The organism is Nonomuraea rosea, from assembly GCF_039539705.1.
GTDB lineage: Bacteria > Actinomycetota > Actinomycetes > Streptosporangiales > Streptosporangiaceae > Nonomuraea > Nonomuraea rosea.
The window spans coordinates 1-55,280 of sequence record NZ_BAABDQ010000006.1 but is presented as its reverse complement, the minus strand read 5'-3'; the positions used below and the strand labels follow the sequence as shown (position 1 = coordinate 55,280).

Sequence of the window (55,280 nt, the reverse complement as noted above, 5' to 3'; positions counted from 1 at the left end):
TGCAGCACCTCGCGGCGGCGCATCTCCAGCGTGAACATCGCTGAGAGCTTGCCGTCCCGGATCGCCGCCCTGCGCAGGAAATCCACGGCCAGCGTCGACTTGCCGACCGATTGCCGCGCCCCCACCACGATGAGCTGGCCGGGCCCGAATGTGCCCAGCAGGTGTGCGAGGTCCTGGAACGGTGGAACCACGCCGGTGGGCGCGGGCGGCGGGGTCTCCAGGTCGTCGAGCAGCGCAGCCATCTCGCCGGCGACGTCGAAGTCCACCATGTCGCCGGGCTTCACCGCAGCCTCGTCGATCAACTTGCGGACCAGGTCGGGGTCCGCCTCGTCGTCCCACGCGGCCGACTCGCTGACCTGCTGGCCCTGGCGGCAGGCCAGGTTGATACGCCGACGCCGGGCGTCCGCGGCCACCTGGCGGGCGTGGTACGACACAGCCGACGGCACCGCCGCATGCTGCATCAGCGTGTGCAGGTAGGCCCCGGCGCCCACCCGCTCCAGGTTGCCGTCGGCGGCCAGCACGCCCAGCACGGCGGCCGGATCGACCGGCTTGCCGTCGTCGGCCAACGCCAGCGCCGCGGCGTAGACGATCCCGGCCGGGCTGTAGAAGTCGTCGGCGGCCACCAGTTCGGCGGCCTCCTCCGCGACGGCGCGGGCCTGGATCGCCGCCCCGGCCACGGCCATCTCGGCGGCGACGATCCCCGGTGACGGCCGCCAGTCGCGGGCGCCGGTCTCCACGTCGATGCTCATGCGGTCCTCCGGCGGTCAGCGCCGGCCATCTGCACGATGGTGACGCGGTCGGACAGGCGGGACGCCGTGCGTTCCCCGACCAGGTCCTTCAGGTTGAGCTGGTTGCTGGTGAGGATGGTCGGCCGCTGGTCCTCCCAGCGCGGGTCAAGCAGGGTGGCCATGCGGTCGGAGTCCCAGTCGCTGATCCGCACGGACCCGACATCATCGACGGCGAGCAGCCCGGCAGCGGCAAGACGGTCGAGTGCGGCCTGGTCAACGGGTGGCGTGACGAGGCGGCGCAGTCGATGGGCCGGGGTGATCTCGATACGGTCCCGGTACCCGGCGGCCACCAGGCGCTCGGCAACCGCCCACAGCGACCAGGACTTGCCAACGCCGATGTTGCCAACGATGGCGAGGGTTCCGTACTCGCCGATTGCGACCTTGTCGGCCCACGCGGCGATGTCGGGGTGGAGTCGGCCAGGTGCGGCGTAGGCGGCCGGTCGGGCTGCTCTCAGCCTGTCGAGGCGTCGCTGCGTCTGCTCGGCAATCCACTGTTCGTAGGGGTCGGCGGTGGGGTTGTTCATAGGATGACCTTCCCGTTCGCAATTTCATCGGCGGTTGGGACGGGGGCTCGGGAGCCGGAGTTGGGCGCGAACCGGGCGTCTGGCGAGTCACGTCCGCGGTCCGTTGACGCCTGCAGGCGAAGCCGGTCGTACTGGTCGCGCAGCGTCGGCAGGCTGAGGATGTTGGCACGCCAGAACTCGCTGTCCTGGCACCAGTCGATGGCTGCGTGGACCTGCTCTTCGGCGCGGCCGTCCTTGTCGATCAGCAACCGGGCCGCGTCGCGCCACTTCTTGGTGATCACAGGTCGCTTGGAGCCGTTGGTGGCGATCCGATCAGCGAGGTGGTTGCAAAGCCGTTCGACATCGAGGCGAGGAGGATCGTCGGTAGGCGGAGCCTCCGACGTCTTTTGTTCTTTAACTACTCCTCTACCTTTAACTACAACAGCAGTGAACTCTTCAGCCGGATCGCGTGAACGGTTCCGTGAGTCATTCACTGAATCGCTCACGGAACCATTCACTGAATCCGGAATTCGATCCTTCTTGCTCGCGTTGCACCCGCCGTGAGCTGCGCGAATGTTGCTGGGGTAGTCGCTGCCCCCCTTGGATCGGGGGTGCACGTGGTCAAGCTCAAGGTCGCGCGGCCGCCCAAGCTGGCCCGGCCACTCGATGTCTCCACCGCAGATGTGGCAGGCCCAGCCGTCCCGGCGGCCGTACATTTCGGCGATCCGGGCGTTCTGGAGTGACGGCGCCGGCAGCTTGCTGGGCTGCGGCCGGTTCACCCGCTGGTGCTTGTGGAATTTGATGATGCAGGCGAGCTGCTGCTTGATCCGTCCACCCTGGTACGGGAACACCAGGTCGGCATCGACGAGTTCCTGCATGAGCAGCTCGACTTCACCGATGCCGATGTCGTCGTCGTAGATGAACGCCTGGGCCTTGAGGTAGGCGGCGGTCCAGCGCAGGAGCCCTTCGTCGTCGGCGGCGTTCCAGGTGGCGATGAAGAGCAGCCGCGCTTCTCGGGACAGCGACCCGACGACGTCGTCTTCCCAGAATTCGGGTTTGATCGTGCGCATCCGCGGCAAGGTGGCGCTCCCAGGTTCTAGTGGTCAATGCGGGCTCGGAGCGGGCCCTGTATTCGCTGCGGTGGCCGCCACGGCGACGGCAGGAGATCGGCCGGCTGGTACAGCGGGTGCACAGGCTGGCCGTCACGTCCCGCCCGCAGGCACAGCGGGTCGAGCGGTTCCAGGAGGGCCGCCACGCGCTCACAGCGGTTGTGCAGGCGCGGCCACCGGCCGGTGCCCCATGCGACGACCACTCGCCGCACGCCGTCCCAGCGCCCGCTCAGCCATTCGTCGTTACCCGGACCGACCGGTTCGGCGGCGGTTGCGAGCCCGGCCGGGTCGGTGGCGCGCAGCGCGAACAGGTTGCGCACGACGATGCCGTCGTAACCCCACGAGCGGGCGTAGGCGACGCAGCGACGGATGGTGGGATCGTCCTGGGCGGCGTCGGCGGTGGACGGGTTGAGCATCACCCACGCGCACAGTGCGGGTTCGGGGCGGAGCGTCCACGTGCGCCAGAGGGTGTAGCGGTAGGGTCCGTCGATGACGGCGCCCGACAGGGGCAGCCCGAACAGGGTGTCGCTCCGCTCTGTCACGTCTTCCTCCGACCGGGCCGGTGGCCGACGTGAAAGCCGTCGCAGTGCTCGCAGGCGTACGCCCGCAGCCAGGCCGGGTGGGCGCCTTGCAGGATCAGGCGAGCCCGCACTCGTGTGGCCTGTTCGAGGTGGCTGTAGCGGCGTTTGCCGTCGCACTTGCGGCCTTTCGTCTCGGTGCTCACGGCGCCTCGCTCAGCAGGTCGGTGTCGATGGCGAGCACCAGCCCGGGGCCGAGCTTGACGAGCAGCCGCCCCTCCTGGTGGGTGCGGGCGGCTTGCGCCGCGGCTGCGGCGGCGAGGCCCGCGCGGGTGAGGCGCCGCATCAGGTCGGCGATCTGCAGCTCGGCGGCGGGCCAGACGCGGGCGTTGCCGGTGCCGCCGGCGTGGGCGGGCCGCAGCCAGCCGCGCCGCGTCCAATGGTCCAGCTGGCGGTAGGTGAGGCCCCGCTTGAGCACCTGGTCGAGGGTGAGTGGCCTGGTGATACTCATCGACTTTTCCGCCCCCTCTTGACGGTGTAGCTACACCGGCTTATGGTGTAGCTACACCGGATGAACGGGAGAGCAAGATGAACGAGTGCGTGATCTGCAACGACCCCACCGACAACACCCAGCAGGCCCGGATCGGCGACAAGACCGGCCCGTGCTGCCCCGACTGCGCCGAGTGGTGCGACGGCAACCTCATCGAGGCCTGACGTGCCGGGAAAGCGCGCCGATGGGGTGAATATGCGCAGCATCCCCGTGCACGACGACCTGTGGAGGTCCGCCATGGCCAAAGCCCAGGCGGAGGGCACGTCGTTGTACGAACTGATCCGCCAGTTCCTCCGCGAGTACGTCGCCAAGAAGTGATTCATGGCGCGAGCTCGTCGAACTCGAACTGTCCCTGCTGGTCGAGGCTCTCCTGCGCGGCGGCCGCCAAGTTCTTCACGGCCTGCCGGTAGTAGGAGGGCTTCAGCTCGGCGCCGACGGCGTAGCGGCCGGCCCGGACGGCGCTGTACACCTCGGAGCCGACGCCCGCGAACGGCGTGAGCACCCGCTCGCCGGGGTTGGACCACAGCACCAGCGTGCGGTCGATGACGTCGAGCTGCAGAGGATGGACGTGCTTCTCGTCCTCTTCGTCGCGAGCCTCGCGGTAGGGCAGGACCCGGTCCAGGCGGACGTCGTCCCAGAAGGCGGACGCGTACTGCCGCCAGATCCAGTGGCTGTACCGGTTCTCGGTCTGCTTGCCCTCCCATCCGCGGTAGCGCAGCAGTTCGGCGGGCGGTCGCCGTTCGCCGGCGTACTCGGTCAGCCCGACGGGGTGGGCGATCGGGACGGGGTTGTCGCCGTGGCGGCGGAAGATGAGCAGGTAGTCGGCGCTGGCGACGCCGCATCGGGAGGAGTCATCCACGATGGTGCGGTGAGCCAGGGACTTCATCAGGGTCCTGTTGCGGACGGTCAGCGGCTCCTTCCACACGTGGTAGCGGGCGGCGTACGACCAGCCGCACTGCTCATGCAGGCGGATGATGTCGCCCGGGAAGTCCATGAGGGCGTCGCCGCGGCCGCTGTTCGACTTGGGGATGTCCATGCAGTGGACTGCGGTGATCCGGCCGGGCATGGTGAGCCTGGCGATCTCGCGGACCACGTACTCGTAGTGCTCAAGGAAGTCGGGGTAGCCGCGGCTGTTGGACAGGTCCCGCTCGCTGGAGGAGTACTGGTAGAGGCCGAAGAACGGCGGGCTGTAGACGGACAGGTGGATGCTGCCGTCGGGGTAGGCGGGCATCACGTCGAGGCAGTCGCCCAGGTGAAGCGCGTACCGGTCGGTGATCGTCTGGTCTACGACGCCCATGCGGGGACCTCCACGGGGTGCGGGTAGTCGGTGGTGCGGCGGATCGCCGTCGCCTGCCGCATGTGCGCGACCAGGGCGTCGAACATGGCGTCGGCCTGTGCGGCCTTGCGCTGTAGGTTGGCCAGGACGCGGGCGCCGCCGTCGGTGGTGACGATGTCGACGGTGACCGGGTGCTGCTGGCCGTACCGCCAGCACCTGCGGACGGCCTGGTACCACTGCTCGTAGGAGTGGGAGGGGAAGAACGTCATGCGGTGGCAGTGCTGCCAGTTCAGGCCCCACCCGGCGATGCTGGGCTTGGTGACCAGCACGCGGATGTCGCCGCGGGAGAACGCCGCCAGGGCCTCCTCCTTGGCTTCGACCGGGTCGGAGCCTTTCACCTGGACAGCGCCGTCGATCAGCTTGGTGAGCAGGTCGCCCTCGTGGTTGAGCTGGCACCAAGCGATGCCGTGCTCGGCGCCGGCGAGCAGCGCGGCTGCGGCCTCGCAGCGCTCGGTGATGGTGCGGCGGGACTCCTGCCGCTCCTCCTGCAGACTGACGGCGGGCACGTCAAACAGGACCCCTTCGGCCATCTGCCGGGCTTTGACGATGTGCTCGCGCTGCACCAGCTCGGGCAGCACGAACCCGGTGTCGTCGTGCCCGTAGTCGGACGGCTGGCGCATGGCCCGCGCCCAGGAGGCGACCCACCGCCAGAACGGCTGGGCGGCGTGGCCTTTGAACCGCCAGGCGTTCCGCTGGCCGAGGTATCCGCGGCCGGTGGAGGCGTTGCGCTGGTCATTGACGAAGAACCGGCCGAGCATGTCCATGTAGCCGAGCTCGCCCAGGGCCTCGCTTGAGGTGCCGAGCTCGATGTAGTCGTTGGGCGCCGCCGTGGCGGTGGCCAGCAGCCGGTACGGCGTCTTGCGTGTGAAGTCGGTGACGAGCGCCCTGCGCGCTCCGTCGAACGCTTTGATGGCGCTGGATTCGTCGCAGACGACGCCGTCGTAGTCTCCGCGGTCGAACAGGTGCAGCCGGTCGTAGTTGGTGATGGTGATCGGCCCGGCGGGGCGGCCGTTGCGGGAGATGGCGGCGTCCACGCCGAACTTGGCGGCCTCGTCGGCGGTCTGGTAGGCGACGGCGAGTGGGGTGACCACGAGCACCGGCCTCCCGGTGCGGCGGTGCACCAAATCAGCCCATGTCAGCTCCATCGGGGTTTTGCCGAGCCCGCAGTCGGCGAAGATGGCCGCCCGGCCCTTGCGGGTGGCCCACTGCACGAGGTCGCGCTGGAAGCCGTACAGGTAGCCGGGCAGCTCGCCGGGGTCGAATCCGTGGTCGCCGCCGAGTTGGGCCCGGCGGGCTAGGAAGTCTGCGTAGGTCATGCGAGCCTCCTGAGGCCTCGGAACGGCCGGACGACGACGCGGCCGTCGGGGTAGCGGACGGCGGCGTTGCGGGGCGCCCCGGACGGCGGCGTGACCCAAGTGAGCCACGCAGGCGCGGCCGGGAGCGGGTTTCGTGCGGACGGCAGGACGAACGTGCACACGAGCTCGACCTGCCCTCCGCGCAGCAGGTAGCGGCGGCCCGTCACGCTGTCCTCAGCGACATGAGCAGCTGCCTGTAGGCGCCGTCCTCCGTGCTGAACAGGGCGGGCTTGTGCTCTCCCGTCATGCCGATGCGGGCCTGCCCGCCCACGGCGGCCAGCGCGTCCAGCAGGAACCGCGACTGGAACGCGATCTCGACGTGCTCGCCGGCGAGCTCGCACGGCACGGCGTCGCCTGCGCGGCCGATGTCGCCTCCTCCTGCGCGGATGAGCACCTCCCCGTCAGAGAAGGCGAGGTGGACGGCGGTGTTCTTCTCGGCGACCAGCGCCACGCGTGTGACCGCGTCGGCGAGCGCGGCCGCGTCCACGGTCGCGACGATCGGCATGTCGATGTCGACGCGGGCCCGGTAGTCGATGAACTGCTCGTCGAGCAGCCGGACGGTGGATTCCCGGACGGCGGTGGAGGCGGCGGCCAGTTTGTCGTTGAACGCGAGTGTGACCGGGCCCGCGCCGACGTCGCGGGTCAGGTCGAGAAGTACCCGGCCCGGCACGAGCTGCCCGAGGCTGGTCGCGGCCGCGGGCTGCCAGGGCAGGTCGCGGACGGCGATCCGGTACCGGTCGGTGGCGGCTAGGGTGAGCCGCTCCCCGTCGGCGTCCACGCGCACCCCGGTCAGCGCGGGCAGCGTGTCGTCGCGGCTGCACGCGACGGCCACCTGCTCGACAGCGTGCGCGAACAGGGCGCCGTCCACGGTCCCGGACGGCGGCGGCGGCTCGGGCAGGTTGGGGTAGTCCTCGACGGGCAGCGTGATCAACGCGAACTCGGAGCGGCCGCACGTGATGACGACTTCCCGGTCGGTGGCGGCCACGTCGGCGAACATGCCGGTGGGCAGGCTTCTGACGACTTCGGCGAGCAACCGGCCGGGCAGCAGCGCCTTGCCGGGTTCGGCGACGTCGGCGGCGATGGTGCCGCGGTGGGAGGTGTCGTAGTCGAACGCGGACACGGTGAGCTGGTCGCCGTCGGCGTGCAGGAGCAGCCCGGACAGGACCGGCACGACGGGCCGCTGCGGGAGTGCGCGGGCGACGGAGGCGACGGTCTGGGCGAGCAGTTTCGGGTCGATGGTGAACTTCATCGGGTGACCTCCAGCACGGAGAACAGCGCGCCCTGGCCCTGCGGCTGAGCGGGCGGGGGCGGAGTGGGCGAGATGAGGGAGACGGCGGGCTCGCAGCGGTGCTCCCGCTTCCACGTGATGGCTTCGTCCTGCGTGATGAAGATGGAGTAGATGCCGTCGTCCGCCCTGGCGTCCTTGCACGAGTAGCCGCAGGTGTTGCAGTGGGCGTCCCACAGCGGGTAGCCGTCGCCCTTCAGACAGGGGATGCATACCTGGCCGAGCTCGGGGTTGAGCCATCCGGAGCCTTCCCGCGGCGTGCTCTCTATCTTCAGCAGGTCGGGGCAGTCGATGCGGGTGTGGCCGATGGCCCCGGCCGGATACCAGGGCCGGATCAGGACGGGGGTGGCCGCGGTCGGCGCCGCGATTCTGATGACGGTGGCCGTGCTCATGCCGCCTGCTCTCTGACGAGCGCTTTGCGCTGGTTGGGGGTGGTGCCGCCCCAGATGCCGTACGTGAGTTCGCCGTGGTCGAGCGCGTAGCGCAGGCAGGCGGCGGCGAGCGGGCAGCGGCCGCACACGGCGCGCGCCTTGACCACCTGCTCGTCGTAGGCGGGCCCGTAGGAGGGCGGGAAGAACAGCTCCCGGTCTTCGTCCTGGCAGGCGGGGCGGCGGTTGGGCAGGGTACGCGGCGCGGGCTGGCGCACGGCCACGCGCACCGGGCGACGGTTCGGCTCCTGCCGGGTCGGGGGCGAGGGTGGCAGGGTGCGCAGGGCTACGGCGGCGGTCTGGCCGCTGCCGGGGCACCGGGTGTCGTCGTCCAGCCGCTGGTGACTCTCCCTCGGGTGGGAGATGAAAGTTCCGTCGGAGCGGAGCTGAATGTACGGCCGTTCGCAGTCGGCGCACAGGGCGACGAGCCGCTTGCGTTCGCCTTTCGCGGTGTAGGCGGTGCTGAGACCGGCGTCGCCGAGCCCGACCATGTCGAGCACCTGCTGAATCTCGGCCTCGGACGCGCCGACCTGGTGGCCGGCGGCGACGAGCCGGTCGGCGATGCTCTGGCGGGCCACGGTGACGAGCCGTAGCCGGACGGCGGTCGCGGGTCGTCTCCGGGGTCTGGTCTGGGCGGCCTTGCGCTGCTGTTTGCGCACTTCGATGTCGTTGGAGACGGCCTGGTGCTGTAGCAGCCATTCGGCGTCGTGCCGGGCGGTGGCGACCGCGAAGCGCTTCATGAGGCACGCTCCAACGCCTCGCCGGTGATGCACTCGACCAGCGCCGACACGATGGTCTCGGCGACGGGCGGGGTGACGGCGTTGCCGTACTGGCGAACCTTCTCCCGCTTGTTGCCGAGCACGGTGTAGTCGGTGGCGAACGCCATCGCCCGGCCGATCTCGTGCGGCTCCAGCATGCGGAACAGCACATCGTCGAGGCTGACGTCGTCGAGGCCGTTGACGACGGCGTACTTGTCGCGGGTGGTGAGCGTCCCGATCGGCTCGTTCATCGGGCGGGCGTTGCCCTTGCCCCAGTACGGCACGAGCAGGCTCTCCCAGGTGACGAGCGACTGGTGGCCGGCTGTCGTCAGGGAGCGCAGCGGCTCGTTGAAGGGCGTACACAGGTGGGCTGCGCCGCCGCGGGGGGTGTTGTTGCGCATGACGAACCCGGGCGGGGTGACGAGGCCATGGTGGTTGCCGGACGCGGTCACGGTGGCCAGCGCCTCCATGACCGTGCGCGCGTCAGACCCGCCCCCGCGTAGTTCGGCGACGAATGGCAGCCACGCCAGCCCGGTCTCGTTGCGGGCCGTCTGGGTGCGCAGGGGCGCGTCGGCAGCCGAGGCTTCCTTGCCTTCCCGGCCTTCGACGGGCACCAGCAGCGGCGGCACGACGAGGCCGTGGTTGCCGCCGTCAGCAACGATGGTGGCGAGCGGGTCGGTGTCGGCGCGCAGGGAGCGGTTGCGGCCGGAGCGGAGCGGCACCAGGAACGGCGGGATCGCGACTGCGTCGTTCTCTCTCGTCGTCCGAGTCGGCATGGGCTCATCGACCGAGGTGGCGTCATTCCGCCACGTCCCGCCCGCGGGCACGATCATCGGCGGGACGGCGATCGCCTTGGTTGACGTGGTGGTCTGCGTGGTCAGCGGCTCGTCCACCGGCCACGTGCGTACACCTGGGCGGCGTTCGAACGTGTTGCCCGCCGCTTCCAGGCTGATCGGCCTGGCGTACTTCACCAGGCCTGCCCGGATGCGGGCGAGCGTCTTGTCGGCGAGCGGCTTGGCGCGGTCGCCGATCCGCTGGCCGGGCAGCGTCCAGTCGATCGCGTACAGGGCGGGCAGCGCGAACGGCTCTACGATCGCGTTGCGGCAGGTGGAGCGGGGGCACCGGTAGATGTACTGCTGTCGGTAGCGGCCCATGTCGGCGCCGGTCTGCTTGAACACCTGCATGGCGGTCACCCACTCGTCGCAGGTTGCGCAGTAGGCGGATGGGCGTAGCCAGCGGTCCCAGTCCGGGTTCCGGCCGAGGGAACGGTGCCAGTAGGCGACGTACAGCCTGTCCCTGCTCTGGGGGGCGGCCAGGGTGCGTACGGCGGGCGCGTGCATGCTGTTGATCGCAATGGTGCGGGTCTTGTAGCCGAGCTTGCGGATCTCGCCGATCCACCGGTCCCATTGGTCCCAGGCGCGGACGTCGACGACGTTCTCGACGACGCCGGCCAGGACGAGGCCGCCACGGTCCTGGACGCCGCGCAGGTAGAGCGGCACCTCTTCCATGAGGGCGCGGGAACGTTCCGCTTCTTCGTCCCTCTCAGGCTCGTCGAAGAGCGTCCCTTGCAGGGTGGCGTCGAAGTCGCGCCGCTTGCCGCGGGCGACGGACCATTGAGGGCATTCGGGGGAGGCCCAGAAGATGTCGGTGACGGGCCAGCGGTCGACGGGGGCGTCGCGGATGTCGCCGCGCCAGTGGTCGGTGTTGGGGAAGTTGGCGGCGTGGGATTCGATGGCGCGGGCCCAGTGGTTGGCGGCGCGGGTGACTTCAACGCCGGGGACGGAGTGAGCGCCCTGGCTACTGCCACCTGCACCACAGAACCAATCCATGATCGACAGTGTCATGACGCCACCTCCGGGAACTCGTTCCAGGTGCGGCCGTCGAGCTCGCGGCCAGCGGCTTTCTTGCCGACTCGGCGGATCGTGATGTCCTTGCCACGGCTCATCGGCGCGGCGGTCGGCTTCCCGTTGACCAAGGGTCGGGTGCTGCCGTCGGTCGACAAGAACGCGGCTGGTGCCGTGTCGCGGTGCAGCCACATCGACTCGGGGACCCATTCGCCCCACTGCTTGAAATGGAAGGCGACGCCCGCATCCTGGCACTGGTCGCGGAGCTGCCGGAACCAGTCAGGGTGAGCCGGCCGGGCGCCGGGGCCGGACTCGCCCCCGGCGATGACCCAGTCGATGACGCTCGGTGTGCTGGCGTAGACGGTGCCCCCGCCGGGTGACTTGAGATCGCCGCTGAGGCAGTCGATGACCGCGCCGAATCGTTTGGTCATGTTGCGCAGGTCGATGAGGCTGCGCAGCGGTTCGCAGGACAGGAAGCGCACGGCGGCTGGGGTGTCGAGGAGAGAGGGAATGCGGAGGTCGGCGCGCTTCTGGTCCTCGACGGAGACGCCGAGCCAGACGTTCGGCAGCGGCCACTCCAGCCGGCCAGCCGGCCACTCGGTCAGCGACCACTGATCCTCGGTCAGGCGACGGTCAGCGTCCCGGCCGATTTCCTCCAGTGCCTCGGCTACCATCCACTTCGCGCCAGCGCCGGGGAGCCAGCCCACGTCCGTTTCGTATTCGCCGTCGTCGTTCTTCGGCGGATTGGTCAGGAACGAGCGCATGCGCCCATGGCGCTTCGTCAGGAGCTGGTACGTGTGCTGCGGGGTGAGCGCCATGGTGGCGAACACGCGGGCGATGAAATCGTCCGGTACGGCGTCGTGGAACAGGTCCGACATGCTGTTGACGAAGATGCGGCGCGGCTTGCGCCACTTCAGCGGCAGGTCGAGGCGCTCCGGCCGCAGGGTGACGTCGAACCCCTGCTCGAAGTGGTGGCCCGGGATGCCGCGCCAGCGCTCGGCGAACGTCTCGGCGTAGCAGTTGTCGCAGCCGGGCGAGACTTTGGTGCAGCCGGTGACCACGTTCCAGGTGGCGTCGGTCCACTCGATCTTGCTGTTGTCGCTCATGCAGTCCCGCCTTTCTGGCCCGTCTCGGCCCGCAGCTCGGGATGGATGTCGAGGAACCGCCGCCACACCGTGTTGCTGCCGAGCGCCGCGAACTCGCCGGCGATGGTCAGGTCGAGGGTGCGGCGCTGTGCGGCGCGCATCTCTCGGGCGATGCGCTGCTCGGTGCTGGCGAGCTGGGAGCATTCGCGGGTGAGCCGCGTCTGCTGCCGTCGTCTCCGCCGGATGGTGTAGGCGACGTTGACGGCGGCGAGCGCGATCACGCACGCGGCGGCGACGGCCAGTTCGGGGGTGAGGTCACGCATCGCTGGTCACCGCCTCGGCGAGCTCGTGCCCGGGGCCGCGCTGGGCGATCGACCGGCGGAGGGCGTCACGCTCCCGCTCGACCTGGTCGACGCGCTGGCGGAGCTGCTCGACCTCGTCGGCGAGCGCGGGCAGGTCGCGGCCGATCGCCTTGTCGAGGGTGAGCAGCGTGTCGGCGTCGGTCACGGTGACGGGGCTGAGCCGGGCGGTGCCGACATGGCCGGGGGCGAGCCAGCGAAGGTCCCAGGCGCGGACGCGGACCGCGTCCAAGTCGATGGGATCGGGGCTCATCAGGCGAGCACCTCCAGCGCGGCGTTGCGCAGCTCGCGCACCACCGTGGCGTCGTCCCGCTCGTCCGACCACGCGCCCAGCGAGTCGGCGTACGCGTCGTCGTGCGACAGCCCCAGGAAGTCGATCAGCATGTCGGCGGTGTCGAGCACCAGGCGCCAGTGGCCGGTCGCGTCCCGGTCGTCCTCCCAGGCGTGCGGGTCGAACCCGCACGCGACCGCGACCGCGCCGAGCACGTCCACGGGGGCTTCGCGGGGCGGCAGCCCGAACGCGTCGAGGTAGTAGTCGTCGCGGGCGAGGCCCTGCCGTTCGATGATGTCGGTGGCGGCCAGCGCGACGGCGGCCGGGGTGAGGGTCAGGTTGATCGTGCCCGTGGTCATGAGGTCTCCGCAGGTGTGGAGGAGGTGGTGGAGGCGGCGTGCTCGCCCTGCCCGGACTCGCGCTGCAGCCGGTCGATGACCTTGCTGGCTTCGGCGCGGGTGAGCTCGGTCCGGGACGTGATCTGGTTGTCCTCGGCGCGCTGCAACACCTCGTTGACGAGCGCGAGCGCGCTGGTCCGGTCGGTGATGTCGTGCTCACGCATGAGGACGGCCATCTTCTGCTGCTGCGCGTCCGTGATCTGCGGTTCGATGGGCGGCGCGGGTGTCGTGCGGGAGCGCTGGGCGGTCGGGGCGGGGGTGCTCCGACCGGGGGCCGATGACCTCGGCCGGTGGGCCCGCTGCGCGGTCCGGCCGTCGTAGGCCTGCGCGTCGTCGTCCTCGTCCTCGGCGGCGACGCCCGTGATGGCCAGCAGCACGTACCGGCGTGCATACGTGATCGCGCTACCCATCTGCATCGGGTTCTCGGACAGCTTGAGCGGGTACTCGCCCGAGTCCTCAGTGCCGGACGCGACGTGCTTCAGGCTGTACCGGAGGACGAATTTCGGGTCCTCGGCCCGCAGCAACGGCTTTGTGGTGTAGACGCAGCCGAGGGCGTTCAGCCGCGACAGCACGACGGCGTTGACCTGGACCAGGTCGGCGTAGCGGGTCTTCTGGTTGCCGACCTGCCCGTGCTTGTCCTTCACCAGCACGGGCGGGTCGGCCTGAAGCCTGAGCAGCGCCTCGTCCAGCGACGCCGGCGGCGGAGTCTCGGCGGCCATCAGAACAGGGCCTCAGCGTCGTCGGTGACCCTGCTCAGCACGTACTGCGACGCAGTCGGCGGGACGATCGGCTCCCCGACCAGGTCGCGCAGGTCGCCGACGATCCGGGCGACCTCCTTGACGTACAGGAAGTCGCGGTAGACGTCTTTGCCGCACTCCAGCGGCACGAACGAGTAGCCGTCGGGCCGCAGGTGGATGCCGGCGCAGAAGTCCACCGGCGGCATGTCGATGACCTCTCCGTCGGGGAGGGTCAGATATTCGGAGAAGCGGTACGGCGACAGCTGTAGTGCGACCTCGCCGAAGATGCCGGACCTGCTGGTCTTCCAGTCGAACAGGCCCCGGGAGAATTCGTCGCCGTCGCGCGGGATGTGGTCGTACTCCGGCATGTCCGGCAGCAGCACGTCGGCGATCAGGTCGGTGGTGCCGACGTGCCGGTGCGTTTCGGAGTAGACGACCGCTTCGACGTGCACCGCGCGCACCTGGAAGTCGTCGAGGAACCGGACACACGACTGTACGTATCCAGCCAGCCCGTCGGGGATGGTGACCCTCTCGCCGGCGATGAGCCGTTCGGCGAGCTTGTGGACCTGGGTGCCCCGGCTGGCTGCGGCGTCCCGCTTCTCGTACCGGCCGCCTTTGATTTTCTTGAACCGCTCGGACAGTGGAAGCTTGCCGAGCTCGTCCCAGTTGTCGAGGACGTATTCGGCGGTTGCGTCTCCGGCCCAGTTGAGCAGGGCGGGCTTGGGGAGGCCGTTGCCTTTGATGGTGGTGACGCCGGGGACGCGTTCGTTGCCAGCGTCTTCGTCGACGTACCAGTGGTTGCGGCCGTTCTGCTTCTTGACGATCTTCATGCGCCACCGCCCGCTGAGCCGTCGGAGTGGTCGATCAGGTACATGCCTGCGGTGATCTCGTGCGCCCGGTCCACTCGTTCGGCCAACGCCCTGGCCAGGGAGCGGCCCTCGGTGAGCATCAGCCGAGCCTGGAGAACGGCATTCACGGGCGGGTGGTTGTCGTGGCCGATCTCCCCGGCGGCGTGCATGCTGGCCAGCCGCTGGTTGAGCTGCCGCAGGAGCTGGTCGAGCCCGGAGACGGCGGCGGCGGCGTGGCCGAGCACGTCGTAGACGGTGTTCGGCGCGGTGACGCCGGCCTCACGGGTGGCGTGGTTGAGGACACGCACGCTCTCGGACAGGGCGCTGGCGACGTGCCGGGTGTAGTCGTCGGAGTGTGGCCCGTCGGGGTTGAGCTGGTGCGTGTATGTGTGGCGGTGGTCAGCCATCGCTCTCACCGCCGAGCTTGGGCAGGTCCTTCTTAGGGAATGCCGCCCACACGTAGACGCGCACACCCTCGATCCAGGCCACCACACCGGCCGAGCCGCCGGTCCGCTTCTCGTACCTGATGGTGGTGATTTCGCTGCCGAGGTATGCGGCCCAGGCGTGAAGGACCGCCCACCGCTCTTCGACAGAGAGATTGTGGTCGAGCTGCCCGTTGACCTCTTTGCCTGCGTAGAAGTACCAGGAGGAGACGTCGGGCAGGTCTTCGCTGAGCAGGGTCACGAGCACCCGGGCGGAGGCGAGCTGTCGTTCGCGGGCGCTCACGCCGTGACCGCCTGTCGCATGGAGGCCAGCCAGTCGGCGACGCGCACGCACTGCACGGTGTCGCCCACGCCGACCTCGATGGTGCCGATGCGCGGCAGGCTGTCGTCGATCGGCCCGGCGGCCACCCACACGAACACGAGCTGGCCGGGGCCGGCGCTGTACTTGTCTCGCACGCGCACGAGCTGCTCGTCGGTCTGCACAAGGTGCTGCGGCTTGATCGCGGTGGCGTCCACGGGGACGGTCGGCAGGTGCATCACTTTGCACCCCCGTGGACGACGCGGCCATCACGGACGATCGTGAGACGGTGCGGGCCTGCCTCGAACCACATCTCCATCAGCGGGTCAGGGTCGTCCGAGGTGGCGAACACACCCGCTTCGGCAATGGAGTCGCGCTCCGAGTGGGCGAGCGTGCGCAGGTTGAACCAGCCGTCAACCTCGGGCTGCTCGACGATGTACGTCTCCCCATGGGCGGGGACGTCGGGGCCGAACCCTTCGTAGGCGATGTGCACGATGTCGCCGTGCCGCGCCGGATACCACGGCTGAGCCTCCAGCGTCTGCTGACCGGCGCGGGCGGCCTCGATGACACCGAAGAAATCGCGGCGACGGTGGGCGTCGTCGATCTGCTCGCGCGGCGCCTTGTCCTCGGTCGGCCTGCCGTACAGCGCGGTGTAGATGTTCAGCGCCAGGTTCGGGTCGGCCAGGTCGGAGGCGGCAAGGGCCCGCTTGATGATGTCGAGTCGCGGGTTTCGTCTCACGCGTTCACCGCCGCGGCGGACTCGACGTAGGTGGCGCCGTACGTGTGGGCGATGCCCCGGGCCAGCGCCTCGATCGTCACCGCGTGCCCGAACTCGGTGTAGTCGGCGACCGACACGTCGGTGGTGCCGCACACCTTGGCGAGGCGGCCCGCGTGCCGCTCGACGACCACGAGCGTGGCGTGGGCGGGCAGGCCGCTGTCGCGCCGCAGCTCGGGCGTGATCGGCTCGACGGTGATGGAGTGGGGGACGTGCGCCAGGTCGGCGCGGGTCGCGTCGTCCTTCCACGCGGGCAGGGCGGCGGCGTCGCGGGCGGCCAGCCAAGCCTCCTGCACGTTCCAGGCCGGTTCCGGCAGCAGGTCGTCGTCGGCGTGCATGTCGAGCAGGTGCATGGCCATCGCCCGCGCCATCGGCAGCGCGGCGGTGCCGTTGACGAGCTTGGCCAGCAGCATGCGGGTGATGCCGCGCAGCTCGGGGACGTACGTGAACAGGGCGAGCGCCTGCCTGTCGCGGGCGTCGAGGCTGACGGCGTTGTAGGCGACGGCGTTGCGGATGGCTTCGGCGATGTCGAGCACGTCGAAGTCGGTGAGCAGCGGTTCGGCGGTCTGCGCCGTGCTGCGGGTGGGTGAGAGGATGGTCATGTCCGTGTCCCTTGCAAGTAGGGGATGTCGGATGCTGTGTGCGGGGCTCGTCCGGTGGCTCGGATGAGCCCTGCGGCGTGTCAGGAGGCGGCGGCCCGGGACTCGGGCGACTCGGCCTCGGCGAGGAAGTCGTGAACGGCCTGGATGTCGATCCGGCGGAGGCGTCCCACCAAGTAGGACTTCAACTTGCCGCTGTGGATGAGCTTCTCAACGCTGCGGCGGCTCTTGAGCTTGAGCAGGCGCTGTACGTCGGGGACGTCGAGGACCAGGGGGGCGTCGGCGCAGTGATGACCGCAGGTGCGGCATCCGACCGGGGGCGAAGTGCCGTTTGTCATGTACGCAAACATACGCGTAGATGCGCAGATGTCAATGCCCCGTTGCGCATAGATGCGCAGCTTCTGTTTGACCGTTGGTTCTTACTGGCCAGTGATTTAAACGGCAACCGAGATTGTCGGACCGATGTACTGTCGGGTATCGTGCGCGTACATGCGCAGAGGTGCGCACCTGAACCCGCGAGAGGTCGGAAGCGCCGTGAGCATCCCACCCGAGGCTGCACTCATACGCGATCGCCGCAAGAACCGCCTCCCCAACCCGGCACTGTCGCTGCGGGCCGCCGCCGCAGCTGCGAGCGCGTTCGGCACGCCGGTGTCTGAGGCGGGTTGGCGCAGCATCGAGGGCGGCAAGTACGTGGCCAAGCCGGAGATTCTCGCCGCCATGGCGTCGGCTGTCGGTGTCACGCCGGCCGAGCTCGATGAGATCGGTGCACGACATCAGCGGCAGAACGCGGCGGACGCTGCCGTCATGCTGCGGGCGTACCTGCACCAGCGGGCCGAGACCGACCCCGCGCTCAGCGGCATCGGCACGAGCGCCCCCGACGATGTGCTCCAGATGATCGTCGCGGGGATCGACGACATCCGAAAAGCGCCAGGTCTCACCAAGGACCAAAAAGAGTCTCTAGAGAAGTCCCTTATCGATACGGTGAAGCAAACGGTTGCTGGCCAACTTGTCCAGATTCGTACCGCTCTGGAAATCGCCCGAGGTAAGGGCAGCCACTCCTAATGTGACTGTCTCTCGCGTTACGCTCGCCTTACCTCTCTATCCTCACCTGCGATTCGGTCATAGTGTGACGTGACCGTGGCGTGGGGGATAGGACGTAACGGGCTGGCAACGGAGGCAGCGGGTGGCAACCGGAAAACGCACAGCGCTTAAATGGTTCGCACGTATCGGATGGGGGTTAACGGTCGTCATCCTGGTCGGGATCTTTCTCGAACTCGACCCGGTGGTCGCCCAGCAGTTCTTCTTCGGCCGGCTGTTCGCCCTGTCGATGGGAGCGAGCATCGTTCTCACGCTGGGGTTGTGGTTCGAGACCTCTCGCGCGCGCACCATCATCCCCACGGAAGAGGTATGGAAGGCCGGCGTTCAGTACGGCGTGAACTGGCGGCGCTTCGATCCGGCCGCCGCGGAACAGCTCGTACATTTCCTGCAGCAGCCCGTCAACGGCCAGGGCCCGCAGGAGTCGCCGCCGGTCAAGCAGCAGCCCCGGTAATCTCGGAAGTGAATCCGGCGTTCTGCATTTCGCGCGAGGTGGATCGATGGCTAGACGCAAGAGTCGGCGCCAGCACGGCGAGGGATCGATCTACCAGCGGAAAAAGGACGGCCGATGGGTGTGTGAGCTCCACCTCGGCTACAAACCAGACGGGCGACCTGATCGGCGCTACCTGTACGGGGACACCTCAGACGAAGTGATCGAGAAGCGCCGCAAATTCTGGCAGGCGCAGGATGACGGATTCACGCCAGCGAAGGGCCGCGGCCGCACCGTGGGGGAGTGGCTGGCCCACTGGCTGAGCAACATCGTCAAGGCGCAGGTCCGCGAGTCCACGTGGCATAAGTCGTATCGCCCCAAGGTGGAGAACTATCTGATCCCGGGGCTCAACCGGATACTGCTGAAGGAGCTTGATGAGGACCGCGTCGAAAAGCTGTACGCGCGGCTCAAGGCCGACGGCTTAGCACCGGCGACGATCCTGCAGATCCACGCGATTCTCTCGCGAGCTTTGAAGATCGCGGCGAAACGTAAGTTGATCCCTCGGAACCCGTGCTCCTTCGTGGCACCTGCACGCGGAGACCGCGCCGAGATCGTGCCGCCGGAGCGGAATGAAGCCGCGGCGATCCTGCAGGCGGTTGCCACGCGCTGGAACGGGGCGCGATGGGCGCTCGCCCTGAGCGTCGGCCCTCGCCAAGGCGAGGCTCTCGGCCTCACCTGGCCGATGCTGGACCTGTCCGACCTCGACCACGCGACCATCCGGATCGCGTGGGAGCTCGCGCGGGTGCCATGGCAGCACGGTTGCGAGGACCCGAAGATGTGCGGCGACCGTCTGCACAAGCGCCCGTGCCCGCCCGACCCGGCCGACTGTCCGAAGGTGCGCCCAACCGGCCGCCGGCACGTCTGCCAGAGGCCGTGCCCGTCGCGGTGCAGTGAGCACCAGGCCGGCCAGTGCCCGACGTGGTGCCCGGACGACTGCGTGAAGCACGCGTCGACCTGCAAGCAGCGAATCGGCGGCGGCCTGGTGCTGACGGAGCCCAAGAGCGCGAAGTCGAAGCGGACCGCTGCCCTGCCACGCAGGATGGCGGAGCTGCTGAACGCACACCAGACGTGGCAGGAGGCGCAGCGGGTCGGAAACCCTGCATGGGTGGGCTGGGGACATGACAGCCAGACCTGCGATCGGCGGCCGCGCGCCCGCGAGACGGTCTGCCCGAAGTGCCGAAAGCCGACGAAGAGAGATGCGCTGGTGTTCACTCAGTCGAACGGGACGCCGATCGACGGGCGGCGCGACTGGCAGGAGTGGACGGATCTGCTCGCCGAGCTCGGGCTGCCGCACTACCGCCCGCACGACAGCCGACACTTCGCGGCGACGACGGCGCTGGAGGAGGACGTGGACGTGGTGGTCGTACAGGAGATGCTCGGCCACGCTACGAGCGCGTTCACCCAGAGCACGTATCAGCACGTCAGACCCAAGTTGCAGCGCCAGGCCGCCGACAAGATCGGCGGTGCGTTGTGGGGGTCGGACACGTGACAGGGGAGACGACAGGGCACCGGATGCGCGTCGGTACTCAGAGGTGCGCATACATGCGCACGGCGACCGCTGGTAGGACGCGTAGATGCGCTTCGGCGCGTATACGTGCGCAGGGCATCTGAAATCTTCTAATCCGACGGTCGCAGGTTCGAATCCTGCAGGGCGCGCTTTGATCATGGTCTGACCTGCGGCGATGCGGGATCGGACGCGTTCTAGAATTTTCCTCTGGCGCTTGCGTGCTCCGTGCGCGCTCGGTTGCACCAACCCCGCACATTCCATGATCCATTCGGTATCTCCGGCTGCTGCGGAAAGAGCAGCGGCCCCGCCTCGCCGCGAGCAGGCGGCGAATGCGGGGCCGGATACTTAATCCGACTGTTCAGCTCCTCAGTGAGATGAGTTGGGCCGGTTCGGCCTGGTCTTGTGCGCCGAAGAGCAGGGCGGCGGTTTTCTCGGCCGCGGCTGTGGCCACCTGTGGGTAGACGGAGGTGTAGGTGTCGGCGGTGAACGCACTCGAGGTGTGCCCGAGTGTTTCCTGGACCACCTTCATCTCCACCCCGGCGGCCAGCATCAGCGAGGCGGCGCCATGGCGGAGATCGTGGAGCCGGATCGGCGGCAGCCCGGCGAGGTAGGCCAGCCACAGGAACTGGTCGGAGACGTGCTGCGGGTGCAGGCGGCTGCCGTCAGGCTGGGTGAACACGAACTCGGTGTGCGTCCACGCCTCGCCCAACGCCAGGCGTTCCTGGCGTTGCTGTTGCCGGTGGGCGCGCAGGACCTGGGCGGTGTCGCTGTCCAGGGCGATGGTCCGCACCGAGGCGTCGGTCTTCGGGGTGCCCTCATGAACCTCCCAGGCCAGCTGCACGAGCTGCCAGTTCACGGTCAGAGTGTGGCCGTCGAGGTCGACTTCCTTCCACCGCAGCCCGCACGCCTCACCCCGGCGCAGCCCGCGCAACGCGATCAGCTGGTAGAGGGCGAACAGACGGTGAGCCTTGGCCTCCTTGAGGAAACGGCGGGTGTGCGCGGGCGTCCACACCATGACCGTGGAGGGGCGCGGCACGCTGGTGTAGGCGTCGATCGGGTCGACCCGTCGTCCACCTCGGCGTTGCTTCTCCCTTTCCCGGTAGCTGCGGTAATCCTGCTGCCAGGCGCGGACGCGGTCGTCGGTCCACACCAGTGGCTTGGGCCGGGTGTGGGCGGCCATCTCCAGGACGGCGGCGGGGTTGAAGTCGATGAGCCGGTCTTGGCGCATGGCCATGTTGAGTGCGTGGCGCAGGGTGGCGCGGATGCGGTGCATGGTGGCGATGCTGATCGGCCGCCGGTATTTGACGCTTTCCCGTACCTTCGGGTCGGGGTCGGTGCGGCGTTCGGCGATGGTGTCGTTGAACTCCTCGATCTGTTCGAACATCAACGCGATGTCGCTGACCTTGAGCTGCTCCAGCCGCAGCCGCCCCAGGTAGGGGGTGAGGTAGAGGCGGATGTGGCCTTCGTAGGAGCGGCGGGTGGTCTCCTCGATCTTCCGTTTGCGGTTGAGGAATTCGGCCAGCCACTGCTCGACGGTGATCTCCTGGGTCAGATGCTGCCCGGTCTTGACCTTGCGGCGGACCGTCTCCACGTTGGGCAGCGTGTCGGTCTCGGCCAGGGTGCGTTTGATCAGGTCGGCGATCTGGGTGCGGGTGGCGGGCTCCCGCGGGTCGGCCAGCGCCAGCAGGTCACGCACCTGGCCGAGTTCGGCTTCGGCGGCGTCTTGGGAGTCGAAGCCGCCGCGGCGCAGCGGCCCGCGCCGCTTGCCGTCCGGGGCGGGCGGGAGTTCGATCTGGTAGTTCCAGATGCCGTGCCGGTAGCTCCATCCGCCACCGGGGCGGCGCAGCTTGGGGCATCGCTGCCCGAGCGTTTTGCCGTCCTTGTCGCGGCAGGAGCAGCGTTTGAAGGTGCGTCCTTCGGCCATCGTGGTGCCTGTCCTGTTCTCTTCGGTGCTGTTCGGTCGGGCTGAGGTGGTGGCGGGCAGGGCGGAGGGAAGCACTGTTCGGCATGGTGCGGGTGCGTAACCGAGGCGGGCCGTAAGTCACGTCCCACCTCGGGCATCCATCCCGCCGCGGCCCTGTCGGCCACGGCCCTGTCGGTCACGGTCAGCGATGGCTGCGATAGGGCGGCCACAGTGGCCCCGGTCGTCATCGCCGCTGTGCGGGCGGCGAAGCACGGGGGCTGGTGTGGTCATCCGGCGCGGCCGATGCGGCGGCGTGATCGGGCGAGCACGCCCGTGGTGATCAACCCGCCGCATGGATGGCCGTGTCGGACAGGGTGTATCGACGCCCACCTGGATGGCGATGGTCAAGCCGAATCCGACGGTGACCGCGGTACGGGTGCGCAGGCCGCGGCCGCACGGCGTCGTGGTGAGCACCGTGTGCAGGCTCGTCGCGAAGCTGACGGGTACAGGGGTGGTCCTGGTGCAGATGCGCAGGAACGCCGGCGGGCGGAATGAGACAGACGGTTCCGCGACGGCCGATCGTTGGCGTTGGTCCGGGATGGAACCGCGGGACGAATGACTTGATTGCTCGTGTTTGTGCTGTTGCTGTGGGTGTCACGTTGGTGTGGCCCGATCATCCGGGCCACCAATCCCTGTCACCTTTATAAATACCTGCGTGCGGGCTCGAAATAGGACACCGCTGGAAGTAAAGACTTGGCCATGGCGATGGGGTCAGAGGAGATGCATCCGGGCCACCATCATCTGGACGAACCAGTAGAAGGTACCCAGTTATGGTAGGCGGCGGTCATCGTGGCACACGGGACGACGGATCAGAAGCTCGAACCGGAGTTCCGCAGCTCTTGGCGACGCTGGTGACATGGTTGTGGGCAACAGACCAGGTGAGCGGCGTTCGCGGTGGGTGACACAGGGAAATCCGATCCGTGTCACCAGGAACGCCGAACGCCACCTTGATCCTTGACGTCGTCCGAGGCCAGGGTGGTGCGTGTCACCAGTAGCGACACGAACTGCGGAACCCGGGTAAGGCAGTCCGAGCCCGCAGCCACTTCCCGAACGAGACCGCCGCCCTGAAGGGCGTGTTCATGGCGCTGATGAGCGTGGATCCGACCGGAAAGGGCCGCAAGCGATGACCATGCGCTGGAAGGCGCCCTTGAACGCCTTCCAGATCGCCTTCGAAGGCCGCCTCACCCCTGCCTGCCTCTGACCACTTCAACAACCAAGATCAACCGTTGAGTTGCCACTCCCGAGTGGCTAGGGTGAGATTTTCGGGTCAGGCTCGGGCCTGTTTCCCGGGTCGCGTGAAGGCGCGACTCTTTGCACCGCGACTATGCTGGCTGTCCATTGGTCCTGGTTGGCAAGTTTGGCACGGGAGAGCCAGCATGCACTGGTGGGACGACTTCGGTAGGCACGAAAGCGGTCTGGCATGGGTCTTCGCAGACGGCTTGTGGGGTTGGAGTTCGGTCGGGAAGCCGTGGAGCAACGGCAAGGTGGGCGTTAGCCATGGCCTGAACGGGAGGAAGTTGCCGACGGGGGAGCCGCGATCGCCGTCGGAGGCCGTGGCGTGGCGAATTAGCTGCGGGTGTGTTCCTCCTGATGTGCCCGATGAGGAACTCGACCCAGCAAAAGGACTTTGGAGAGGGCCGAAGACTACCTGGCTCAGCAACCAACAATGGATCCGTGTGCGCACGCCAGAAGAGGAGGACTTGGCCGCCGGGCGCATCTACACGTCCGACGTTGACCTGCTGTCCGGCGAAATCACCCGCCGTGATGACCTGACCCACATGGCCTTGGGGATCTGGTACCAGCACACCGGATCGACTTACACCGCCACCATCCGGACCGCGGCACTCGATGTAGCACGCGGGACAGCTGACGCTTCGGAGCGACTCGACCAGGCCGTTACCCGCGCCCGCACCGCTGGGGTCAGCTGGTCCTTCATCGGCGCCGCCACCGGTATGAGCCACCAATCCGCACGAGCGCGCTGGTCCAGGACGATCCCAGGGCATGAGCCAGGCGTCGGTCGGACGGCCGCTCATGAAGCCTTGGTGACACCGCAACGCGCGGCCCAGATCAACGAGATCCTCACGACGTGGGACTGTCTGCAACGAACAGCGCCGGACCGAGGCCAGTCGGTGCGTTTCTTGGCAGATGGTGCAGGTATGCGGCGACGGGACGTGGACGAATTGCGCCGGGTTCGGAACCGCCTAGCCCACCCGGCGGATGGCCCGGTACCGGATCAGGAGTTCCGCCGCGCCTTGCGCACCATCCGTGAGCTGTGGCGCCGACTCGGTACCGCCTGACGGGGCGCGTCGTGGGACGGCGCGAGCGGTCTGTGTGGTTCGCCTTCGAGAGGCAAGCCGTGAGGTGAACGGGTAGCCCGCCGGCCACACCTTCGGTGGCGAACATCGTTCCGAAATCGTGTGCGGTTATGTCGAGCGGCTGTGCTGCGGCATCGTAAACGTCCGACCCGGTCAGCGCTCAATCCCGGGTTCCGCAGTTCGTGTCGCTACTGGTGACACGCACCACCCTGGCCTCGGACGACGTCAAGGATCAAGGTGGCGTTCGGCGTTCCTGGTGACACGGATCGGATTTCCCTGTGTCACCCACCGCGAACGCCGCTCACCTGGTCTGTTGCCCACAACCATGTCACCAGCGTCGCCAAGAGCTGCGGAACTCCGGTCGAACCTGCGGATTAAAAGTCCGCTGCTCTAATGCCTAGCTGTACCATTCCGTATTTCAATGTACCACTCCGGTCGAAAATGTCGCCCTCTAAAATGTCCAAGAATGGCGTCCGGTGTTATGCCGTATCGGATGCCGATGAGCATCCGCCGAGCAATCATGGGCGGGGTGGTATCCCTTGACCGTCCTGGTTTGCGTTTGGTTGGCGGAGCGTCCGCCAGGGAGGTGGCCGACATTCACCGCACCTCAGGCGACGCACACCTATCTGAACGGAGGCTAATCCACAGTCTAGTCTCGCCTCTCGGGGTGAATGCTCTCGAACGCTTCGGCCATCATCTTCGCAATCGTCTGCACGTCACTGTCTAGGGGCAGGAACCTCTCGTAGCTGGTTGCAGCACGTGTGCCTACGTGCGAAACAGAAATCGATAGGCCGTTTATGGGATGCGGAATAGCATCGAACTCCACGTCCTCCACTCGAACGCGCATGGCGCCGAGGCTGCCATATGGGCGAAACCCAACGGTCGTAAGAGTTTCTCGCCAGTTATTCGTCACTGTGGCTCCTTAGATTGCCTCACCTTAAATATATCTCGTCAGCATCGCCACGGGCGACCATGATCGGTCACAGGTATATCGCGTTGTCTGAGCCGGTGGCCAACGCATGTGCGGCGGTCGTCTCGATGCTGTTGTCGAATGCTCCTGGGTAGCGTCTTCGCCAGGCTGTCGCGCTGGTGGGCGTCGAGGTCCGCGGCCCGACTAGATGGGGTTCCCTTCGAGGTTGGGTGGGCCGAGCGTGATGGCAGTGGACAGCCCAGGAGGACCAATCCCCAGGGCGAAGGTGAAGCACGCGGCCAGGTCGTGGACCCAGAGTCAGGTCATGAGCCCTTGGGTTCGCGTTCTACGCTGGCCGCGTGCCAGGCGGGCAGCGGTGGTATGCAGGAGCCGGAAGCGCAGGGCCTTTGGGCTCAAGTGCGGGCGAGGCACCGGTCAGGCCGAGCAGCCCAGGCCAAGCAGTAGGTCGTTGGTGAACGCGGGGCGGCTCGCCAAGCACGGATGACCGCGGTGATTTGCTGGGCAGATGCCCAAGCCCGGTCGCCTTTCACAGCGAATGCCAGCGAACGGCTTTTGACGGGGTTGGTGACCGTCAGGAAGACGGGTCTGCTTCTTCCTCCAAAGCGATCATCCCGGTGTCTGAGGTTCGGGAGATAGGGACGATCTCCACGCGCACGCCCATTCCCTCCAGGGCGGTCACCGCGTGCAGCAGCGAGACTTTTGCGAAGGAGAACAGGGAGCCAGAGGTCAGCAGCACCCCGTCCTTGAGCAGGATGCCGTAGACGAGGGTCAGCGACCTGAACGTCCTGTCCAGGGCGTGGCCGGGGGCGAGCTCGTCGACCTTGGCCAGGAACTTCTCCTGAGCCTCGGTATCGAAGCGCAGGGTTTCCATGGCGACCCGGCCTTGCGCGAAGAGGTGGTTCAGTTCGGCGGTCGCTTCGGCTTTCTTCACGCAAATGAACTGGCCGGCGGGCCCGAGGGCGTCGCAGATCTCGAGCCCGCCGCCGCGCAGGCGGGCCGTGCGCACGGTGTTCTTGTCGAGCAGGACGTACCCGTCCTGGGCGGCGACCTCTTTGTTGTACCAGTCTTCGTCCTTATCCTTAGGGCTGCTGCCCTTGGGCCAGGGCGGCATCGTGACCTTGGTGGAACGGGCGAGAAGCTCAGCGATCCGCTGCTCGATGACGACGAGGTACTCTGCGCCGATCTCATACCAGCGCCGCTGCCAGTAGAAGTAGTGACAGCTTCCCTCCGACACCTCGGCGGTGAGCCAGTGGTCGGCGGGGACCTTGCTGCTGATCGGCTCGTTTCCTTCGGCTCCGGCGAACATCTGGACGCGCCCGTCGCGCAGGGCACGCAGGCGATTGCCCGGCCGCCGGTGCCGGACCGCTACGACGAGTTGGTCGATCTCAAGCTCGGCGTGGTGCTGGGAGCGGCCTCCGAGCGTCACCTTGAAGGACTCCGCGAAGTCGTAGCGATCCCGGCAGAGGCTGGGTACGGCGAGGGCGAGAAGGGCGTACTCGTCTCCGCCGAGCATGGCGTCCAGGCGCTCATCGAGGTGCTGGGCCTGCTCAGATTTCCGGAGGAGCGGCCGGACCTGGGCGATGAACTCGAACTCTGGCAGCGGGCTGGGCTGGGCGCAGACCTCCTCGATTCGCTGGAGGTCGTGCAGCAGGGAGGCGGGGGTGCTGCCGAGTGGCAGCTTGACGGAACGGTCGTTGCCCGTGATGTGCGCGGGCCGGGTGCGGTCCTTGGTGAAGGTGAGCGGGACGTTGGCGATCTGGCCGGAGATCTGGCTGACGATTTCTCCGAATTGCTCGATGCCGAAGCCCCGGATGTTTTCCCCGCCGGTGGCGGAGTTCTCGTCGGTTCGGCCGCGTGCGTCCATGACCTGGCGGCGGACCTTGGTGATGCGGTCGGCGTCCAGGCAGCGGATGGCGAGCTCGATCCCGAATCCGGGGTCGATCCGGGCCGGGTCGATCATCAGGTGGCCCATGCCGTAGGTGAGGCCGTAGACCGCCTGTTCGGTGCGGACCAGGAGGAGGGCGAGGGTCGTCTGGTTCTCCTCGGCGACGGGGTGCCCGCTCAGGGCACTGAGCGGGTCGCACCAATCGGCGGGGCCGGGGGCGATCGTGCCGGTGATGAGGAGACCGGAGAGGCCCTCGTGATCGACCGTGCGAGTTTGGAAGCCTTCGCGATCCAAGTAGCGGGAGAGAATGAACGTGCGGAGGTTCGTGTGCGTGCTCCGGCCTGCAGCGCGTAGGCGGTAGAGGGAGGTCTTGCGAGTGGCGGGCGGGGCTGTGGCCTTCGCGGCGGCGACCGGGGTGCTTTGGTGCTCAGCGCTCATGTCAGCCGACCCTCGTCCGCCCCTGGCAGCTGTTGGTCTTGAAGTACTCGCCCTTCTTGTGGGTCATCCAGGTCTGCCCCTTGACGTTGTCGTTGGCGATGATGGCGCCGAACTCGCCGGAGGCGTCCTTCAGGCTCGCCCAGTAGCAGTTGTAGCCGTCGGCGCCGGCGGTCTTGTAGGTGCCGGCCTTGGCGTCCTCGCCGACCAGATACTGGCCGTCGCCCGGGATGGTGGTCAGCGGGCCGCTGTCCTCCACCGCAGCCTGTTCGGGCTTGGCGGTGACGGTTTCCGTGACGGTCACAGGCTCCGCCCGCTCGGTCTCGGTGACCGTGACGGTGGGACGCGAGCTGGCGGCTGTGGTGTCAGCCTCACCGCTGCTTCCGAGGCCAACCCCGACAATCAGCGAAACGAGGATGGTCAGAGTGTAGGAAAGCCACGGCTTGCGGCGGCGCACCGGCTGATGCGGGACGTACGGCGCAGCCGGGGGCCAGCCGGGCTGCTGGGGGTGGGGGCCGAAACCGGGGGCGTAGTTGGCCATGTCGAGTCCTCTCGCGGTTGAGACTAACGAGCCTCATGGGCTGACGAGAGAACCGTGGCAGAAAACAGAGGAAATACGTCTTCGAAGAGCTGATAACCCTCGTTATCAGCTCTTCGATGGAAAACTGACCGCTCCGTCCGTAGGCTGTGATCGCAATGATTTCTGAGGAGGTGACCATGACCGAACAGCCCCGCTGGCGAATCTCCTTCGCGGAGATCGCTGCCCTGGCCGGAGTGAAGCGGCCCGTGGTCACCACATGGGCACGCCGCCACGCCGACTTCCCGGAGCCGGTCGCCCGTGACAACGGCCGACCGCTCTTCGACGGTGAGCATGTGGCCAGTTGGCTTCTGCTGACCGGCCATGGCAACACTGATGCCCGCAGGCTCCGGGCGGAGCTGGCCCTTCACACTCTGACCGCGTGGCGCGACCGCCTCCCCGCCGCCGTCCTGGCCGGCGGGCTGACCAGCCTCCTCTGCCTGCGGGCGCAGACCGATGCGACACTCGGGGGTTCCGACTGGCCTTCTCTGGTACGGCAGGCCGCCCGCGTGGACTTCGACGACTCCTATCTGCTGTCTGAACTCCGCGCCCTGCCGGAGGGCTCCGTGGCACTCGCCGCGCTCGCTGATGCCCTGGCAGAGGCTGCGTACTCGCCGGCTGAGGCCTTCGAGTGGGTCATGGAGCGCTGCCGCCCGCTCGGCGCCGCCGAACTGATCGCCGACGAACCGCTGCCGCTCGTATCGAAGGCGATGGTTCAGTTGTCCGGCGTGGACCAGCTCTCTCCTGGCTCGCTCATCGCCGTGCCGTATGCCAGGAGCGGAGGCCTTCTGGCCGCGTTCCACGAGCACGCCGCTGACCACACACTTCTCGCCGCCGATCCGGACCCGGCGTTCGCCCGGCTGGCCAGGCGGCGGCTGTTCACCGCAGGCCGTACCGATCTCGACTCGGAGGTGACCGAGAGCAAGACGCTGGACACCGCGGACTGGGGAGCCCCGGATCTCCTTGTCTGTGCGTTGCCCTACGAGCCGGGTGAGACTCGCGACCCCGTGGCCATCCTGCGTCGTGTTCAGGATCTCATCGACCATCTGGGCCCCCGCCAGACCGCTGTCGTCCTCGGGCCTGCCGACGTGCTGATCGGTGAGCTCGCTTCGCACGGTGAAGCCGATTTGATCCGCCGGTCGCTGCTGACCGACAACCTGCTCAAGGCATCCGTGGCGCTTCCCGACGGGGTCTTTCCCTACCGGCCCGCCTACCGGACCGCGTTGTGGGTGCTGAGCCGTACACCGGAGCAAGAGTGGACCGGCCTGGCTTTGCTCAGCGACCTGTCCGCGCGCCCGCTCACCCCGCAGACGCTGGAGGCACTGGTCGCGGACGTGCAGATCTTCCGGGAGGCAGGCTGGCGGCCCGACCCCCGGCATGCCGTACGGCAGGGCGCGATCTTCTCGGTGGGGTCGCTCGACAAGTACCCGGGCGCAGCCCTCACGCCGCGTGGCCGTGCGCTCGAAACTCGGTACACCCGCGAGGTGACTGAACGCCCCGCCCTCATCTCGGAGCTGGAAATCCACTTCAGCCAGTTGCTCGAGCGGGCAGTACACGAGACGGGCACGGTGCACACGCATGCCGTTCTCCGGCCGGAGGAGCAGACGGTTCGGCGGACGACTGTCGGCCGGATGCTCCAAGAGCGCCGGTTGCGTCGGCTGCCTGGCCATCGCATTGACGCTGCACACATCACTGCCGAGGGGGAACACATCATCCTGACCCCGGCAGAAGTACTTGGCGCGGCGTCTCCCGGGCTCCGCCGGATCGACCGATTCATGTTCGCCTCCACCTACGAACACGCCGCGCTGACCCAGCCTGGTGATGTCGTTGTCACCGCCAGCCCGGATCTGGGGGCGTATGTCGACAAGGACGGTCTCTCAGTCGTCGTCTACCCTGCCCGTATTCTGCGAGTACGGCAGGACACCGAGAGGCCTGTCCGGCCACGCGTGCTGGCCGCCCTGCTGCGGGCCGCCGCCGTGGGCCATCGCCGGGTCGACGGAACGGTCCGGACGTCCAAGCAGATCGAGGACCTCGTTATCCCGGAACTCACCCCGGATGAGGCCCTCAAGTACGACACTCTTCTGGCCGAGATCGACCGGCGCGGCGCGCTCCTTCGGGCGCAGACCTCCGCGCTGGACGAACTGGCCAGGCTCACCGCTGCCGGCCTGGCCGATGGCACGCTCACACTCAGCTGAAGGAGAAGACTCCATGCCCCCAGCCAGTCAGGCGGAACTGTTCACGGCCTCCTCGACCAAGGAGATCCGCGACATCCTCTGGAAGGCCGCAGACAAGCTCCGCGGCTCCCTCGACGCTGCGCAGTACAAGGAATTCGTCCTCGGGCTGATCTTCCTCAAGTATGTCTCCGACGCCTTCGAGGAGCGCCGTACGGCTCTCGCCAAGGAGCTGGCCGACGAGGGCATCGCGGAAGACCGGCTGGAGGAGTTCCTTGAGGACAAGGACGAATACACCGGCCACAACGTCTTCTGGGTCCCTGAGGAGGCCCGCTGGTCGTGGATCTCCGCCCACGCAAAGGCTCAGGGGGTCGGGCGGCTGCTCGACGAGGCGATGGACGCCATCATGCGCGAGAACGCCGCGCTGACCAGCGTCCTGCCGAAGATCTTCAACCAGGATCGGGTGGACCAGAAGGTGCTGGCCGGGCTCGTGGACCTCATCAGCGACGCCCGCTTCTCCGGCCACGGCGAGAAGCCCGCCCAGGACGTGCTGGGCGAGGTGTACGAGTACTTCCTGGGCAACTTCGCCCGGGCCGAGGGTAAGAAAGGCGGCGAGTTCTACACCCCGAGCAGCGTCGTCCGCCTGCTGGTCGAGATCCTTGAGCCTTACGAGGGACGGGTCTACGACCCTTGCTGCGGCTCCGGCGGCATGTTCGTCCAGGCGGGCAAGTTCATCAAGGCTCACGCCGGGCAGACCTCGAACATCTCTGTCTTCGGTCAGGAACTCAACGAGCGGACCTGGCGGCTGGCCAAGATGAACCTGGCCATCCACGGCATCGACGGCAACCTCGGGCCGCGCTGGGGCAATACCTTCGACGACGACAAGCACCCCGACCTCAAGGCCGACTTCATCCTGGCCAACCCGCCGTTCAACATCAAGGACTGGCCACGCGACGAGTCGGATCCGCGGTGGAAGTACGGCGTGCCGCCGAAGAACAACGCCAACTACGCCTGGCTCCAGCACATGATCAGCAAGCTGGGCGAGTGTGGTACGGCCGGCATCGTCCTGGCCAACGGGTCGATGAGTTCGCAGCAGAACGGCGAAGGCGAGATCCGCAGGTCACTTGTTGACAACGACCTCGTCGCCTGCATGGTCGCGCTGCCCGCGCAGCTTTTCCGCACCACTCAGATTCCGGTCTGCCTATGGTTCCTGTCGCGCGACAAGACTCCGCAGGGCGGCAAGCGCCTGGCTGATCGGCGGGGTGAGATCTTGTTCGTGGATGCCAGGAACATGGGCACTCTCATCGACCGGACAGAGCGGATTCTCACCGAAGACGACCTCGCTAAGATCGCCGACACATTCCACGCGTGGCGGGGTACGGCTTCCGCCCGCTCGGCCGGGTTGGGGTATGTCGATGAGCCCGGTTTCTGCTTCTCCGCAAACCTGGAGACCGTCCGCTCCCACGGTTACGTGCTGACCCCGGGCCGGTATGTGGGCGCGGTCGAGACCGAGGAGGAGGACGCCGAAGCGCTCGCCGAGCGGATCGCCACGTTGACCGACGAGCTGTTCGAGCTCTTCGACAAGTCCGCCGGACTGGCCAGGACGGTCCGCGAGCAGCTCGGGATGCTCGATGGTTGAGCCGACCGGCGAACTGATCCTCTATCGCACTGAGGACGGCCGCAACCAGATCCAGATGCGTGCCGTGGACGGGACGGTCTGGCTGACCCAGGCCCAGATGGCCGAGCTCTTCGAGCGCACCGTTCCTACCATCAACGTCCACATCGCCGCGATCCTTGAGGATGGCGAGCTGACCGAGGCAACTATTAGACGCCATCAAATAGTTCGCCAGGAAGGCACTCGTGAGGTCCGCCGGGAAGTGTTGGTCTACAACCTCGACATGGTCCTCGCGGTCGGCTACCGCGTCCGATCGCCACGCGGCATCCAGTTCCGCCAATGGGCGACCACCACCTTGCGGGAGTACCTGGTCAAGGGGTTCATCCTCAACGACGAGCGGCTCAAGGACCCAGGCGGGTTCGACTACTTCGACGAACTGCTTGAGCGGATCCGCGAGATCCGGGCGTCGGAGAAGCGGTTCTATCAGAAGGTGAAGGATGTGTTTGTCGCCACCAGCGCCGACTACGACCCCGCCTCTGAAACTGCCCGGACTTTCTTCGCCACGATCCAGAACAAGCTGATCTATGCGGTAAGCGGGCAGACCGCCGCCGAACTGATCGTGGATCGGGCCGACCCCGCCAAGTCGAACATGGGCTTGACCACCTGGAAGGGCTCCCGAGTCCGCAAGGCCGACGTCTTGGTGGCCAAGAACTACCTGGACTCCGATGAGATCGGCATGCTCAACATGCTGACCACCGGCTTCCTCGATACGGCCGAGCTCCGCGCCCGCCGCCGCCAGCAGCTCACCATGGCCGAGTGGGTGATCATCACCAATCGGTTCATCGAGATGAACGATATGAAGGTGCTGTCCAACTCCGGGCGAGTGTCACACGAAGCGGCCGAGGCCATCTGCCATGAGCGCTACGAGGACCACGACACCCGGCGCCGAGCTCTGGAAGCCGCCAGGGCGGGCGACGACGCGGCTAAAGAAATACGCGAACTCGCCAAGGCCGAAGCCCAGCTCGACGCCCTGCACGAACTCGAATCCGCCGTCGACGACTTGGAGGAAGACTGATGAAAGTGCTGTCCTCACGCAGATACACATTTTCCGAATTGGTGGATGAGAACCTGATCGAGGTCGGCGCTGGACGGCCTCGATCCGTCAGTTCGGAACTTGCCATCCTTAGAGTCGCCGATGTCCTCGACGGTAAAATTAAACATGCATTCATGGTCGACGCGCCGAGCAATCCTCCGAAGGAAACGGCGTCAAAGGTTTCCAGGCCTGGCGATGTCGTCCTGACCGCTAAAGGGACTGTGGGGCGTGTCGCCATTATGCCGCCCGGTGGGCCCAAATATGCCTACAGTCCTCAACTGATATATTTCAGGCCGACGCCTAGCGGTCCACTGCTGCCGCGATACCTTTACTACTGGCTTAAGAGCGCCGAGTTCTGGGCTCAGGCCAGCCATCTTAAGAGCCAGACCGACATGGCCGATTTTCTGGCCCTGTCAGATATTCTTTCGCTCTCTATCGCCCTCCCGCAACGTTATGGGCAAGAGACGATTGCAGCGCTCCTTGGGTCGCTGGACGACAAGATCGCCGTCAACGAGCGCACATCCGATACAGCGCTGAAACTAGCTGAGGCTCTGTATCTTCGAGAAGCTGCGCATAGCGAGTGGAAGTCGATTGCACTAGGCGATGCCGCAATATGGCTGTCAGGGGGCACTCCAAAGACAGGAGAGCCCTCATTCTGGGGTGGCGAGATCCCGTGGATATCGGCCTTGAGTCTCAAGTCGCCGTGGATTGACAGCTCGGACCGAAATGTCACAGATCTCGGCACGAAATCCGGGACCCGTCTCGTCCCTGCAGAAGTTGTGCTGTTCGTTGTGCGAGGATCCAGTCTAAAGACGGAGTTTCGCATCGGCATCACTCAGCGCGAGGTGGCTTTCGGGCAAGACTGCAAGGCTCTTATCCCTTGTCATCAGATCGACCCGCATGTTCTATTTCATGGGATTCGAAGCAATACGCAATCCATCCTTGAAATGGTCGACGAAACGAGCATCGGGGCAGGCCGCCTGTCTACTGACCTCATTACGAAACTCGAGATCAGGGTTCCGCAACGTGGAGATTCGCAACTCGTTGCCGAGTTGCGAGCGCTTGACGAGTTGGCTGCAACGCGTCGAGCGGAGTCGCGATCGTTGGCAGAGCTTCGCGACACCCTGCTCCCTCAACTCATGTCCGGGCGTCTCCGTGTCAGGGATGCCGAGAAGATTGTCGAGGATATGACATGACCCCTCCTCGCTCCTCAACACCCAACTTCCGCCCCCTCGAAGCCGACTGGGAAATCCTCGCCCTCGACGAACTCGGCGAACTCACCTGGGAACCCGGCAACGGCAACGAGTTCGCCCCTGGCTCCGGGCACCGCAAGTCCTGGGACGACCTGATCCTCTACCCCGACCTGCGCGAAGCCATCGAACGCCTCAACCCGACCCTCCCCCCGGACGCGGTCCGTGATGCCATGGACCACGCCGCCCGAGCGAGCTCAACCGATGCCTACGAGGAGAACCGCACCGCCCACAAGAACCTCCTCCAGGGCATCCGCTCGGTCGAGTACGCCGACCAGTTCGGCGCCAGGCACAATCCCACGGTGAAGCTGGTCGACTTCGACGACCCGGCCGGCAACACCTACCGGGCTCTCCGGCAGGTCACCGTTATCCAGGGCGAGAAGAACCGCCGGTTCGACATCGTCTGCTATGTCAACGGCCTGCCGCTTGCAGTACTGGAAATCAAAAGGGGCGGAGACAAACACGCCACCCTGGAAGACGCGCACGCCCAGATCGGCTGGTACGTCAAGGAGTTCCCGATCGCCTTCCGCTACAACGCGGTCGTGCTGCTCTCCGACGGGGTGACCGCGAAGTACGGCACCCCGTTCACCCCGTTCGAGCACTACGCGCCCTGGAACGTGGATGAGGAGGGCAATCGGGTCGAGGAGTGGACCGAGCCGGCGCAGAAGCTGGCACTCCACGGTCTCTTTGACCAGGTCCGATTTCTCCGCATAGCTAGTGGATTCATTAACTTCGTGCCCTCGCAGAGGGTCAAGCGGATCGCGAAACCGCACCAGTTCTTCGCGGTCACCAGGGCTGCGCTGGCCGTACAGGAAGCCACGAAGACCGACGGGCGTGCGGGCGTCGTCTGGCATACGCAAGGCTCAGGCAAGTCCGAGGAGATGGTGCTGACCAGCAACCTGGTCATGCGCGACCCCGCCCTGCTCAACCCGACGATCGTCGTCATCACCGACCGCAACGATCTCGACGACCAGCTCTACTCCACCTTCCTGCAGAGCGAGATTCTGCCGGAACAGCCGAAGCAGATCCTGACTCGCGCGGACCTGCGCGAGGAGCTCGCCTCCAAGCGGACCGGCGGCATCCTCTTCACCACGCTGCAAAAGTTCGGCCGAACCAAGGAGGAGAAGGAGTCAGGGGCTGAGCACCCGCTGCTGTCCGGCCGGCGCAACATCATCGTCATCGTGGACGAGGCGCACCGCAGCCACTACGACAACCTCGACGGCTATGCTCGGCACCTGCGCGACGCGCTCCCGCACGCCACCCTGCTCGCGTTCACCGGCACCCCGATCTCGGAGGCCGACCGCAACACCCGCGAGGTCTTCGGTGACTACATCGATGTATACGACCTGAAGCGGGCCGCAGACGATGGCGCGACGGTGAAGGTCTATCACGAGAGCCGCGTGGTCGAGCTGGTCCTAGACGACGGCCTCGATCCCGAGCAGATCGACGCGGAGGCCAACCGGATCACGGACGGTCTGGACGAGACCGAACGGCGGCGGATCGAGCAGCACGTCGCCACCATGAACGCGATGTACGGTGCGCCGGCCCGTATTCGGGACCTCACCGCTGACCTCGTGACGCACTGGGAAGCCAGGCGTGATCGGATGAAGCCGTTCGTCGGCATCTCGGATGAGGGTGGCTCGCCGGGCAAGGCGATGATCGTCTGCGCGACTCGGGAGATCTGCGTCCGGGTCTACGACGCGTTGCGCGAGCTGCGGCCGGAGTGGCACCACGATGACCACACCAAGGGCGCGATGAAGATTGTGTTCTCGTCGGACTCAAGGAAAGACCTCGAACACCTGCGCGCCCACGCCCTGCGAGACTCCCAGCGCAAGGCCGTCATCAACCGGTCCAAGGACGAGGACGACGAGCTGGAACTACTCATCGTCAACAACATGCTGCTGACCGGCTTCGACGCACCGCCGATCCACACCATGTATCTGGACCGGCCGCTCAAGGGCGCAGCGCTCATGCAAGCGCTGGCCCGGGTTAACCGGCGCTTCCGCGGTAAGGAGGACGGGCTGCTGGTCGGCTACGCCCCGCTGACGGAGAAGCTCCAGGAGGCCATCAAGGAGTACTCGCCGAACGACCAGCGGGACCAGACCCTCGGCCAGGACCTGGATCGCGCACTGGAGGAGCTGCGTAACGAGTACGACATCATCGACGGCATCCTGCGCGGGGTCGACTGGCGGGGCATGCTGACCGCGCCCAGCCGTACCGCTTTCATCGACGCTGCCCTGCGCACCGCGAACTACCTGCGCGACATCCGGACGCCCGGAAACAACCCGGAGAAGCTGGACGACCCTAAGCAGACGCTCGGCCGTCGTTTCAGGGACCATTCGCACCGGCTCGAACGCTTCTTCGCCCTCACCTCGGCCTCCAGCACCATCAGCGAGCGCTTTCCCGACCAGCCCATGTGGCTGCGCGACATCCAGTTCTTCGTCGAGGTCCGCGGCTACATGGCCAAGCTGGACGCCATGGACCGCGAAGCCCGCGGACTGCCCGTCGCCCGTGACGTGGAGCTGTATCTGGCGCAGCTCACCTCCACCGTGGTGGAGACCAAGGGCGTGACGGACTTGTTCGCCGAGGCGGGTCTGGAGACGGCTGACCTCACCCACTTCAACGAGGCGCTGGTCGCCAAGCTGGCCGACGGCCCCACCCCGCACCTGGCGGCCGAGGCCCTACGGCGGCTGATCGAGAAGAAGATGCGCGAGGTCACCAAGCACAACATCGTCCGCCAGACGACCTTCTCCGAGCGACTCCAGGACCTCATGATCCGCTACATGAGGGAACAGCTCACCAGCGCAGAGATCATCGCCAAACTGGTGGAACTGGCCAAGGAAATCGCTGCCGATCCCCAGCGCGGTGAGCAGTTCAGCCCGCCGCTGAACTGGCGGGAACTCGCCTTCTACGATGCCGTGGCCGATCACGGAACCGCCAAAAAGGTGATGGGTGATGAGGTCCTGGCTGTTATCGCCCGCGACCTTGTCGTTCAGATCCAGGCGAACCTCAAGAAGGACTGGATCTCTCGGGAGCCGGTCCGTGCTCGTCTTCGCACGACAATCAAGCGGCTTCTGGCTCGCTACAACTATCCGCCGGACTACGAGGCGAAGGCCATCGAGCTTGTACTCCGTCAGATGGAGCACTTCGCCGATCTCTGGTCGCAGGAGGGAACGGCCCGCTGAGCGATAGTGTGGTAGGCAGTCGATTCCTGGTGGACTGCCCGCTGCACAAGCGACGATCAACGGTCTTTGACGGGTTGAATGCGCGGGGACGTCATGGGGTGGGGTTGCTCAGGTGTCGATCGCCCTCGTTCAGCGAGTGCTCAACCGTGTGGGGCTCAAGAACACGATTTGTTGCCAGCGCCGGGGTTCATCGCCTGGTCAGGCCGGGCGTTCCTGGAACAGTGGGCGCCTGGTGTTCGGGTTGCCTGGGATCATCGTTCGTGCTCTTGTCCACGGTGTACGCCGTCGCTCGACGCCTGCTGTCTCTGCCCGCGCTGTTGTTTCGCAATGACGTATTGCGCGAGCGGTCAGCGCATCGACCCGGATCGGTTGGCCGGACCCGTCGACCGGTTCCGGTCGGCAGCGGGTACCGGATCACGGTGCCGCACCGGTCGAGGCTCCATGGTGTTGTTCGCCTCTTGGTCGAACCGGAGGCGGGAGCCTCGGCGGTCGGCGCCTCAGCTGACGTCGGCCGAGTTGTGGTGTCCATCAGTAAGAGAGGGTTTGCGGTTCCGGGTCCGCCTGAGTTCGAAAAGGGTCGTCCGTCCCGGCGACGATGACCAGGGCCGTCCCAGAGTCGTCCGGCAGCTTCAGCGCGGGCGGCGGCGGGATCACGGGGTCGAACAGGGCCGTGCCGCCGATGCGGAGAACGGACGTCCCGACATCGAGGCTGAGTACCAGCAATCTCCCGCGTAGGGCGGTCGACGCATGAGGGGAATCACGGCCATGCTGGCAGGCGGTCCGGCTACCGTGGAGTTCCGTGGGCATGAACCGGGTCGTCATCGTCGGTGTTTGTGGCAGTGGCAAGTCATACGTGGCCCGAGAGCTCGGCCGGCTGCTGGAGGCGCCGGTCACGCATCTGGACGCCACTTACTACGACGATGACTGGAACCCGCTCCCGCAGCGGGAGTTCGCGGCGGCACAGCGGGAGTTGGTGGCCGGGGCACGTTGGATCATCGACGGGAACTACAACGGCAGCCTGGAGATCCGCCTGCGCGCCTGCGACACCGTGGTGATGATGGACGTCTCCACCTGGACCGCATTGCGTGGCCTGTTCTCCCGCCAGGCCCGTCACGGCGCCGGGCAGCATGCGTCAGGCGTCTACAACCGCATCAACTGGACGGTGATCAGCTATGTGCTCGGCTACCGGCGCCGGATGCGCCCGCGGGTGCTGGCGAAGATCCGCGAGTTCGCGGCTGGCAAGGACGTGGTGTTCCTGACGGGTCGCGCTCGGACACGTCGCTGGCTGGAGGAGGTAGCGGGCGAGCGATCTGAATCGCCCCGAGTTTGATCTCCGCTGGACCCGGGGCGATTCACTTGGTGGCCAACGCAGCTGCTCTCTGTCGGGGCTCGCGCAGGTCGGCTGACCGCAGGAGAGCACCTCACCAGGCTAGGTGGCGTCTATAGAGCTGACGATGTCTTGAGCAAGGGCCAGGCTGGAAGCGGCCACGAACTTCTGTCGTCTGTCCATGGCCTTATTGATATCGGCCATGCTGCCGAACTGGTAGTCCAAGGGGACGGGGTCGCCGTCGAGATCGAGGACCACGCCGCCCGCGGCATCGAGGATGTAGTGCCCTGGCGCCAAGTCCCAGACGGCGAAGCCCTTCGCGAACTCAATTGTCGCGTCGGTGAAGCCGGCCGCGACGTGGCACAGGCTGATGGATCCGAAGTCGACTCCGATGCGGCCACGAGTGGCGCCGTCAGCGGAGGGCTGGCTTAGCGCGTCGATCAGGCGGGTTTGCCGGCCTAGCGGTTGCAGTCGTTCAGCGGGTTTCATGAGGTAGTTCGTGATCAGTGCCTCGTGCAGTTCGGCGAAACGGTGGAGCTTCAGCTCGTGTGCCTTGCCGTCTTGTGTGTAGACGAACGCCTGGTCCTGGCCGTCCTCGTCGCGGGCGGCGAGGTAGATCTGAAGGTGGTGGAAGATGTCGCCCACCACTGCGGCGATGGGCCGGGCGAGGCTGCGGGAATACACCATGACGTGCGTGTAACCGTAGAGGGCGCGGACGGCCAGCTCGCTGGTGTCGAGCGGATCGACCAGGACGCACAGGTCCGGCTCTGGGTCGGCTCCGATGACTTGCGGGTCGGCCTCTTCGGAGGCGTAGACGTACGAGGGAATGATCGGAGTCAGCAGCTCTCGATAGCGCTCATGCATCCACAGGTCGTGGGCGGACAGGAAGTTGTCGGAGTGGCGCAGGTTGGCGGCCTCTGATCGTTGTCCTGAGAGCGCGACCTGGATCAGGCGTGGCCGGATCTCCCCGATCACCTGTGCGACCAGCTCGGCGAGGTTGTGGGCGAGGGCGGGGAGGGTGGGAGAGGTTGTCACGACGGGGCCTCCGTACCGTTCAGCGCAGCTCCAACGGGGCGAGGGAACCAATTGGCAGGTCGCGAGGGAAACCCATGGCGCTTACCCTCTCGCGGCGCCCTCGGGCCAGATGACGGTTACGGGGAGGCCGCGTTCCCGGGCCTCCGCCACGACCTCGGCCGTACCGCCCGAGCCGGTACCGGGCTGTCCATCCCAGACGGCCACCAGCTCATCGACTGATGACAGTACCGCCTCGTTGGCGGCCTCGTACGCCTGCCGGTTGGCGTGGTCGAAGTCCATGAGACGGACGGTCTTCGCCGCCGCCATGAGCCGGTCGAACTGTTCGGCATGATCCGGCTTCACCTTGGCCTGCCGGTAGTCCCGCGACGGCAGCACCACCTCCAGCGACCCGCCGGCCGCGAGCACCGCGTCAGCGAACACGCTGTCCGCCCCGCGAGCGATGCAGGATACGCCCACGAGTTCGCCGGTGGACGAGGCAAGGTGCGCGCAGAGCGCGTTGGCGACGAGGTGGGCCGTCGCCGGGGTCAGGTTCATGTGGCCGGTCACGCCGATACGCATCATCGAGTCCTTCCTGAGCGCCGGTTCCTAGCGTGCCAGCGTCTCGCGGACGCAACACGGCGAGCTGATGTCTCAGGACCAGAATCTCCGCGTCCTTCGACCTCCGCGAGCGACTCAGCAGCACCACCCAGCCTGAGAGTCGAACAAAGATTAGATAAACTAGCCGCAGCGCCATGGACGCGATCATGCCTGCCAACGCTGAAACGCCAAACCCCCAGGTCAGTCCCAACGGCGGAGTTTCCGGCAACCACAGGCACCGACGGACGCCCGTTCACCGGCGCGTACATGTCCACGAACGCCTGCGACGGGATCACCACCCGCCGATGTTCGGCCAGGAACGCGAACACGCTCCCGGCACACGACCCACGCCTCAGGCCCGGCCGGAACCCTGCGACGACCCATCATGAGCCGAATCTGAATCCCGAAACTCCGCCTGGCCAGACCACCAAGATCTTCAGAACATTCCCAGATCGATCAACATGATGTCCATGGCTGGTGCATCCGACGCGGGTTGCGACTGGCCGATAACCCGCCACCCCCAGCGCAGGTACATCCCGTGAGCGGCGGCCACCGGTCGGGCTGTCAGCGTCGCGTATCGCTCATCTCGGTTGCTCAGCAGCTTGGCCAGGAGTTGTCTGCCCACGCCGCTGCCCCTGTAGTCGTCACGAACCATCAACTCGATCACCGCGAGCTTGGTCTCCTTCAGGATTTCGTCAGGAGGCGGCTTAAGCGCACCACGCCACCAGCGCCCGGCTTCCATCGTGAATCCGTAGGTGTATCCAACGAGATCCGATCCGTCCTCGGCGGACACCGTCGCGAAACCAGGGGTCTGTGCCTGGGCGGAGGCGCGCTCAAGATATGCGGCCCGGCTGAAGAGGGGGTTGCCCTCGTAGGAGGGGTCAGCGTGGACGTCCTCATAGAGCTGAACATACGGCTCACTCACGACGGCCATGCCTGCGGTCTCACCGGTCTGAACGCGGTAGGAGATCGTCATGTTCACACATCCGACACGCTGTCTGGCGGAAGCGCGAGCACCCGCTGGTACTCCACCGCAGCGGCTTGCTGCTGCTTGCCCTGCAGGCTCTGAGGCACAGCGGTCAGGACCGCCTCCGCATCGAACCGAACGAAGATTGTTCGGTCGTGCTCAGGAAGCTCGGCGACCGCGTCGCGGGCGAGGTCGAGCCCGGCTACGATGTCGCCGCTCCTCACGTGATGCAGCGCGCGGTGCAGGCGCAACTGCGCCCGGCCTCGGGCGTTGCTCTCTGGATAGCTCGCCAGGGCGGCTCGTTGAGCTTCGTCATCATTCGGCATGTTGCTGCCGTAGATGGTGGCGAAGCTCCTCGTATGCATGAGCCGTTCCTCTGGCCATCCGAACGCAGAGTCATGATCGTCGCGGACGCTGGACGGCAGCAGCTTGAATACCTGCGCCTGCTCTCGCAACGCCACCAGGGAGCCGTCCCTGTTGCCCTGCATCGCGCGAACCTGGGCCTGGACCGCCAGAGCCATGGTGGCTCCGGCACACGGGACGCCCTCTGCTGCGGCGAGCGCTTCGTCGGCGTTGTTCAGCAGTACCGGAACAGGCCGGTGCTCATACAGTCCTTGGACTGCCTGCTTGGACAGGATGTAGGCCAGCAGTTGCCCGTCACCACTGAACTCAGCCGCCTCGCGGGCCTTGTTCCACCAGCCACGAGATTCACGCGGATGGCCGGCGGAGCCAAGCGCGCGCGCCAGGAGGCACAGGAGTTGCGCGTTGATGCGCTGCCAGGAGGCCGCGGTAGGGGTACCGGGGCCTAGTCTCTGGAGGTTCTGCTGGATGTCTATGACGTCTTGGGCCAGATCTTTCACCAGGTCAGGTATCGGATGTGTGTGGAATGCGAGAGCGCGTTCCCACACAATTTCTTCCCAGTCCTGGACTCGGTCCGGTCCTATCAAATGGCGCAGGTTGTCGAGTGAAGGCAGCGCGGCCGTGGTGCCGAGAGCTGCGAGACTTGCGAGGATTTGGCGTCGGACATAGTCCATATCCCTATCATGCCCCCTGTCCGTTTCGGGGGTAACACGTGACGTGTGGTCAATTGAGGCGACCACTTCTCTGAGTGTGACAAGTAGGCCCCGCGTGTCATAGAGATCGTCTAGGCGACGCATCGCATCCTCGGGAATCTTTCGCCTCCCTGTCTCCCATTTGGCCAGGTTGGAGCGATCGTCACTGGTCTGAGCCTGCACGGCCTGCAAGCTGAGCCGGTGCATCTCGCGGATGCGTCGCATTTCTGAGCCGAGGCGCAGCCAGGCGGTTAGAGCCGGGTCTGATTCAGGAGCACCGGTATTCATGATTCGAACTCCTGTATTGGTCGCCTGTGGTCGTGTGGTCAATTCAGATGACCACGTCGATTGCCTTCAGCACCGGTTACAAGAAATCCATCATGGCACTACCGCATAGCGACTGCACGTGATCGGAGGGACGCGCAGCCGTACCACCCAACCCGGACGTGAGATTTCGATGAGCCCCTCAGATACGGTTCCCGGCGCCAACTCCAAAGTCCCGACGGCGGGTCCAGGCGTGCCTTCTCATGCCAGGCCGGCCGCATCCAACGCGGCTTCCCCAGGCGTCAGGGTGTCAAGCAAGCTGAGCGACGACAAGGCCCGCTGCCTGGCGCAAGACGTGGAGCGCTGGTGCCGCTACCGGTGGCTGGTGATGTGGGAGCCGTATCGCCGCGTCTTCACGGCCTACCCCCTGTACGACCACGTCATCGCCACCCCGGTCGAGGGCAAGAGCGCCCGCAAAGTATGGAAGCGCATCCTCGACGTCGACCAGGAGCTGTTCCTCGCTGCGGTCGAGGCCACTCCGGTGCGCCCGCTCACGGTCGTCGTCCACCGACTCCCTGACTTCCTGACGGAGGTGTTCAGGTGACAAGACGAGACGTGGCCAGGCAGGCGATCCGGTGCGCAGTCGGGACTGCTACGCCGCCACGTCTTGGCGCGGCCGGTCGAGGACGGTTCATCCATTGCCGGCCGCGCACTCCGGCGCGGACCCATGTCCAGAATTCAAGCACCGTCAGGGTCCGCGCCGCCTACAACTCGCAGTCCACGCGGAGCTCCTGTCCGACGTGGGCTGCGAGGTCCAACCCCTGGCCGGCTTCTCTTCCCCAAGGCGTCCTTTCACCAGGCGCTGCCCAACCCGCGGCCGGGACCGAGGGAGGCGGATCTGGGCGGCCGTCTGGCCGCCTCCCTCACCCCCTCTGGGCGCACAACGCCGGGACACCTGCCGGGAAGGTCACGCCATGGACGCCGGTTGCGCACTCTCGATCCTCGCCCTCACGGCCGGTACGTCGCCCGCTGGCGCCGGTGCCTGCCACCTTGTTCTTACTGCTCACCCCATCGCAGAAGACAGTCATGCCCCGGTGGAAAGAGCAGACGATGGCAGCCAGAGCCCGCCAACCCGTGACGGTTGAGCCGAAGCAAGACGAGCAGGAGTCGGCGCCTGCGTTCGTGTGGGAGCCGTACACACCGGGCAGCGTGCTCCGGGTCTCCCACACCTCCTGCTGCGGCCTGTATGAGTGGGCCGCCGAGGGCGGCCAGTTCTTCGTGCTGCGCTCCGCCGGTGACAGAGGTTACGAAGAGACCGGACGCGGCCGCTATCGCCAGGCCCTCGACGTCTACATCGCCCTCGCCGAAGCCCACCGCGGCGAACATCTGCGCCGCGGGGAAAGACCGGATCCCGACACCTTCCTCCTGAATGGACGGCGCGGCTAACCCGTGGGCCCGGCCCGCTCACAGCCACCATCGACCAGTTGCCCATCACAACAAGAAAAAGGACTACTCGTGACCGACGTGACCACCAACAACGACGCTGAGGAAGCCGCAATCCTGCGAGCCGCCCTCGTCCGGGAGCTCCGCGAGCAAGGGGCGATCCAGTCCGACGCCGTGGCGGCGGCCGTCGCCACCGTGCCGCGCCACCTGTTCACGCCGGGCGTGCCGCTGGAGACCGCCTACGCCCCGGACAACGCGCCGGTCGTCAAACCGGGCGACAACGGCGGCAGGCATCGCAGCGTCGTCTCCGCCGCCCACCTCCAAGCCACCATGCTGGAAGCGGCCGAGATCAAACCCGGCATGCACGTGTGCGAGTACGGTTCCGGCGGCTACAACGCGGCGCTGATCGCCGAGCTCGTCGGCGACAGCGGGCGCGTCACCACCGTGGACATCGACCCGGACATCGTCGAGCGGGCCCGCAACTTCCTCGACGAAGCCGGCTACCACCACGTGAACGTGGTGCAGGGCGACGCGGAGCAGGGCGTGCCGGAGGCCGCACCTCTCGACAGGGTGATCGGCACGGCAGGCTTCTGGGACATCCCGCCCGCGTGGCTGGAACAGCTCGCCGACGATGGCCGGATCGTCGTCCCGCTCCGGTTCAAAGGGACGACCCGCTGGATCGTCTTCGACCGCGACACGTCGGGGCTGATCAGCCGCAACTACGGATTGTGCTCCTTCGTGCCGGTCCAGGGGGCCGGCACGCACACCGAGCGGACCGTCACGATCGATGACGGCGTGGTGGTGTGCCTCGACGACGAGGACCTCAACGTTGACGCGGAGGCGCTGCGCAGGGCGTTGCACCTGCCGCGAATCGAACGCTGGTCCGGGGCCGTGTTCGACATGCCCGACGAGCAGACGCTGTTCCTGCTCACCAGCGACTCGAACATGGCGCTGCTGCACGCCGACCAGACCCGCATCGATCAGGAACTGGTGGCGCCTTCCACCGCGCGGGGCGTACCCGTCCTGATCAGCGGCGACAGCTTCGCCTACCGGACCAGACGCCCCGACGAGCAGAACGGCGGATTCGAGAGCGGCGTCTACGCCCACGGGCCCTCGGCCGAGGACGTGGCCGCCCGGTACGTGGAGCTGCTGCGCCAGTGGGCGGACAAGTACCACCGGCGCGGTGCCGCGTCCATCCAGTACATCCCTAAGGCCGCCACCCCGCCGACCTCCTCTGCCGGGGTCATCACCAAGCGGCACGGGACTGTCGTCATCAGCTATCCCTAGACCTCCAGGCACCTGGGGCAGAGCAGCCGATCTGCCCCAGGACCGCGCTGGAGAGCCCCACCCGTTCCAACGAAAGAGGTACCTGTCATGACCGCCCGCACTATCGGAGGTACGGCAACGCTCGCGCCTCTCGCGCCCGAAGCCCAGGCCGTCGAAGGCTGGAGTCCGGAGGAGTGGAAGGACCTGGACGTGTCCTTCGTCGAATCCGGCGTGGCAGCCGAGCAACTCATCCGGATGACCGACGACCAGTGCAACTCGACGTGCGGAACCGCGTGCACGAGTTGCCCGTAGGCGTCACCGCACGCCTGACGGCGTCCGACGCCTAACCCCAAGCGCCCGGCCGGCGCGACTCATCGGCTGGCCGGGCCACCCCCGACTTCGGGAGCGGCACATGTACCGATGCCTCGACGCTGCGGTGTTGCGCGCCCCGGCGTGGCATCCCGACCAGCAGTCCGGACCATGGCCGGACCTGACCGGGCCGCAGGCGAGACCCGCCTCATGGCGGGCATGGCTGGCTGACACGTGGCAACGGCCAGGCTTCGCGGCGGCAGTGGAGCAGGCCAGCCCGGATCTGGCGCGGCGGGTGCGCGGGATCTGTGCCGGACGGCCGATGTCTGACCCGGGAGTGCGCCGGGCTGTGCTGTCCGTGATGCGCTACCTCCTGCGTGCCTCCGGCCGCGCGACACCGTTCGGCCTGTTCGCCGGGGTCGCTCCGGCTCGCCTCAGCACCGCAACGAACCTGCCCGCAGTACGCATCGGGGACGCGCATCGCCCAGTGGCCCGGGTCACGGCAGAGTGGCTCTCAGCGGTTGTTCAGCGACTGGAAAGCGAGACGACGCTCCGGCGGCGCATGACCGTGATGGCCAACAACCTCGTGTTCGAGCGGGACGACCGCCTGGTGCTCGAACACCGCGCCAGCATCGTACCGGGCGGTGCGCCAGGGGAGGTGAGCCTGCGCGCCACCGGGCCGGTACGGGAAGCGCTCCGGCTGGCGCGTGATCCGCTCCCGGTCGCTGACCTGATAAATCGATTGTCAGTCGTCTCGCCGCGGACTCCTGAGACCGTCATCAACGCGCTCGTGGCCGAGCTGGTGACCCAGCGCCTCTTGCTCACCTGTCTGCGCCCGCCGATGACGACCCCCGATCCGCTCGGCCACCTCCTGCATGAGCTGGCCGCCGCGAAAGCGGACGAGATCGGCGAGGTCGCCGACATCGTAAAGGGCTTGCACGCCATCGCCGACGAACTCGCCCAGCACGACCGTGCCCCGGCCGCCACAGCGGGCGATCACCGAGCACGCGCGTCGGCCGCGATGGCGGCCATCCACCGCACCACACGCTCGCCATTCGCGGTCGATCTACGCCTGGACGCAGAGGTGACAGTGCCCGTCGCCGTGGCGGCAGAGGCCGCCCAGGCGGCAGCCGCGCTCGTCCGCCTGGCTCACTGCCCGGCGCTCAACGCGGGGTGGGTGGCCTGGCATGCACGGTTCTTGGACCGCTACGGCCCGCGCGCCCTGGTCCCGCTGAGGGACATTGTCGACGCCGACATCGGGCTCGGCTACCCGCCCGGGTACGGCGACGACACTCACGCCTCCGGCCGTGAGACGCTGACCGACCGCGACCGCAATCTGCTGGCGCTGGCGCACAACGCCGCGATGCGCCGCCAGCGCGAGATCCTGCTCGACGACGACATGATCACCTGCCTCGGCGCGGCAGCCCCGGACGCACCGGTACAGCCCACCACCGAGGTGACCGTACGGATTGACGCGCCCACCGCCCAGGCGTTGGCCGAGGGTCGCTTCACCCTCGTCATCGCCGGGGCATCCCGTAGCGCGGGCACCATTACCGGCCGGTTTCTGGACTTGTTGGAGGACGAAGACCGACAGCGGATGACCGCCCTGTACGCGAATCTACCTACGGGCACCCGAGACGCGCTCGCGGTGCAGCTCGCGGCTCCAGCGCCGTACACCAGTACCGAGAACGTCGCCCGCGCCCCCCTGGTGCTGGCACACATACTGCCGATCGGCGACCACCCCGCTGGCGATGGCACGCAGTTACTCACGCTGGCTGATCTCGCCGTCACCGCCGACCTGCACGGCATCTACCTGGTGTCGCTGTCGCGCCGCCAAACCGTCGAACCGGTGATTCTCAACGCGGTCAACCTGATCCAGCACACGCACCCGCTGGTGCGGTTCCTTCTCGAAGCGCCGCACGCGCTGCAGATCCCGTGCGCCGGTTTCCACTGGGGTGCGGCAGCCGCGCTGCCGTTCGTTCCGGCGCTGCGCTACCGGCGGACGATCCTGTCGCCTGCCCGTTGGCGGCTCACCGCAGCTGACGTGCCCGCGCCCTCGGAGCACTGGCAGGAATGGGACCGTGCGTTCGCCGCCTGGCGGACGATGGTGGCGCTGCCTGGGACGGTCTGCCTCGGCGGCGGTGACCAGCACCTCCGGCTCAATCTCGGCGAGCCCGCGCACCGCGCCCTGCTGCGCGCCCAGGTGGACCGCGCCGGCACTGCCGTGCTCCGTGCCGCTCCAGACCCGGACGCGGCCGGCTGGATCGGCGGATTCCCTCACGAGATCACGATTCCGCTCGCCGCCACCGGCAGGGCTGCCGAGCCGCCCCAGCTCGCGAGCGAGGTGACCGCCCGCGACCACGGCCACCTTCCTGGACAGCATGGGCGGATCTCGCTGAAGCTGTACGGCCACCCCGACCGGCATGACGCCCTCCTCACCCGTCACCTGCCCCGCCTGGCAGATGAGCTCGGCAGCGACGCCCAATGGTGGTTCCTGCGCTATCACGACCCCGGCCACCATCTCCGGATCCGCCTCACGGTCCCCGTCGAACGGTTCACCGACGCCGCCGCCCACGTCACCGTATGGAGCGAGCAAGTGCGCCAGGCCGCGCTGACGGCGCACGTGCAGTGGGACACCTATTTCCCCGAAGCCACGCGCTTCGGTGGCCCCGCCGCCATGGACGCGGTCGAGACGTACTTCGCGGCTGACTCGGCCACCGCAGTCACCCAGTTGATCGCGATCACCTCTCAAGGAGGGCCCAACCTGCACGCCATGACCGCCGCCAGCCTGCTCGACATCGCCTCTGCCTTCCTCGGCGACACCGCCACGGCGATGCGCTGGCTCATCCGCCATACCCAAGCCGACGCCTCCCCGCCTGAGCGCGCCATCTATGACCAGGCCATACGCTTGGCCAGGCCGGACGACCATGAAGCCCTGGCCGCGCACCTGGCAGGTGGGCAAATCGTCTCCTGCTGGGCTCGGCGGCGGCAGACGCTCACCGCTTACCGTCACGTGCTGGAGAAGACGGGCACGCTGCCTCCGGCTGCCGTGCTGCCGGATCTGCTGCACCTGCATCACGTCCGTATGGCCGGCACGTCGCTGGCCAGCGAGCGGGCGTGCCTGCACTTGGCGCGCGCCGCCGCCTTGAGCTGGAGCGCCCGCCCCAGGAAGAGCAGGCCATGACCGAGCCGCACGCAGACGCGCTGGCCGTCGCGGATGCGGTCGCCGCGGCGCTGGCCGCCCCGCAACCGTGGGCAGCCCAACCGCCGGGCCGCGGCCTGCTCTGGCCCCAATCGCTGTGGGCCGGGGCGGCCGGTATCGCCCTGCTACACATCGAGCGTGCCCGCTCTGGACGCGGCGATCCCATCACGGCGCACGCCTGGCTGAACGTGGCCATCTCCGGCGCGTTGACGAAGGCGGCGAACGCGAACCTGTTCTTCGGAGCTCCTGCGCTCGCCTTCACCACGCACGCGGCCGCAGGCACCTCACGCCGTTACCGGAGCATCCTGCAGCGCCTGGACGAGGCGGTCACGTCGATCACCCGCGCCCGCCTGGCGGCAGCGCATGCCCGCATCAACCGCGGTGAACAGCCCGAGATGAAGGAGTTCGACCTGATTCGCGGGCTGACCGGCCTGGGCACCTACCACCTGCGCCGCCACCCGGACCACTCGATCACCGGCGACGTGCTGTCCTACCTGGTACGTCTCACTGAGCCGCTGCCCGCTGGCAGCGAGCTGCCGCCGTGGTGGACGAGCGTCGCACCGAACGGGGAGCCCAGCTCGAACTACCCACATGGGCACGGCAACCTTGGCATGTCCCACGGCATCAGCTCGGCTCTGGCCCTGCTGTCCCTGGCGGCGCTGCGCAACGTGAACGTAGCCGGCGCGAAAGAGGCGATCGAACGGATCTGCGCCTGGACTGACCTCTGGCGGCAACAGGACGACGCCGGCGCGTGGTGGCCCGGAGCGATCACCATCGAGCAGGCGCGCGAACAGCGCATCCACCCGTCGCAATGCCCCCGCCCGTCGTGGTGCTATGGGATCAGCGGCACGGCCCGCGCCCAGCAACTGGCCGGCCTGGCCCTCGCCGACGAGACCCGGCAGCAGACCGCCGAAGAGGCGATGCAGGCCACCCTGCGCGACCCCGTGCAGCTCGATCGGCTCCCGGAGAGCGGACTGTGCCACGGTTTAGCCGGGCTGCTCCACTGCGCCTGGCGGATGGCCGCCGACGCACGCACCGCGCGCATCGGCGACGAACTTCCCAACCTTGCCGCCCGGCTCGCCGCGCAGATCTCCCCCACCGCGCCGCAGACCGGGCTCCTCGACGGTGTCGCGGGGGCCGCGCTCGCCCTGCACGCCCTCGGCACCGGCGCTGTGACGTCGTGCTGGGACACCGTCCTGCTCATGGCCTGACCTGGAGGCAACCCCGAATGGATCCCCGCCCGTGGTGGCAAGTCAACATCGCCTTCCCCGACTGGGCCACGGCCGAGCACACAGCCGTGACCCACCTCGCTCCGATAATGGCCCAGGCCGAAGACGAGCAGATCGTCACCTCCTGGTTCTTCACGCGCAAGATGCCATGCTGGCGGGTCCGCTACGTACCCAGCAGCGGCCGAGCCCATGGCTACCTTCGGCACCACATGGACGACCTCATCCGGCAGGGCCTCGTCGGTACTGCGACCGAAGTCCTCTACGAGCCGGAAACGCACGCTTTCGGCGGCGGCGAGGCCATGCGATGCGCCCACGAGCTTTTCCACCTCGACAGCCGGTACCTGCTCGCCCGCCTCGCCTCCTCGCCCGGCGTCGAGCACCGCCGCGAACTGTCGATCCTGCTCTGCACCGCCCTGCTGCGCTCAGCCGGGCTCGACTGGTACGAGCAGGGCGACGTGTGGGGGCGGGTAGCCGACCACCGCGACCTCCCGCACCCGATCCCGCCCGAGCGCCGCCACACGCTGGAGGCTGGCGTGCGGCAGCTGATGAGCGTGGACGCCGGCCCCCTCCTGCGTGACGGCGCACCTCTGGGGTTCGCTGCCAACTGGTCGGCCGCTTTCGATGCCACCGGTTACGAACTGGCCGCGCTGGCGACCAAGGGGCTACTGCACCGCGGCCTGCGCGCCGTCCTCGCCCACCACATCGTCTTCGCGTGGAACCGGCTCGGCCTGCCCTACGCCGCCCAGGCCGTCCTCGCCCACACTGCCAAACAGATCGTGTTCGGGTGCGACCCCACCGGCGCCCAGATCGAGGAGACAAGGAGCAAGACGTCATGAACGCCCCGCTGCAGCAGGCTGCGCAGCGCTTTCCCCTGATCGCCCGGCCCCGGCCGACGTGCCTGCCGCTCAGAGCACGGATCGCCGAGCTACGCGACCTCGCCGACGCCGCCGCCCACGACACGCAGGAAGGCCACCTCACGCTGGCCGCCGAGACGCTGAACAAGGCGGCCCTGATCGCCAGCGACTGCGGCGCCACCGCTCTGGCCCACTCGCTGTGCTGGCGGCACTTCGCCGCCTACCTGCACGCCTGGCCGCTGGACGCCTCCCGGACACGCTCGGCTCTGGAGCCGCTCGTCAACCTCGCCCGGCTGGCCATCCGCGACCACGATGGCGCCCGCGGCTACCTGCTGCTGCACACCCTCTTCCACGCCCTCAGCTCCAGCGGCACCGCCGACATCGATGGCCATCGCGTCCCGCTCGATGGCCTCACCCACACCGAGGATGATCTCCACACGGTCCGTAAATGGCTGTGGGGCGTCTTCCTGAACGAGGGCATCCGGGCCCTCATCAGCGCAGGCCAATGGGACCAGGCGGTCGCCCACGCCCAGCAGTACCGCGGCGTCGGGCAACGACTCCTGGACGGCCGACAGGCCACCATCGTCGCGCACTGCATCGCCGGAGACACCGACACCGCTCTGAAGCTCGTCACCACCAGCGCGCCCGAGCAGCCATGGGAACACGCGGTGGCCGGTTGCCTGGACGCGCTATGCCGCTGTGCGGCCGGACACTCACCCGGCGACACTCTCGCCGGGGTCCAACGCCGGTATCGCGAGCTCGACCGGACACCGGAGCTGCTGGTCTTCCGCACCCGCCTCGGCCTCACCGTCCTCGACCTCGCCGCCGATACCAACCAGCTCCCTGCTGCCCGCATATTCACCTGCCTGATCACCGACATCCTCGCAACGCCAGACGGGTACGCCGCGCGAGAAGTCCTGGCCCACAAACGCGCCAGCACGCTGCTCAACCTTGCCGAGCAGCACGAACTCACCGCAGCCGTGCAAGGCACCGGGCTTGGGACCGGATCGGTGCCGGAGCCACTGATGTCCGACCTCTTTTCGGCCGTGAGAACAAGCGAGAAAGTGATAGAGGCGGGCCTGGACGCATCCGCACAGACTCTCAACGGGAATCCGCGAGCCTAGGAAGACCACCCCGGCCGTGGTTGCGAACCCGCACTCTCACCACGGCAGCCGCCCGGTACGGGCCCAACCGGGCGGCGCAGCCATGAGACAGCGAACGCTGACCGCGGTCCCACGGCCGCCACTCAACACTTCCCACACGGCGGTCGAGAGCAATCCTGAAACTGGTCGAGTGTACCGGTATTGCTGGGAACGCAGAGATCGCAGTGCATGCCTCTGGCCGTCTGACAGCCGGCCTGCCTTATCCCGGAGGAGTTCCCGCATGAACACAACGCTCCGCGACGAGCTGCTGCAGCGCATGGAACGTGATCAAGCCGTCCGTACGGCCACGCCGCTCGGTCAGCCGATGACCGAGCAGGCCCGGCAAGAATGGAAGCAGGTCGACCACGACAACACCCGCTTCCTTCAGGAGGTCATCGCCGAACACGGCTGGCCCGGCTGCGACCTCGTCGGCGACAACGCCAGCCAGGCTGCCTGGCTCCTCGCGCAGCACGCCGACCACGACGTCGCCTTCCAACGCCGCTGCCTGGACCTCCTGCAGAAGGCCGCCGCCGCAGGGCAGGCCGAGCCATCGCACGTCGCGTATCTGACCGACCGGGTCTGCGTCGCCGATGGGCGCCCGCAGCTGTACGGCACGCAGTACCACGCACCCGAAGGACACCTCCAGCCGCGCCCCATCGACGACCCCGGCCATCTGGATCAGCGCCGCGCCCAGATGGGCCTTTGGTCCGCACGCCGAATACGACCAGCACATGCGTGAGCTGCACGAGCCGCCTCAAGTACAGCCCCGCAAACAGCCATGACCGCCTGCCATACTCGCCGGTTGCCTGACTCTATCGATGAGCGAAAGTAGCGTGGCCCGATGACCACCGACGCCGTCTCCCTACAATCTCCGGATCACCTGCGAGCCGCCATGGTCGACAAACTGATCGAGCGAGGCTCCATCCAATCCCCGCAGGTGGAAGCAGCCTTCGCGAAAGTCCCGCGCCACCGGTTCGCGCCCGAGACATCCCTGGCCGCTGCTTACTCGGCCCAGAACACCGTCACCACCAAGCGCGACACCGCAGGCGTGTCGACCAGCTCGATCAGCGCCCCATGGCTCCAAGCCGAAATGCTGCAAGCCGCCCAGCTCTTCCGCGGGGCGAAAGTCGCAGAAATCGGAAGCGGAGGCTACAACGCAGCCCTGATCGCTGAGATCGTGGGCCCCGAAGGTCTGGTTGTCTCCTTTGACATCGACCCGTGGGTCACCGAGCGGGCGACCCGCTTCCTGACCGAAGCCCGATATCCGCGGGTGAAGGTCGTCCTCGGCGACGCCGAGCACACCGTCGAACAGCACACACCCGAGGGCGGCTTCGATGCCATCATCGTCACCGTAGGCGTCTATGACATCCCATGGGGGCATCTGCTCGCCCCAACCGGCCGCATGGTGGTGCCTCTGAGGTTCTCCACAGTCAGCCGGTCGCTCACCTTCATCCGTGACGGTGACCACTTCGCCGGACTGGACCCAGTCGTCTGTGGGTTCGTCGCCTGCCAAGGGCAAGGCGCGCTGCCGGATCAGGTAGCAGCTTTGGCGGGCGGAGCGGTGAAGCTCACGCTGGAAAGCGGACCCCCGCTTGACGTCGCGGAACTTGAGAGCGCGCTGCGGGGCGAGCGGAGCGAGCTGTGGACCGGCGTCACCTTCGACTGGGCGGAGCCGGTCGACTCGCTGAACCTCTGGGGTGCCACAGCCGACGACGCCTTCGGCATGATCTGGCGAGACGAGACCCGCGAGGAAGGTCGCCTCATCGAGCCCGCCCTCCGCTGGTACTGCCCGGTCCTCATCACCGCCGGCAGCTTCGCCTACCTCACCTTCCGTGAACTCTCGCAAGGCGACGAAGGGCGCCGCTGGGAGTTCGGCGTCTACGGCCACGGCCGCGAGCGCGACCAGCTCGCTCAGAGGCTGCACGACCACGTGACCACCTGGGATCACCGCTGGCGCGCCCACCCCGGCCCAACCTTCGCCCTCTACCCCGCTCGTGCCGCGGTAGCATCGCCAGCGGTCGGGCGGATCTTCCGGAAGCGTCATACCCAGCTCATTCTCGGTTGGGAGTGAGCATCGCAGTGGTTGCACGCCTGCCACTCGCCCGTGATCTCTTCGGTCCACCGGCATCTACCGCCACGATGTCGTTGACCTCCTGCAGCGCCCCTGTCACGCCCACCAACCCTGGGACATCCATCCAAGCATCGCAGGGGCACGCTCCGGCCTAGAAGCCTCCTTCAGGCCGTAGCTGCGAGCGTCCACGGGGGTATCACTCCGTGGTGCGGCCGTCGGCGCCGCGCACGAGGTTCTTACGATGCGGGTCGCCGTGGATGGCGCGCGGCGCATGGGCGAACGACAGGTCGGCGTAGGCGGTCCGCAGCTCCTGCAGGAGGCCCAGGAGAAAGCGGGGTCGTCCTCGTGCAGGCCGGCGGCGTCGCGGATGTGGGAGTGCTGGCGGTAGAACGGGTCGAACGTGTGCAGCAGCTCCTTCGGCGGGGCAGGAAGCGCATGCAGGCGCCGCAGCAGCGCGCCAATGTCGCCGGGCCGACCCTGCTGCGGGTCCGGGATCTCCTCCCAGAACGTGATCACGCTGCCCATCGCGACCGGGTATCCCAATAGCCGGATGCGGTCGAGGTACGGCTATGAGCGGGTGACGGTGGCGAACGCGCCGAAGGGAACGTCGGGCGCGGTCGCCCACAGGCACCGGGCAGCGAACGGCGCGCGCTCCTCCAATCAGTCCATGTAGGCCTCGTCGCCGATGTACAAGTTGCCGAAGATGCCGGAGTCGGCGGCCCACACCCCCTGCTCCGGGATGTGGTTCCCGGAGGACCGGGGTTACGATGGCGCCGAGCCGGCCCGCGTGGACGTGCTCGCGGACCTGGTCGGTACTGGGCGGCGTGAGGTACAGCATCAGCGTCCGGGCACCGCGGCGAACAGAGCGGGCTGTTTCGCCTTCCTGCGGCGGGTGATGAGCCCGGCTTCGTGTCGGCGGCGCAGCTCAGCGAGCGTGAGCGGCTGTTTCACCCCGCGCACGGTTTCCGTGAAGATCGACACGTCCTTGCCGTGCTCCTCGCGGAACGCTGCTCCTCACGTTCGGCTTCGGCGTACCGACCAGGGAACCTCACAAGAGTCAGCAGCCACTGCTCCCGGCCAGCCCGGACGCACACCCCGCCGCAGTAGTGCGTGAGCAGGTTGTCTTCGAGCGCACGCCCCGGCCCACCTCCCGGTCCGGGCTCACCCATTGCCGACACCGATGTCCCGTGAAACCATCCGTCGATGCGTGTGAAACTGTTGCATCGCAATGGATTACGCCTCCTCCTGACCCTGGTCACAGCCGCCCTCTCCATCACACCCCTGGGCCTGGCCACCCCGGCATCCGCCGCCGTTCCCGACAGCCACAACTGCTGGTACGTCGCGCCAGGCAGCCCACCGAGCAAGACCGACGCCAAAACCGTCAACGACAGCGCGACGGTCCAGTGCGACGGTCCCGCGCGCCGCATCGACGCCACCCCGGCATCCGCCGCCGTTCCCGACGGCCACAACTGCTGGTACGTCGCGCCGGGCAGCCCACCGAGCATGACCGACGCCAAGACCGTCAACTACAGCGCGACGGTCCAGTGCGACGGTCCCGTGCGACGCATCGACCTCACCGTGGAACTGCTCTACCACGGGCTGATCGCCGGCCCCGGAGTAACCGTGAGCGGCCGCACCGACGTTTGGCAGAACACCACCCTGACCCCCGTGTTCGGCCTCGGCACCCCCAGCCCGGGCGCGTCGTGCGAGCCCGGCTATTACTCGGGCCGGGCGACCGCCACGG

Annotated in this window: 56 protein-coding genes and 1 pseudogene (1 of these 57 running past the window's edge); 24 read left to right on the top strand and 33 right to left on the bottom strand. The window is 67.4% G+C overall.

The annotated features are described in order from the left end of the window. The 6 genes in view from ABEA43_RS16575 to ABEA43_RS16550 are tightly spaced (at most 26 nt apart) and all read right to left on the bottom strand, a layout consistent with a single transcriptional unit that may run on beyond the window. Window positions 1-749, bottom strand: the 5' portion of a protein-coding gene (locus ABEA43_RS16575; protein ID WP_345562701.1) for a replicative DNA helicase. Its footprint begins 601 nt before the window's first position; only the first 749 of its 1,350 coding nucleotides appear in the window; its start codon is at window positions 747-749; its stop codon lies off the left edge, out of view. Then, entirely contained in the window at window positions 746-1,312 is a 567-nt protein-coding gene (locus ABEA43_RS16570; RefSeq protein WP_345562700.1) for an ATP-binding protein, read from the bottom strand. The genes ABEA43_RS16575 and ABEA43_RS16570 overlap by 4 nt, the downstream gene beginning before the upstream one ends. Beyond that, window positions 1,309-2,361 (bottom strand): HNH endonuclease, encoded by a 1,053-nt coding sequence (locus ABEA43_RS16565; RefSeq protein WP_345562698.1) that lies wholly within the window; start codon window positions 2,359-2,361, stop codon window positions 1,309-1,311. The genes ABEA43_RS16570 and ABEA43_RS16565 overlap by 4 nt, the downstream gene beginning before the upstream one ends. Before the next feature lie 26 nt (window positions 2,362-2,387). Further along, entirely contained in the window at window positions 2,388-2,942 is a 555-nt protein-coding gene (locus tag ABEA43_RS16560) for a DUF1643 domain-containing protein (protein ID WP_345562696.1), read from the bottom strand. Beyond that, on the bottom strand, window positions 2,939-3,124 hold the full coding sequence (locus ABEA43_RS16555; RefSeq protein ID WP_345562695.1) for a hypothetical protein: 186 nt from the start codon (window positions 3,122-3,124) through the stop codon (window positions 2,939-2,941). The genes ABEA43_RS16560 and ABEA43_RS16555 overlap by 4 nt, the downstream gene beginning before the upstream one ends. Then, entirely contained in the window at window positions 3,121-3,429 is a 309-nt protein-coding gene (locus tag ABEA43_RS16550; RefSeq protein ID WP_345562694.1) for a MerR family transcriptional regulator, read from the bottom strand. Before ABEA43_RS16550 ends, ABEA43_RS16555 begins: the two co-directional genes overlap by 4 nt. Before the next feature lie 77 nt (window positions 3,430-3,506). Between ABEA43_RS16550 and ABEA43_RS16545 the strand changes: the two genes are divergently transcribed. Both ABEA43_RS16545 and ABEA43_RS16540 read left to right on the top strand, forming a co-directional pair. Next, window positions 3,507-3,632, top strand: a complete 126-nt coding sequence (locus ABEA43_RS16545) for a hypothetical protein (protein WP_345562693.1) — start codon at window positions 3,507-3,509, stop codon at window positions 3,630-3,632. Between the two features lie 31 nt (window positions 3,633-3,663). Continuing rightward, window positions 3,664-3,786, top strand: coding sequence for a hypothetical protein (locus tag ABEA43_RS16540; RefSeq protein ID WP_345562691.1), 123 nt, complete (start codon window positions 3,664-3,666; stop codon window positions 3,784-3,786). Between the two features lies 1 nt (window position 3,787). On the opposite strand, the gene ABEA43_RS16535 is transcribed toward ABEA43_RS16540, so the two are convergent. The 19 genes from ABEA43_RS16535 to ABEA43_RS16445 all read right to left on the bottom strand — a co-directional run bounded on the left by ABEA43_RS16535 (window position 3,788) and on the right by ABEA43_RS16445 (window position 16,625). Next, window positions 3,788-4,765, bottom strand: coding sequence for a DNA-methyltransferase (locus ABEA43_RS16535; protein WP_345562690.1), 978 nt, complete (start codon window positions 4,763-4,765; stop codon window positions 3,788-3,790). Next, a complete protein-coding gene (locus tag ABEA43_RS16530) occupies window positions 4,753-6,120 on the bottom strand; it encodes a DEAD/DEAH box helicase (RefSeq protein ID WP_345562688.1) in 1,368 nt (455 codons plus the stop codon). Before ABEA43_RS16530 ends, ABEA43_RS16535 begins: the two co-directional genes overlap by 13 nt. After that, window positions 6,117-6,326, bottom strand: a complete 210-nt coding sequence (locus ABEA43_RS16525; RefSeq protein ID WP_345562686.1) for a hypothetical protein — start codon at window positions 6,324-6,326, stop codon at window positions 6,117-6,119. Before ABEA43_RS16525 ends, ABEA43_RS16530 begins: the two co-directional genes overlap by 4 nt. Then, window positions 6,323-7,408: a DNA polymerase III subunit beta gene (gene dnaN, locus ABEA43_RS16520; protein ID WP_345562684.1), complete on the bottom strand. Its 1,086-nt coding sequence runs from the start codon at window positions 7,406-7,408 to the stop codon at window positions 6,323-6,325. Before dnaN ends, ABEA43_RS16525 begins: the two co-directional genes overlap by 4 nt. Then, on the bottom strand, window positions 7,405-7,836 hold the full coding sequence (locus tag ABEA43_RS16515; RefSeq protein ID WP_345562683.1) for a hypothetical protein: 432 nt from the start codon (window positions 7,834-7,836) through the stop codon (window positions 7,405-7,407). Before ABEA43_RS16515 ends, dnaN begins: the two co-directional genes overlap by 4 nt. Further along, window positions 7,833-8,612 (bottom strand): WhiB family transcriptional regulator, encoded by a 780-nt coding sequence (locus ABEA43_RS16510; protein ID WP_345562682.1) that lies wholly within the window; start codon window positions 8,610-8,612, stop codon window positions 7,833-7,835. The genes ABEA43_RS16515 and ABEA43_RS16510 overlap by 4 nt, the downstream gene beginning before the upstream one ends. Beyond that, entirely contained in the window at window positions 8,609-10,474 is a 1,866-nt protein-coding gene (locus ABEA43_RS16505; RefSeq protein WP_345562681.1) for a DNA cytosine methyltransferase, read from the bottom strand. The genes ABEA43_RS16510 and ABEA43_RS16505 overlap by 4 nt, the downstream gene beginning before the upstream one ends. Continuing rightward, window positions 10,471-11,580 (bottom strand): DUF5131 family protein, encoded by a 1,110-nt coding sequence (locus ABEA43_RS16500; protein WP_345562680.1) that lies wholly within the window; start codon window positions 11,578-11,580, stop codon window positions 10,471-10,473. Before ABEA43_RS16500 ends, ABEA43_RS16505 begins: the two co-directional genes overlap by 4 nt. Further along, window positions 11,577-11,882 carry a hypothetical protein gene (locus tag ABEA43_RS16495; RefSeq protein ID WP_345562679.1) on the bottom strand — a complete coding sequence of 102 codons (306 nt, stop codon included), beginning with the start codon at window positions 11,880-11,882 and terminating at the stop codon, window positions 11,577-11,579. Before ABEA43_RS16495 ends, ABEA43_RS16500 begins: the two co-directional genes overlap by 4 nt. After that, window positions 11,875-12,171, bottom strand: a complete 297-nt coding sequence (locus tag ABEA43_RS16490) for a hypothetical protein (protein ID WP_345562678.1) — start codon at window positions 12,169-12,171, stop codon at window positions 11,875-11,877. The genes ABEA43_RS16495 and ABEA43_RS16490 overlap by 8 nt, the downstream gene beginning before the upstream one ends. Continuing rightward, entirely contained in the window at window positions 12,171-12,548 is a 378-nt protein-coding gene (locus tag ABEA43_RS16485) for a DUF6197 family protein (RefSeq protein ID WP_345562677.1), read from the bottom strand. The genes ABEA43_RS16490 and ABEA43_RS16485 overlap by 1 nt, the downstream gene beginning before the upstream one ends. Beyond that, entirely contained in the window at window positions 12,545-13,306 is a 762-nt protein-coding gene (locus tag ABEA43_RS16480) for an ERF family protein (RefSeq protein WP_345562675.1), read from the bottom strand. The genes ABEA43_RS16485 and ABEA43_RS16480 overlap by 4 nt, the downstream gene beginning before the upstream one ends. Beyond that, window positions 13,306-14,154: a hypothetical protein gene (locus tag ABEA43_RS16475; protein ID WP_345562674.1), complete on the bottom strand. Its 849-nt coding sequence runs from the start codon at window positions 14,152-14,154 to the stop codon at window positions 13,306-13,308. The genes ABEA43_RS16480 and ABEA43_RS16475 overlap by 1 nt, the downstream gene beginning before the upstream one ends. Continuing rightward, on the bottom strand, window positions 14,151-14,579 hold the full coding sequence (locus tag ABEA43_RS16470; RefSeq protein WP_345562673.1) for a hypothetical protein: 429 nt from the start codon (window positions 14,577-14,579) through the stop codon (window positions 14,151-14,153). The genes ABEA43_RS16475 and ABEA43_RS16470 overlap by 4 nt, the downstream gene beginning before the upstream one ends. Beyond that, window positions 14,572-14,898: a hypothetical protein gene (locus tag ABEA43_RS16465; protein WP_345562671.1), complete on the bottom strand. Its 327-nt coding sequence runs from the start codon at window positions 14,896-14,898 to the stop codon at window positions 14,572-14,574. The genes ABEA43_RS16470 and ABEA43_RS16465 overlap by 8 nt, the downstream gene beginning before the upstream one ends. Further along, window positions 14,895-15,152 (bottom strand): hypothetical protein, encoded by a 258-nt coding sequence (locus tag ABEA43_RS16460; RefSeq protein WP_345562669.1) that lies wholly within the window; start codon window positions 15,150-15,152, stop codon window positions 14,895-14,897. Before ABEA43_RS16460 ends, ABEA43_RS16465 begins: the two co-directional genes overlap by 4 nt. Continuing rightward, window positions 15,152-15,652 carry a hypothetical protein gene (locus tag ABEA43_RS16455; RefSeq protein ID WP_345562667.1) on the bottom strand — a complete coding sequence of 167 codons (501 nt, stop codon included), beginning with the start codon at window positions 15,650-15,652 and terminating at the stop codon, window positions 15,152-15,154. Before ABEA43_RS16455 ends, ABEA43_RS16460 begins: the two co-directional genes overlap by 1 nt. Next, on the bottom strand, window positions 15,649-16,290 hold the full coding sequence (locus tag ABEA43_RS16450) for a hypothetical protein (protein WP_345562665.1): 642 nt from the start codon (window positions 16,288-16,290) through the stop codon (window positions 15,649-15,651). The genes ABEA43_RS16455 and ABEA43_RS16450 overlap by 4 nt, the downstream gene beginning before the upstream one ends. 80 nt (window positions 16,291-16,370) lie before the next feature. Beyond that, the gene (locus ABEA43_RS16445; RefSeq protein ID WP_345562664.1) at window positions 16,371-16,625 is read right to left on the bottom strand and encodes a helix-turn-helix domain-containing protein; all 255 of its coding nucleotides are present in this window, start codon (window positions 16,623-16,625) and stop codon (window positions 16,371-16,373) included. Between the two features lie 196 nt (window positions 16,626-16,821). Between ABEA43_RS16445 and ABEA43_RS16440 the strand changes: the two genes are divergently transcribed. The 3 genes from ABEA43_RS16440 (at window position 16,822) to ABEA43_RS16430 (ending at window position 19,361) form a co-directional block, all read left to right on the top strand. Continuing rightward, window positions 16,822-17,349: a helix-turn-helix domain-containing protein gene (locus ABEA43_RS16440; RefSeq protein WP_345562663.1), complete on the top strand. Its 528-nt coding sequence runs from the start codon at window positions 16,822-16,824 to the stop codon at window positions 17,347-17,349. Between the two features lie 121 nt (window positions 17,350-17,470). Then, the gene (locus ABEA43_RS16435) at window positions 17,471-17,836 is read left to right on the top strand and encodes a hypothetical protein (RefSeq protein WP_345562661.1); all 366 of its coding nucleotides are present in this window, start codon (window positions 17,471-17,473) and stop codon (window positions 17,834-17,836) included. Between the two features lie 46 nt (window positions 17,837-17,882). Further along, entirely contained in the window at window positions 17,883-19,361 is a 1,479-nt protein-coding gene (locus tag ABEA43_RS16430; protein ID WP_345562659.1) for a tyrosine-type recombinase/integrase, read from the top strand. Between the two features lie 376 nt (window positions 19,362-19,737). On the opposite strand, the gene ABEA43_RS16425 is transcribed toward ABEA43_RS16430, so the two are convergent. After that, complete coding sequence (locus ABEA43_RS16425) at window positions 19,738-21,378, bottom strand: tyrosine-type recombinase/integrase (protein WP_345562657.1); 1,641 nt, start codon at window positions 21,376-21,378, stop codon at window positions 19,738-19,740. A 983-nt stretch (window positions 21,379-22,361) separates the two neighbouring features. On the opposite strand from ABEA43_RS16425, the pseudogene ABEA43_RS68190 reads away from it, so the two are divergent. Beyond that, window positions 22,362-22,543 (top strand): annotated as a pseudogene (locus ABEA43_RS68190) (IS256 family transposase); the annotation flags it as partial. Window positions 22,544-23,018: 475 nt separating this feature from the next. Then, on the top strand, window positions 23,019-23,639 hold the full coding sequence (locus ABEA43_RS16420; RefSeq protein ID WP_345562655.1) for a hypothetical protein: 621 nt from the start codon (window positions 23,019-23,021) through the stop codon (window positions 23,637-23,639). A gap of 1,520 nt (window positions 23,640-25,159) precedes the next feature. On the opposite strand, the gene ABEA43_RS16415 is transcribed toward ABEA43_RS16420, so the two are convergent. Together ABEA43_RS16415 and ABEA43_RS16410 are read right to left on the bottom strand one after the other, a co-directional pair. Next, the gene (locus ABEA43_RS16415; RefSeq protein ID WP_345562653.1) at window positions 25,160-26,911 is read right to left on the bottom strand and encodes a DUF6119 family protein; all 1,752 of its coding nucleotides are present in this window, start codon (window positions 26,909-26,911) and stop codon (window positions 25,160-25,162) included. A 1-nt stretch (window position 26,912) separates the two neighbouring features. Next, entirely contained in the window at window positions 26,913-27,449 is a 537-nt protein-coding gene (locus ABEA43_RS16410) for an Rv1352/Rv1906c domain-containing protein (protein WP_345562651.1), read from the bottom strand. A gap of 176 nt (window positions 27,450-27,625) precedes the next feature. Between ABEA43_RS16410 and ABEA43_RS16405 the strand changes: the two genes are divergently transcribed. The 6 genes from ABEA43_RS16405 (at window position 27,626) to ABEA43_RS16380 (ending at window position 38,129) form a co-directional block, all read left to right on the top strand. Beyond that, the gene (locus tag ABEA43_RS16405) at window positions 27,626-29,680 is read left to right on the top strand and encodes an N-6 DNA methylase family protein (protein WP_345562649.1); all 2,055 of its coding nucleotides are present in this window, start codon (window positions 27,626-27,628) and stop codon (window positions 29,678-29,680) included. Window positions 29,681-29,693: 13 nt separating this feature from the next. Next, complete coding sequence (locus tag ABEA43_RS16400; protein WP_345562647.1) at window positions 29,694-31,295, top strand: class I SAM-dependent DNA methyltransferase; 1,602 nt, start codon at window positions 29,694-29,696, stop codon at window positions 31,293-31,295. Then, window positions 31,288-32,346 carry a virulence RhuM family protein gene (locus ABEA43_RS16395; protein ID WP_345562645.1) on the top strand — a complete coding sequence of 353 codons (1,059 nt, stop codon included), beginning with the start codon at window positions 31,288-31,290 and terminating at the stop codon, window positions 32,344-32,346. Before ABEA43_RS16400 ends, ABEA43_RS16395 begins: the two co-directional genes overlap by 8 nt. Continuing rightward, window positions 32,346-33,560 carry a restriction endonuclease subunit S gene (locus tag ABEA43_RS16390; RefSeq protein WP_345562643.1) on the top strand — a complete coding sequence of 405 codons (1,215 nt, stop codon included), beginning with the start codon at window positions 32,346-32,348 and terminating at the stop codon, window positions 33,558-33,560. The genes ABEA43_RS16395 and ABEA43_RS16390 overlap by 1 nt, the downstream gene beginning before the upstream one ends. Next, entirely contained in the window at window positions 33,557-36,799 is a 3,243-nt protein-coding gene (locus ABEA43_RS16385) for a type I restriction endonuclease subunit R (RefSeq protein WP_345562641.1), read from the top strand. The genes ABEA43_RS16390 and ABEA43_RS16385 overlap by 4 nt, the downstream gene beginning before the upstream one ends. An 805-nt stretch (window positions 36,800-37,604) precedes the next feature. Continuing rightward, on the top strand, window positions 37,605-38,129 hold the full coding sequence (locus ABEA43_RS16380) for a P-loop NTPase family protein (RefSeq protein ID WP_345563222.1): 525 nt from the start codon (window positions 37,605-37,607) through the stop codon (window positions 38,127-38,129). A 99-nt stretch (window positions 38,130-38,228) separates the two neighbouring features. Here the strand turns inward: ABEA43_RS16380 and ABEA43_RS16375 are convergent, their stop codons facing one another. The 4 genes from ABEA43_RS16375 to ABEA43_RS16360 all read right to left on the bottom strand — a co-directional run bounded on the left by ABEA43_RS16375 (window position 38,229) and on the right by ABEA43_RS16360 (window position 42,044). Next, window positions 38,229-39,101 (bottom strand): inositol monophosphatase family protein, encoded by an 873-nt coding sequence (locus tag ABEA43_RS16375; protein WP_345562639.1) that lies wholly within the window; start codon window positions 39,099-39,101, stop codon window positions 38,229-38,231. 141 nt (window positions 39,102-39,242) lie between these two features. Further along, window positions 39,243-39,722: a hypothetical protein gene (locus tag ABEA43_RS16370; RefSeq protein WP_345562637.1), complete on the bottom strand. Its 480-nt coding sequence runs from the start codon at window positions 39,720-39,722 to the stop codon at window positions 39,243-39,245. Between the two features lie 451 nt (window positions 39,723-40,173). Continuing rightward, window positions 40,174-40,713 (bottom strand): GNAT family N-acetyltransferase, encoded by a 540-nt coding sequence (locus ABEA43_RS16365; protein WP_345562635.1) that lies wholly within the window; start codon window positions 40,711-40,713, stop codon window positions 40,174-40,176. A 2-nt stretch (window positions 40,714-40,715) separates the two neighbouring features. Then, window positions 40,716-42,044: a helix-turn-helix domain-containing protein gene (locus ABEA43_RS16360; RefSeq protein WP_345562633.1), complete on the bottom strand. Its 1,329-nt coding sequence runs from the start codon at window positions 42,042-42,044 to the stop codon at window positions 40,716-40,718. A 283-nt stretch (window positions 42,045-42,327) separates the two neighbouring features. Here ABEA43_RS16360 and ABEA43_RS16355 point away from each other — a divergent pair, with 283 nt between their 5' ends. From ABEA43_RS16355 to fxlM (ABEA43_RS16310), 10 genes are all read left to right on the top strand, one after another. Next, the gene (locus ABEA43_RS16355) at window positions 42,328-42,624 is read left to right on the top strand and encodes a hypothetical protein (protein ID WP_345562631.1); all 297 of its coding nucleotides are present in this window, start codon (window positions 42,328-42,330) and stop codon (window positions 42,622-42,624) included. Between the two features lie 506 nt (window positions 42,625-43,130). Next, entirely contained in the window at window positions 43,131-43,466 is a 336-nt protein-coding gene (locus ABEA43_RS16350; RefSeq protein WP_345562630.1) for a hypothetical protein, read from the top strand. Window positions 43,467-43,535: 69 nt separating this feature from the next. Next, complete coding sequence (fxlM, locus tag ABEA43_RS16345; RefSeq protein ID WP_345562629.1) at window positions 43,536-44,750, top strand: methyltransferase, FxLD system; 1,215 nt, start codon at window positions 43,536-43,538, stop codon at window positions 44,748-44,750. 87 nt (window positions 44,751-44,837) lie between these two features. Further along, window positions 44,838-45,041, top strand: coding sequence for an FxLD family lanthipeptide (locus tag ABEA43_RS16340; protein ID WP_345562627.1), 204 nt, complete (start codon window positions 44,838-44,840; stop codon window positions 45,039-45,041). Between the two features lie 100 nt (window positions 45,042-45,141). Next, a complete protein-coding gene (locus ABEA43_RS16335; RefSeq protein ID WP_345562625.1) occupies window positions 45,142-48,222 on the top strand; it encodes a lantibiotic dehydratase in 3,081 nt (1,026 codons plus the stop codon). Further along, window positions 48,219-49,451: a lanthionine synthetase C family protein gene (locus ABEA43_RS16330; RefSeq protein ID WP_345562623.1), complete on the top strand. Its 1,233-nt coding sequence runs from the start codon at window positions 48,219-48,221 to the stop codon at window positions 49,449-49,451. The genes ABEA43_RS16335 and ABEA43_RS16330 overlap by 4 nt, the downstream gene beginning before the upstream one ends. 17 nt (window positions 49,452-49,468) lie before the next feature. Next, entirely contained in the window at window positions 49,469-50,305 is an 837-nt protein-coding gene (locus tag ABEA43_RS16325; RefSeq protein ID WP_345562621.1) for a thiopeptide-type bacteriocin biosynthesis protein, read from the top strand. Further along, complete coding sequence (locus tag ABEA43_RS16320; RefSeq protein ID WP_345562620.1) at window positions 50,302-51,447, top strand: hypothetical protein; 1,146 nt, start codon at window positions 50,302-50,304, stop codon at window positions 51,445-51,447. The genes ABEA43_RS16325 and ABEA43_RS16320 overlap by 4 nt, the downstream gene beginning before the upstream one ends. Window positions 51,448-51,706: 259 nt before the next feature. Next, window positions 51,707-52,204, top strand: a complete 498-nt coding sequence (locus ABEA43_RS16315; protein WP_345562618.1) for a DUF6624 domain-containing protein — start codon at window positions 51,707-51,709, stop codon at window positions 52,202-52,204. A 102-nt stretch (window positions 52,205-52,306) separates the two neighbouring features. Next, window positions 52,307-53,536 carry a methyltransferase, FxLD system gene (fxlM, locus tag ABEA43_RS16310; RefSeq protein ID WP_345562616.1) on the top strand — a complete coding sequence of 410 codons (1,230 nt, stop codon included), beginning with the start codon at window positions 52,307-52,309 and terminating at the stop codon, window positions 53,534-53,536. 837 nt (window positions 53,537-54,373) lie between these two features. On the opposite strand, the gene ABEA43_RS16305 is transcribed toward fxlM (ABEA43_RS16310), so the two are convergent. Continuing rightward, entirely contained in the window at window positions 54,374-54,517 is a 144-nt protein-coding gene (locus ABEA43_RS16305) for a hypothetical protein (RefSeq protein WP_345562614.1), read from the bottom strand. A 222-nt stretch (window positions 54,518-54,739) separates the two neighbouring features. Between ABEA43_RS16305 and ABEA43_RS16300 the strand changes: the two genes are divergently transcribed. Next, the coding region (locus ABEA43_RS16300) for a hypothetical protein (RefSeq protein ID WP_345562612.1) at window positions 54,740-55,280 on the top strand (541 nt) is incomplete at its 3' end.

What these genes read in the sequence shown, in the direction of transcription:
- ABEA43_RS16570 (WP_345562700.1), bottom strand. Translation starts at nt 1,312, where the DNA reads ATGAACAACCCCACCGCCGACCCCTACGAACAGTGGATTGCCGAGCAG.
- ABEA43_RS16565 (WP_345562698.1), bottom strand. Translation starts at nt 2,361, where the DNA reads ATGCGCACGATCAAACCCGAATTCTGGGAAGACGACGTCGTCGGGTCG.
- ABEA43_RS16550 (WP_345562694.1), bottom strand. Translation starts at nt 3,429, where the DNA reads ATGAGTATCACCAGGCCACTCACCCTCGACCAGGTGCTCAAGCGGGGC.
- ABEA43_RS16545 (WP_345562693.1), top strand. Translation starts at nt 3,507, where the DNA reads ATGAACGAGTGCGTGATCTGCAACGACCCCACCGACAACACCCAGCAG.
- ABEA43_RS16540 (WP_345562691.1), top strand. Translation starts at nt 3,664, where the DNA reads ATGCGCAGCATCCCCGTGCACGACGACCTGTGGAGGTCCGCCATGGCC.
- ABEA43_RS16535 (WP_345562690.1), bottom strand. Translation starts at nt 4,765, where the DNA reads ATGGGCGTCGTAGACCAGACGATCACCGACCGGTACGCGCTTCACCTG.
- ABEA43_RS16530 (WP_345562688.1), bottom strand. Translation starts at nt 6,120, where the DNA reads ATGACCTACGCAGACTTCCTAGCCCGCCGGGCCCAACTCGGCGGCGAC.
- dnaN (WP_345562684.1), bottom strand. Translation starts at nt 7,408, where the DNA reads ATGAAGTTCACCATCGACCCGAAACTGCTCGCCCAGACCGTCGCCTCC.
- ABEA43_RS16515 (WP_345562683.1), bottom strand. Translation starts at nt 7,836, where the DNA reads ATGAGCACGGCCACCGTCATCAGAATCGCGGCGCCGACCGCGGCCACC.
- ABEA43_RS16510 (WP_345562682.1), bottom strand. Translation starts at nt 8,612, where the DNA reads ATGAAGCGCTTCGCGGTCGCCACCGCCCGGCACGACGCCGAATGGCTG.
- ABEA43_RS16505 (WP_345562681.1), bottom strand. Translation starts at nt 10,474, where the DNA reads ATGACACTGTCGATCATGGATTGGTTCTGTGGTGCAGGTGGCAGTAGC.
- ABEA43_RS16500 (WP_345562680.1), bottom strand. Translation starts at nt 11,580, where the DNA reads ATGAGCGACAACAGCAAGATCGAGTGGACCGACGCCACCTGGAACGTG.
- ABEA43_RS16495 (WP_345562679.1), bottom strand. Translation starts at nt 11,882, where the DNA reads ATGCGTGACCTCACCCCCGAACTGGCCGTCGCCGCCGCGTGCGTGATC.
- ABEA43_RS16490 (WP_345562678.1), bottom strand. Translation starts at nt 12,171, where the DNA reads ATGAGCCCCGATCCCATCGACTTGGACGCGGTCCGCGTCCGCGCCTGG.
- ABEA43_RS16485 (WP_345562677.1), bottom strand. Translation starts at nt 12,548, where the DNA reads ATGACCACGGGCACGATCAACCTGACCCTCACCCCGGCCGCCGTCGCG.
- ABEA43_RS16480 (WP_345562675.1), bottom strand. Translation starts at nt 13,306, where the DNA reads ATGGCCGCCGAGACTCCGCCGCCGGCGTCGCTGGACGAGGCGCTGCTC.
- ABEA43_RS16475 (WP_345562674.1), bottom strand. Translation starts at nt 14,154, where the DNA reads ATGAAGATCGTCAAGAAGCAGAACGGCCGCAACCACTGGTACGTCGAC.
- ABEA43_RS16470 (WP_345562673.1), bottom strand. Translation starts at nt 14,579, where the DNA reads ATGGCTGACCACCGCCACACATACACGCACCAGCTCAACCCCGACGGG.
- ABEA43_RS16460 (WP_345562669.1), bottom strand. Translation starts at nt 15,152, where the DNA reads ATGCACCTGCCGACCGTCCCCGTGGACGCCACCGCGATCAAGCCGCAG.
- ABEA43_RS16450 (WP_345562665.1), bottom strand. Translation starts at nt 16,290, where the DNA reads ATGACCATCCTCTCACCCACCCGCAGCACGGCGCAGACCGCCGAACCG.
- ABEA43_RS16445 (WP_345562664.1), bottom strand. Translation starts at nt 16,625, where the DNA reads ATGACAAACGGCACTTCGCCCCCGGTCGGATGCCGCACCTGCGGTCAT.
- ABEA43_RS16430 (WP_345562659.1), top strand. Translation starts at nt 17,883, where the DNA reads ATGGCTAGACGCAAGAGTCGGCGCCAGCACGGCGAGGGATCGATCTAC.
- ABEA43_RS16415 (WP_345562653.1), bottom strand. Translation starts at nt 26,911, where the DNA reads ATGAGCGCTGAGCACCAAAGCACCCCGGTCGCCGCCGCGAAGGCCACA.
- ABEA43_RS16410 (WP_345562651.1), bottom strand. Translation starts at nt 27,449, where the DNA reads ATGGCCAACTACGCCCCCGGTTTCGGCCCCCACCCCCAGCAGCCCGGC.
- ABEA43_RS16405 (WP_345562649.1), top strand. Translation starts at nt 27,626, where the DNA reads ATGACCGAACAGCCCCGCTGGCGAATCTCCTTCGCGGAGATCGCTGCC.
- ABEA43_RS16400 (WP_345562647.1), top strand. Translation starts at nt 29,694, where the DNA reads ATGCCCCCAGCCAGTCAGGCGGAACTGTTCACGGCCTCCTCGACCAAG.
- ABEA43_RS16395 (WP_345562645.1), top strand. Translation starts at nt 31,288, where the DNA reads ATGGTTGAGCCGACCGGCGAACTGATCCTCTATCGCACTGAGGACGGC.
- ABEA43_RS16390 (WP_345562643.1), top strand. Translation starts at nt 32,346, where the DNA reads ATGAAAGTGCTGTCCTCACGCAGATACACATTTTCCGAATTGGTGGAT.
- ABEA43_RS16385 (WP_345562641.1), top strand. Translation starts at nt 33,557, where the DNA reads ATGACCCCTCCTCGCTCCTCAACACCCAACTTCCGCCCCCTCGAAGCC.
- ABEA43_RS16380 (WP_345563222.1), top strand. Translation starts at nt 37,605, where the DNA reads ATGAACCGGGTCGTCATCGTCGGTGTTTGTGGCAGTGGCAAGTCATAC.
- ABEA43_RS16370 (WP_345562637.1), bottom strand. Translation starts at nt 39,722, where the DNA reads ATGATGCGTATCGGCGTGACCGGCCACATGAACCTGACCCCGGCGACG.
- ABEA43_RS16365 (WP_345562635.1), bottom strand. Translation starts at nt 40,713, where the DNA reads ATGACGATCTCCTACCGCGTTCAGACCGGTGAGACCGCAGGCATGGCC.
- ABEA43_RS16360 (WP_345562633.1), bottom strand. Translation starts at nt 42,044, where the DNA reads ATGAATACCGGTGCTCCTGAATCAGACCCGGCTCTAACCGCCTGGCTG.
- ABEA43_RS16350 (WP_345562630.1), top strand. Translation starts at nt 43,131, where the DNA reads ATGGCAGCCAGAGCCCGCCAACCCGTGACGGTTGAGCCGAAGCAAGAC.
- ABEA43_RS16340 (WP_345562627.1), top strand. Translation starts at nt 44,838, where the DNA reads ATGACCGCCCGCACTATCGGAGGTACGGCAACGCTCGCGCCTCTCGCG.
- ABEA43_RS16335 (WP_345562625.1), top strand. Translation starts at nt 45,142, where the DNA reads ATGTACCGATGCCTCGACGCTGCGGTGTTGCGCGCCCCGGCGTGGCAT.
- ABEA43_RS16330 (WP_345562623.1), top strand. Translation starts at nt 48,219, where the DNA reads ATGACCGAGCCGCACGCAGACGCGCTGGCCGTCGCGGATGCGGTCGCC.
- ABEA43_RS16325 (WP_345562621.1), top strand. Translation starts at nt 49,469, where the DNA reads ATGGATCCCCGCCCGTGGTGGCAAGTCAACATCGCCTTCCCCGACTGG.
- ABEA43_RS16320 (WP_345562620.1), top strand. Translation starts at nt 50,302, where the DNA reads ATGAACGCCCCGCTGCAGCAGGCTGCGCAGCGCTTTCCCCTGATCGCC.
- ABEA43_RS16315 (WP_345562618.1), top strand. Translation starts at nt 51,707, where the DNA reads ATGAACACAACGCTCCGCGACGAGCTGCTGCAGCGCATGGAACGTGAT.
- fxlM (WP_345562616.1), top strand. Translation starts at nt 52,307, where the DNA reads ATGACCACCGACGCCGTCTCCCTACAATCTCCGGATCACCTGCGAGCC.